This window comes from Aeromonas sp. 55A (genome assembly GCF_051919665.1).
GTDB lineage: Bacteria > Pseudomonadota > Gammaproteobacteria > Enterobacterales > Aeromonadaceae > Aeromonas > Aeromonas veronii.
Window position 1 is genome coordinate 115344 of the sequence record NZ_JBQBEH010000008.1, and the last position, 57671, is coordinate 173014.

The following is a 57671-nucleotide window of genomic DNA, read 5'->3' on the forward strand; positions in this document are numbered from 1 at the left end:
AATTTCATCTATGGATTCCTCAGTTCAGCGCTTCAACCGGTTTAAAGGTATTTTCCACCAGCGGCTTGGCATCTGCTTGCGGTACATGGCACTGCAGGCAGAAGTAGCGACGCGGCGACACTTCACCCAGGGTCAGGCCGTCGCGGGTCTCGAAGTGAGTCGGACTGATCTTGGGGGCCTTCATGGCGCTGGCATTCTTGAAGCTGTGGCAAGCCAGGCACTTGTTGACCTTGGTGTCCACCTCATAGTTGCGAATGTCGTGGGGGATCAGCGGCGGCTGATGCATGTACTGGCGATCGTAGGGCGCGCCATCCTTGCGGAAGTTTTTCAGGGGCGCGGCGGTGGCATCGGTCACCAGATCGGTGGCGCCACGCTCGGACTTGAGGCCACCGGTACTGTTGGTGATCTCGGGGGCCGCTGCCATCAAGGATCCCGCCATCAGGCAGGCCAGCATTGCTCCAATCAGCTTTTTCATTATTTGTTCTCCGACGTTTTTTCTGCCTTGACGGCAAAACCTACAGTGATTTCAAAAACTTGCTCCGCGCAGACATCGATGCAGCGGCCACAGTTGGTACACTCCTGAGCCGCAATCAAGGGCCCGTGACCGCGCTTGGCACCGTGAACAGGCCCGCGCAGGATGGGACGTTCCGGGCAGACCGCATAACAATCCATGCAGTTGTTGCACCGCTCGCGCCCCTTGGCAGAAATCTTGATAAATCCGACCCGGTTGACCAGGGCATAGAAGGCCCCCACCGGACAGAGATGACCGCACCAACCCCGCTCAACCACGAAAAGATCGAACAGGAACAGCGCCACCAGCAGGGCCCAGCCCGCCCCCATGCCAAACAGCAGACCGCGCATGGCGAGCGACACCGGATTGACCAGCTCCCACGCCATCACCCCGACCACCGCAGGCACCACCAGCACCATGACCAGCAGCCAGTAGCGGGTCGCACGGCTGAACTGGCCATTGCCCTTGAGGCCAAGTCGCCCCCTTAGCCAGGCTGCGGCATCCGTGATGAGGTTGACCGGACAGACCCAGGAGCAGAACACTCGTCCCCCCACCAGCCAGTAGCCGGCCAGCACAATGGCAGCCCCCAGCCAGAGAGTGGTGATGGGCCAGTGACCCGCCGCCAGCGACTGCAACAGCGTGAGGGGATCGGTCAGCGGCACCGTCTCCAGCAACAGCGAGCTGGAGAGGTTGCCCTTGAGGATCCAGATACCCGCCAACGGCCCCAGCAAAAACAGCCCGAGCACGCTGAACTGACTCAGCCGACGCAGCAGCAGGAAGCGATGGGAACGCCACCACCCCAGCTTGATGCGCGCCTCTTCCCCCGGATAACGACTCATAACCCCTCCGGTTTGCGGGTGGGCAGGGTGAGCCTGTCGCCGATGAGCGACTTGTTCCCCGCCTTGGCCTTCTCTTCCCAGCCGAGCCGGTAGTGATGACCCAGCTCACCTTTGGCGAGCTGGCGTGGCACCACCTTGATGGCCGCTTCCTCCAGCACGCAGGCATGCTCGCACTTGCCACAGCCGGTACAGACATCGCTGTGTACCGTGGGCAGGAACATGGCGTGTTTGCCGGTACGCTGGTTATGCTGCAGCTCAAGAGTGATCGCCTTGTCAATCAACGGGCAGACCCGATAACAGACATCGCAGCGCAGCCCCAGATAGTTGAGACAGGTCTCGTGATCGATGAGCACTGCTACCCCCATCCGGGCCTGATCGATGTCGGTCATCTGCTGATCCAGCGCCCCGCTCGGGCAGGCCACCACGCAAGGGATGTCATCACACATCTCGCAGGGCACGGCACGCGCCTTGAAATAGGGGGTGCCGGTGGTCACAGGGTCAAACAGCCGGGCGAGCTTGAGGGTGTCGTAGGGGCAGGCCTCAACGCAGAGCCCGCAACGCACGCAGGCGCCGAGAAACTCTGCTTCATCGAGGGCGGCAGGCGGGCGCAGCGCCTGGGCAGGCACAGCTTGCGCCTGCTGGCGGGCCATGCCACCTAGCCCCACGCCAAGCAGGCCCACACCGCAGGCCCCCTTGGCCATGTCGGCCAGAAACTGGCGACGACTACGACTCATCTCGCACTCCCCCGCCTTAAGCCTTCATCACCTTGACGGCGCACTTCTTGTAATCGGTCTCTTTCGAGAGCGGATCGGTGGCGTCCAGGGTCAGCTTGTTGACCAGCTGGCTCGCATCAAAGAAGGGCATGAAGACCAGTCCTTTCGGCGGACGGTTGCGACCACGAGTCTCGACACGGGTCTTCACCTCGCCACGGCGGGAGGAGACGATCACCTCTTCACCACGACGCACGCCGCGGGCCTTGGCATCGTCCGGGTGCATGAAGAGCACCGCATCCGGAAAGGCGCGATAGAGTTCGGGCACCCGACGGGTCATGGTGCCGGTGTGCCAGTGCTCCAGCACGCGACCGGTGGAGAGCCACAGATCGTACTCTTTATCCGGCGACTCGGCGGCGGGCTCGAACGGCAGGGCGAAGATGACCGCCTTGCCATCGGGCTTGCCATAAAAACGTACCCCCTCGCCCGCTTTCACATAGGGGTCGAACCCTTCACGGTAGCGCCACAGGGTCTCTTTGCCATCTACCACAGGCCAGCGCAGACCACGGGCTTCGTGGTACTGATCGAACGGAGCCAGATCGTGACCGTGGCCACGACCGAAGGTGGCGTACTCTTCGAACAAGCCTTTCTGGACGTAGAACCCGAAGTGCTCGGCCTCGTCGTTCAGCAGACCTTTGCTCTGCTCTTTCGGGAACTGGTTGACCTGACCGTTGGCATAGAGCACGTCGAACAGGGTTTTGCCCTTCACTTCCGGCATCTTGGCAATCAGCTCAGCCGGCCACACTTCCTCAACCTTGAAGCGCTTGGAGAACTCCATCAGCTGCCACAAGTCGGACTTGGCCCCTTCCGGCGCTTTCACCTGCTGGTGCCAGAACTGGGTGCGGCGCTCGGCGTTGCCATAGGCCCCCTCTTTCTCCACCCACATGGCGGTCGGCAGGATGAGATCAGCGGCCTGGGCAGTGACGGTCGGGTACGGGTCGGAGACCACGATGAAGTTGCGCGGATCGCGATAGCCAGGCAGGCGATCGGTATTCATGTTGGGGCCGGCCTGCATGTTGTTGTTACACATCACCCAGTAGGCGTTGAGCTTGCCATCTTTGAGCATGCGATCCTGCAGCACGGCGTGGAAACCCACCTTGTCGGGAATGGTCCCCTCCGGCAGTTTCCAGATCTTCTCGGCAATGGCGCGGTGTTTGGGCTCGGTCACCACCATGTCGGCAGGCAGACGGTGGGCAAAGGTACCCACTTCACGCGCAGTGCCACAGGCAGAGGGCTGGCCGGTCAGTGAGAAAGGACCATTACCCGGCTCGGAGATCTTGCCGGTCAGCAGGTGGATGTTGTAGCAGAGGTTGTTGGCCCAGACGCCACGGGTATGCTGGTTGAAACCCATGGTCCAGTAGGAGACCACCTTCTTGCCCGGGTCGGCATAGAGCTTGGCCAGCTTTTCCAGCTTCTCTTTGGAGACGCCGGAGAGCTTGGAGACCGACTCCACATCGTAATCCGCCACGAACTTGGCAAACTCCTCGAAGGTCATCGGCGTGGCATCGCCGCTGTCCGGGTTCTTCGCTTTCTGCTGCAGCGGATCGGTCGGGCGCAGGCCGTAACCGATATCGGTGACCCCCTTCTTGAACACGGTGTGCTTGTTGACGAAGTCCCAGTTCACCTTGTCGTTCTGGATGATGTAGTTGGCGACATAGTTGAGGATCGCCAGGTCGGTCTGCGGGGTAAACACCATGCCGTTGTCCGCCAGCTCGAAGCTGCGGTGCTCGAAGGTCGAGAGCACATGCACCTGCACATCCGGGTTGGAGAGACGGCGATCGGACATCCGCGACCAGAGGATGGGGTGCATCTCGGCCATGTTGGAGCCCCACAGCACGAACGCATCGGCCTGCTCGATATCGTCATAGCAGCCCATCGGTTCGTCCATGCCGAAGGTACGCATGAAGCCGACGACCGCAGAGGCCATGCAATGGCGGGCATTGGGGTCGATGTTGTTGGAGCGGAAACCGGCCTTCATCAGCTTGGCGGCAGCGTAACCTTCCCAGACGGTCCACTGGCCGGAGCCGAACATGCCGACGGCGGTCGGCCCCTTCTCTTTCAGGGTCGCCTTGAACTTCTCGGCCATGACGTCGAACGCCTGATCCCAGCTGATGGGGGCAAAGTCGCCATCCTTGTCGAACTGGCCGTTCTTCATCCGCAGCATCGGCTGGGTCAGGCGATCCTGGCCATACATGATCTTGGAGAGGAAGTAACCCTTGATGCAGTTGAGGCCACGGTTGACCGGCGCATCGGGGTCGCCCTGAGTCGCCACGACCCGACCATCCTGAGAGCCCACCAGCACGGAGCAGCCGGTACCGCAGAAGCGGCAGGGAGCCTTATCCCAATGGATGGCAGTCTTGTCGGTACTGGTGATGAGATTGGCTGCCAGCGTGGGGGCACTGACACCGGCCACGGCAGCGGCAGCTGCCACCGCGTTGGCCTTCATAAAGTCGCGTCGACTCAGCTTCATGGCATATCCTCACATTGCTTATCGCGTAATAGTTGTCGAATCTGTCGAACGGGAGCCAGCCATCAGCGGCAGAGGGCACGCCCGGCATCCCATCACTCTTTTCAGTGACCGCCCAGTTCATCGAACTGGTGGTAAATCAGGGCGGCAGAGAGCACACCCGGCATCGCCTGTATCGCATCAATGGCCGCCATGATCGGCCGCTGGCTCGGACCTTCCAGGGTCACGACCAGCTTGCCCTCGTCACTGACGGCGTGGATCTCGGCCCCTTCAAGGGCGCCAATCTGCTCGGCGAGCTGATGGCGCAAGGGGGGCTGGGTCAGCACCACCAGACTCGATACATGGAACTCCTGATCCATTGTGGCTTCTGTGTCACACGGCTTCTGACTCATTCTGACTCCTGCTTGAGGGTGGACTGGCTCGTAACACCGGATGGGGCGGCTCGCCCATCGACCTTGATGCTGCCAACCGGACAATCCTGCACGCAGGCGCCGCAGCCATTACAGCGATCCGGCTCGACCGTCGGGGTGGGCACACGCCCCAGCACCGGAATAAAGCGAATGGCATTGGGCTCGCAGCTGTCCTGACAGCGCTGGCAAAACACCTGACCATTGGCCAGACAGTTGGCCTCGATATGGGCCTTGTAGTGCCAGGGGGACTCGCTGGTCGGGCGAAACAGCGGCACCTTGCAGACCGTGACGCACTCGGTGCAGAAGGTGCATTCGCCACGCTGGAAATCGACCACCGGAAAACCGCCCTCGCCATTCACCAGGATCTGCTCCGGACAGGCGGCCAGACAGTCCCCGCAGCGGGTACAGTCGGCGACAAATGCCGACCAGTTGACTGACCAGGGCAACTGCACCGGCGGTTCGGCGGTTCTCAGCCGCCCCCGGAACAGGCCGCGGCGGGCAAGATCGATCTCATCCGGCATGTTGACTCCTGTTCTGGTGAAAAAGGGGACAGTGCGAGTCCATGATTGGCATTCTTGATACCAATTATAAGAGTGGGTGTATATTGCGGCCCTGACAAGGTAAGGGATATACCACCAGGGAGATAAACAGGGGGGATTCTTGCGCCAGATCAAAGCCTTGCAGCGCAATAAAAATGGAGGTATCGGTTAAAATACCTCCATGTGAGGATTGCTATTTAATCGTTGGCGATTTTTTGCGGTTATCCGCCGATCGAGGCGAGATGAGGGGTGATACCGGCATTGCCCTCATGGAGACGATGGGTAGCACTCTTGCCCGCCAGTGCCGCGCGAATGCGCTGTTGCAGCTCATCGGATTGTGCATCTGCGCCGAGCAGATCCCGCAAGTCGATGCCGTTGTCGCCAAACAGGCACAGATGCAGCTTCCCCAGCGAGGAGACCCGCAGCCGGTTGCAACCGGCACAGAAATCCTTGCTGTAGGGCATGATGAGCCCCACCCCACCTTGCGAATCGGGGTGCATAAAGACCTGCGCCGGACCGTCATCCGTGCCCCGCAACTGCTGCACCCAGCCGCTCTCCAGCAAGCGCTGTTTGATCTGTTCACCGCTGACATGGTGGTCACGAAACAGGGTATCCATCTCGCCGGTCTGCATCAGCTCGATAAAGCGCAGCTCGATAGGCTTGTGCCTGATCCAGCCCAGAAAGGCATCGAGCTGGTAGTCGTTGAGCCCCTTGAGCAGCACCGCATTGATCTTCACCGATTTGAAACCGGCGGCCAGTGCTGCTTCGATCCCCTCCATCACTTCGGCCAGCTTGTTCTCGCCGGTGATCTGGTGAAACTGGCGCGGGTCGAGACTGTCGACACTGACATTCAGCGCGTTGAGTCCGGCATCAAACCACTCCTGAGCCCGCTCCTTGAGGCGATAGCCGTTGGTGGTCATGGCGACCTTCTCGATGCCCGGGGTGGTGGCAATCACCTTGACGATCTCGGTGAAATCGCGGCGCAGGGAGGGCTCGCCCCCCGTGATGCGCACCTTGCGGGTGCCCATGGCGGCAAAACCGCTGACCACGCGGCGGATCTCGTCAATCGAGAGAAAGGGTTGACGCCCCGCTTTGTGACCTTCCGGGGGGCGATAGCCGTCAGGCAGGCAATAGGTGCAACGGAAATTGCACACATCGGTCACTGACAGACGCAAATAGTAAAAACGACGGGAAAAACCATCTTCAAGTGGCAACATAAACACCTTTCCAAATACGGGAGGCCAGGGCATTTCTTTCCTGACCCTTACAGCTCGAACGTCGGCTGACGGCTGGTTTTCCCCTATCGCTAGGACTTAGGCAAAACCGCTCGGAGTTCATCTAGTTTTTCGATGCTAACACAAGTTGGAGTACACTCCCACGCATCTTGCGGGGTCCTTATCACTATTCAGAGGTGCGCATCAGTATGGGAAAACGGTTCAGGGTCCATTCGGTCAGCAGTGCCATTGGCCGCGCCATGGTGTTGATCCTCTTCATGGCCAGCCTGATCGCGCTGGTCGCCATGGTCACCCTCTTCTACTCGGTACCCGATGCCAAGGCGATCAACCTCTCCGGTTCGCTGCGGATGCAAGCCTACCGGATGGCCTACGAAATCGAGCGGGGCGACAGCGTGCTGGGGCGCCTCTCCCAGTTTGAAGAGACCCTGCACGCCGAAGAGCTGCAGGAGACCCAGCGCTGGATCACTCCTGCCTCCCTGCGTCGCACCTATGGCGAGGTGCTCGGCCAGTGGCAGGTAATGCGTCAGCACATCGAGGATCGTACCCCCAGACGGTACACCGATAACACCGAGCAGTTTGTGGCGGCCATCGACAATTTCGTCAATCAGATGCAGTACCACGTGGAATTCAAGGTGCGGATGCTGGCACTGGCAGAGGGGCTCGGCCTGCTGGCCATCATCACCATCGCCTGGTTCACGGTGCGCTTCACCCGCCAGCAGGTGGTCGCCCCCCTCAACCAGCTGGTCTACTGCGCCCGCCAGATCCAGCGGCAGGATTTCGATCTTCAGCTGCCCGCCCACGGCGAAAACGAGCTGGGGGAGCTGTCGCGCGCCTTCGTTACCATGGCGGACGAGCTGGGCAAGCTCTATCGGGAGCTTGAGAACAAGGTGGAAGAGAAAACCGCCAAGCTGCAACAGGCCAACGACACCCTCTCGTTTCTCTACTCGACCGCCCAGAAGCTGCATGCCGCCCCGCTCAGCACCCGTACCCTCATCAAACTGCTGGACCGCGCTGCCGCCCACCAGCATATCGACCATATCCGGCTGACCCGCTTCGAACACAACGCCATGCCGGTCTACATCTCGGGGCGCACCGGCTGGCCCGGCGATCTCGATGCGGTCGCCAGCTTCTATCTGCAGATGGATGAGCAGGAGTTCGGCCGCCTCGACATCATCAGCCAACACCCCATCGATGAGCGGTTGATTAAAAACTTCACCATGCTGCTGGCTCAGGTGCTGCACAAAGACCAGACCCTGCTGCAACAGCAGCGACTGCTGTTGATGGAGGAGCGGGCGGTGATCGCCCGCGAGCTGCACGACTCGCTGGCGCAGGCCCTCTCTTATCTCAAGATCCAGTCCACCCTGCTCAAGCGCTCTTACGCCAAGGGGCAGCATGACAAGGCGCAGGAGGCGATGCAGCAGATCGACGAGGGGCTTAGCAATGCCTATACACAGTTGCGCGAACTGCTCGGTACCTTCCGTCTCACCATTGGCGATGCCAATCTGGGGGAAGCGATCCGCGTCATGCTTGATCAACTGCAACCTCAGACCCAGGCCGAAATCCGGTTCCATTACGGACTGGCCGACAACGACCTGGAGGCGGGCCAGCATATCCACATTTTGCAGCTGATCCGTGAGGCAGTGCTCAATGCCATCAAACATGCAAACGCGCAAGTGATTGATGTTAGCTGTGAGACCCTCGCCAGTGGTAACATTGAGGTTCAGATTTCAGATGACGGTGTCGGGATCGGACTCGCCAGCTCGGCGATCAACCATTACGGTTTGAGCATCATGAACGAGCGCGCCAGCAAACTGCACGGTCTGCTGACCATCAACGAGCAGCAACCACAAGGCACCTGCGTGCATCTGACCTTTCCCACCAGTCTAGCGAGAGACGCCTGATGGACGAGATGAAATACACAGTTCTGGTCGTAGATGACCATCCCCTCATGCGCAAAGGGATTGTGCAGTTGCTGGCTCTGGAAGAGAACATGGAGGTGACCGGTGAAGCCTCCAACGGCACAGATGCCGTGGCGCTGGCCAAAGAGTCCGAGCCGGACCTGATCCTGCTCGACCTCAATATGAAGGGGCTCTCCGGCCTCGATACCCTCAAGGCGCTGCGGGCCGAAGAGATCACCTCCCGGGTGGTGATCCTCACCGTCTCCGATGCCCGTCAGGATGTGGTGGCTTTGCTCAAGGCGGGTGCCGACGGCTACCTGCTCAAGGATACCGAGCCTGATCTGCTGCTGGCCCAGCTGGCCGACGTGATGACCGGCAAGCAGATCCTGAGCGAACCGCTGCGCCCCTATCTCGAAAACATCTACGAGCTGGATCACCTGCAGCAGAAGCTGGAAAGCTTAACGCGTCGCGAAATGCAAATCCTGCGCGAAATTGCAAAAGGCCTCTCCAACAAACAGGTCGCCTCGGTACTCCATATCTCCGAGGGAACGGTCAAGGTTCACGTGAAGAGCCTGCTGAAGAAACTCGAGGCGCAAAGCCGCGTGGAAGCGGCTGTCATGTATCTGGAGCAGCGCAACTAAGCGCCCTCAACCTCCCGAAAAGCCACCCTCCGGTGGCTTTTTTCATTCTCTGGCACAGTCGCTGCATTGTCATATTCAGCAACTACTCAATGGAGGATGGAACATGAAACTACAACCTTTGGCACTGTTCCCCTTGCCTTCCCACATACTGCCGGGCGGCAAGCTTCCTCTGCGTCTGTTCGAGCCACGCCACCTGCAGATGCTCAAGGAGTCATTCATTAACGATCAGGGCTTTGGCATCGTGATGGAAGAGTCGACCACCTCGGGACAATCCGGCCGCATTCTGCCGGTGGGCACCCGGGTCAAGGTGACTGACTTCTACACCCTCAATGATGGCCTGCTGGGGGTGACGGTGCTGGGACTGGAGCGCTTCTGCATCCACGAGATGGAAACAGACGAGATGGGCCTGCGCCGGGCCAAGGTGGAGATGCTGCCCAACTGGCCGAGCACCCACTCAGATTTCAACGACAAGCTGCTGGTCAATCGCCTGCGGGAAGTGTTCGAGCAGTATCCGGAGCTTGATGAGCTCTATCCGGACAAGCGCTTTGAAGATGCCGCCTGGCTCTGCCAACGCTGGCTCGAGATATTGCCGATGCCGATTTATGAAAAGCAGATGCTGATTGCCAAACAAAACAGCGAAGCAGCCCGTAAATTCCTGCATCGCCTGATTTCACAATGACAAAAACAGCGTTGCAAAATGCAATTATTCCAACAATGAAAATGTGAAATTCGCATTTTGCGAGTAAGTAGGAACGCAAAACGCCATAACAAGAGAGAGCCGCTGCGCTAAACGGCCAAAATTGAACACAAAAGAGTCCCAAAAAAGTTGGCACAGATTTTTCATATAGATTGATACAACCCGATTTATCCCGTGCTCTCTTCAGTATTTGCTGAAGAACTGGTCAACCCACAAAGTTGACCATTTTTTTTATCCGCGCGTCGGCAACCGCTGACCAAAGTGACGCTGCAAACACTCTCTCAGCCGTGACAAGGTGATAGGCTTGGCGAGAAAGTCATCCATCCCCTGCGCCAGACAGCACGCCTTGTCCTCCGCCATCGCATTGGCTGTCAGGGCGACGATAGGCATGGTGCATCCCAACTCACGCAAGCGTCGGGTGGCTTCCAGTCCGTCCATCAGGGGCATCCGCATATCCATCAGGATCAGATCCGGGAGCTGCTCATCCACCTGCGCCAGCGCCTCCAGACCATTGGCTGCGAGCCGTACCTTGCCCACCAGTTTTTGCAGCATCAGCGACACCACCAACTGATTCACCGGGCTGTCCTCCACCACCAGCACATCCAGTGGCAGCAGTGCCGAAGCCCCCTCCTCCCGCTGCGGCTGGCTATGGCAGGGTAGCGCCATGCCGGGCAGTTCGAACCAGAAACAGCTTCCCTTGCCCGGCTCGCTCTTCAGGTGGATCTCTCCCCCCATAAGCGTCACCAGACGCTTGCTGATGGCAAGACCGAGGCCGGTACCGGAAAAACGCCGGGTGGCCGAGTTGTCGACCTGGGAGAAGGGTTCAAACAGCAGCGCCTGATCCGCATCAGCGATCCCGATCCCGGTGTCGGAGACCGAGATCAGCAGCTTCTCATCCTGCCAACCCAGATGCAGTGTCACCTGCCCCTGTTCGGTAAATTTGAGGGCGTTGTCCAGCAGATTGCCCATCACCTGAGACAGACGCATCGGATCCCCCTGCAACTCCCGTGGCACAGACTCATCGACCCGATAAACCAGCGCGATCCCCTTGGCGGTCGCGCGAGCTTGCAGCGGCTCGACCAGGGATTGGCAAAGCTGGACGGGTTGCAGGGTCTCGCAGTGAAACACCAGGGTTTGCGACTCGATTTTCGAAAAATCGAGCACGTCGTCGATGATGGTTTGCAGCAATCTGGCCGAGTGGGTGGCATGGCGCAGCAGGCTCTGTTGCTCCGGCGCCAGCTCGGCATGCTGCACCAGATCGAGCATCCCCAAAACCGCATTCATGGGCGAGCGGATCTCGTGGGTCATCATGGCGAGAAACTGGGACTTGGCACGGTTGGCCGCTTCGGCCTCATCCCGTGCCCGCGCCAGCTCCTCCTCACGGCGGATCTGGTTGCTGATATCCCGGGCAGTGCCACGATAACCGATAAACTGGACATCATGGTCAAAACAGGGCTCGGCGCTCACCTCCATCCAGCAGGGGCCGTGTTGCAGCGCAACCTGCATCCGCACCCCTCGCACCGGCTGGCGCAGCGCCAAAAGCTGCAGGTATTTCTGGGCATCGCAGCTCTGCTTGTTGCAGACGTAGTCATAGAGGGTCGGCCGGGTCGCCTGCGGGGTCATCTCATCCAGATAACCCGGCTCTGAGGCATAACTGAGGCGATGCTCTGCATCTGTCTCCCAGAACCAGTCAGAAGCCATGGCGGCGAAGCTGCGAAAACGGCGTTCGCTCGCCTGCAGCGCCTCAGTTTTTACCGCAACCTGCTCCTGCAAGCGGGCCCGATAGGTGATGTTGACCAGCGCCTGGGCGATAAGCGGACGGCAACGCTCCATGGCGGCCTTGCTGGTGAGATCGAAAGTGCCCGCCCGAGCGTGGCGGCAGATGAGGGTGGCGGTAAAACCGGGGGCCTGCAGCCCGGTCAGCATCACGCTGGCCCAGCCCGGCTCACTCGCCAGCGGCGCAAGCTCAGGGAGCTGGGCTGGATCGTAAATCACCAGAGTTTCACCCGAGATGGCGCGGGCAAATGCCGGGGTCATGCGCCAACTGCGGGCTGATAGCATTGGCTCGGTACTGAGGTGGGTACTTCCCTGCTCCCCTTCCCAGGCCACCACATCGGCGTGCTCAAAGCCGATAAAGGGTTTGAGCACCTGGATAAGGCTCTCCAGCACCTGCTCCAGCGTCTTGGCATCGGCGAGGGTGGCAACGCCCCCCAGCAGAGTCTGGGACTCGTGACGATACTTGGCCTCGCGCTCGCGGCAACGCATAAGGTCGACCAGCGTGGTCTGCAATTTGTCGCCGAGGGCTTCCAGTTCACTGTTGCCAATCATCTTGTTGCCTGCTCTGTTATGTTCTGCCGACTCAACGGGTCAGGAAAATCACGCTCGATACCATCAGGTTGCCGTGAGCCAGCTCGCCATTGGGCAACCGCCCCTGCTCGCCGAAGGTAAAGGGGGTGATAAAGGGGATCTTGCCGAGGCGAGCCTGGCTCTGCTCGACAAATTGGCACAACATATCACCTAGCGCCAAACGGCAACCAGCACAAAAGATGATGAGCGCGCCGATAGGCTGCAATTCCACATCGACCCCATACCCTGGCTCGACGCGCATGGCATTGAGGCTGCGCTGCAGCAACCCTTCCTGACTGCTGTACATCAACAGCAGACGCTCCCCTTGCACCACATCGGTAAAGAGCCGTAGCCCGCCCTGTTCGGTCACCGCTTCAGGATGGGAGAGTTTGTAGTAAGGAATGCCATCCAGCGCTCCCACCTGACGAGCCAGCGGGGTGAGCGTGGTCTCCCGCAAAATCGCCCCCACCGGCCAGGGCTGCTCGCGACCGCACCAGCGGGCATAGACCTCGGCAGCAGGCTGGTGATCGATGGTGAGTATCTCCCGCCCGTTGCAGGCTGTGATCTCGCCACTGAATTCGGCAGGCACATAACCGGAGTGAAACTGAAAAGCCAGCTGGCAATCGGGATAGAGCACCGCCAGACCGATGCCATCCTGACTCACCGCCTCATCCCAGCAGAGTTGCCAGTCACCGCTGACGCTGTTATCTGCCGCGGACCCACCGACAATCGGCACCGAGGCACCGAGTTCTGCCTCGATTCCGGCCAGCAGCCCCTCTTCCTTGCCGGGACTGGCGTGAAACAGGATCAGCTGGGGCAGCTCGCCCGGTCGACCACAGTCGCTCATGGCTCGGCGCAGCAACTGCCGCACATCCACCCCGTCACCGCAGGCACCGGCCACCCCGAATGCCCCTTTCTCATCGTACAGGGCAGCAACGGCCAGCCCATATCCGTCTCGGGCGTGGTGTCCCATCTCGGTCATGACGCCACCGCAAGAGCTGCACCCCAGCAGACGGGTCGTCGGGAACTGGCATTTGAGTACTTCGCGCAGTATCGCCCCCTCATGGGCTTGGGTAAAATAGAGTAACAGCAGGGAGGGGGCCTGATCGGCATGGTGGCGCAGCTGCGCGCAGATATCTTGGGCCGCCAGCGATGAATTCTGGGCGAGGGAGTGAACGGTCAGAAATTTCAACACCATCTCCTTGTTTTATCGAATGGCTGCCTCAAGCAAAAATCATACCTTTATCAAACAATTATCTCGCTTCGCTTGCTAACATAGCGGTCAACTGAGACCAATAACAGGACGCCCATATGTGGCAAAAAAACATCAATGACTTCGATCGGGTCGTTGCCATCGGTGGTGGCCATGGCATGGGACGAGTGCTTTCGTCCCTCTCGTTTCTCGGTCAACGGCTCACCGGCATCGTCGCCACCACAGATGATGGTGGCTCGACCGGACGCCTGCGCAAGAGTCAGGAGTGCATCGCCTGGGGCGATCTGCGCAACTGCCTGAACCAGCTGGTCACCGATCCCAGCATCGGCAGCCTGTTGTTCGAATACCGCTTTGCCGGCAAAGGCGAGCTGGCGGGCCACAACCTTGGCAACCTGATGCTGCTGGCGCTCGATAATCTCTGTGTCCGTCCTCTTGATGCTATCAAGCTGATCAGTGACATGCTCAAAATAGAGTCACAATTGCTACCCATGTCTGAATTTCCCACCGATCTCTGCGCCCATATGGAGTGTGGCACCCAGATCCTGGGAGAGGTATCCATCGATCAACTGGCAACACCGCCCCTCTCCCTCGGCCTGATGCCGGAGGTGCAAGCGACCCGGGAAGCGGTGCTGGCATTGCAGCAGGCGGACATGATCATTCTGGGGCCGGGCAGTTTCCTCACCTCCATCATGCCGCCACTGCTGCTGGCCGAGATCGCACAGGCCATCAACGAGAGCAGCGCCATGCTGGTTTTCGTCTGCAATCTGGTAGCGGAAAACGGCCCTGCCAGCCAGCTGGATCTGATGAGTCAGTGTCGCTGGCTGGAGTCCCGGGTCGGTCAGGGTCGGCTGGATGCCATCCTGGCCCCACAAGGCGCGGGTGATACGGGGGACTGGCAAGGGCGTGTGATCGAAGCCGAGCTGGGCGAGCTTGAGCTGCCCCATCGGCACGATCGGTTGAAGCTGAAACTGGCGCTGGACCGGATCATCCAGCAACTGCTCAACCAGCGTTAGGCAACGGTCACGGCGCCCCGGCATCCCTGCATGGCGCCGTTACTGATAATCGGCAAGAAACGCGAGCACCTGGGGCAAGGAGGCCTCCAGCAGTTGCAACTGGCGCTCTGCCTCGGCCACATCGGCCTGCTTGCTGGCCATCTCCAGCGCCATCACCTGCTGATAACTCGGTATGGCGCCATAGCTGCCACAGGATGATTTCATGCTGTGCGCCACCCGAGCCAGCGCCTCCCACTCTCCCTGTTCATAGAGGGGTCTGAGCTGACTCAGCTGCTCGCCCACCTCTTCAATAAAGACTGCGATGACCACGGGCAGCATATCCGGACCGATATCCTCTGCCAGCTGCTGCAACACCTTGCGATCCACCCACTCCATGCGAGGCTCCTCCTGAACAGTATTCAAACAGACCATACTATAGATAGTTTTCGATGTCGTGGCTCACGGCCAGGCAGTGATGAAGCACCCGATTGGATGGCTCAGGGAATAAAGTGGCAAAAAATGTGATCGGTATCGAAATAGCGATGCTGAAACGCCCGTCAAGACAACAACTTGATTGCCACAAATTAACAATTGATCAACACTCAATGCCGTCAGAGTGATGATGCTCAGCAACACCTCTCATCCCTTTTGCCTTTTATGGCTGCTGCGAAGAACCAGGGTAGGTATCTACCCTGGTATTTTTTTATCTTGCTCAAGCGCGACCTGGTTGGTCGCCACCCGCTCCCCCATGCGAAACAGATTGAATTCGCCGGGCGCCATTTTGACCCAATTCTCATTGCCGGTCAGCGGACGGGTGGTGATCAGGGTCACCACATCGTTGGGGGTGGTCTCCCTTTGAAAGTCGATCACCACCTCCTCATCCAGCAGGCTCGCCTCGCCAAAGGGCGCACAGCGGGTCAGCCAGTGCAGGTTGTTGCTGCAGTAGCTCATCACATACTCCCCGTCCGAGAGCAGCATGTTGAACACCCCGAACGCTCTGAGCTCGTCACACAGGGTGGCGAGATAGCGAAACATGGCGGGAAAGTTGGCTGGACGCTTGGGATATTTTTGCTCCAGCCGATCGAGCAGCCAGCAGAAGGCGTGTTCGCTGTCGGTATCCCCCACCGGACGGTGGCGGCCGGTGGGCAGCTTCTTGTAGCCGGTCAGCTGACCGTTGTGGGCGAAGGTCCAGTAACGGCCCCACAACTCACGGGTAAAGGGGTGGGTATTTTCCAGCGACACGCAGCCACGGTTGGCCTGCCTAATGTGGCTGACCACGGCGCAGCTCTTGATGGGCAGCGCTTGTACCAGTCTGGCGATGGGAGATTGGGCGCTGGGCTCGGGATCCTTGAAGGTGCGAAAGCCCTTCCCCTCGTAGAAGGTGATCCCCCAGCCATCCTTGTGGGGCCCGGTCTTGCCGCCGCGCAGCATCAACCCGGTAAAGCTGAAGCAGATATCGGTCGGCACATTGGCACTCATGCCGAGCAGTTCGCACATATCCGGCAGACTCCTTTCATGATTTGGCTTGTGTCATGTTCGACCAGCACGCTGGTTCGACAGACAGCAGGGGAATGCGCAATCCCTTCCCCTGTGACTGGCAACAACCGGCAGATGGCGAAGCATGCTTCCGGCGTTGCCCTTGTCTGGTGACGATGGCCTGATTACTTGGCCATCTCTTTTTCGACCAGCTGGATCAGGATGTGGATCACCTTGATGTGCACTTCCTGAATACGGTCGGCATAGCCAAAGTGCGGAACCCGGATCTCGACATCCGCCAGACCTGCCATCTTGCCGCCATCCTTGCCGGTCAGGGCGATCACTTTCATCCCTTTGGCGCGGGCAGCCTCGATGGCTTTCAGGATATTGCCGGAGTTACCGCTGGTGGAGATACCAAGCAGCACGTCGCCACGGCGGCCGACCGCTTCTACGTAGCGGGAGAAGACATAGTCATAGCCAAAGTCGTTGGAGACGCAGGAGAGGTGGCTCGGATCGGAGATGGCGATACCGGCATAACCCGGGCGGTTCTCACGGTAACGACCGGTCAGCTCTTCGGCGAAGTGCATGGCGTCACAGTGGGAGCCACCGTTGCCACAGGAGAGCACCTTGCCCTCTTCCTTGAAAGAGTCGGCCAGCAGTTTGGCGGCCGCTTCGATGTTTTTCAGGTTCTGCTCATCAGCCAGGAAGGCCTGCAGCACGCTGGCAGCTTCGGTCAGTTCATTGCGGATCAATTCTTGGTACATGATGTCTCTTCCACTGTTTTTAGTGTGCGTGTAGATCGCGGCTATTCTCGCACAAGCGAATCGCACAGTCGCCCCCCTGCGAGCCACAGCGCTGGCGGCGCGTGAGCGTTATGAGGATCACAGAGAGAAGGTAATGAAGATGTAAACAGCTTGATAACTTTGTGCGTATGAATTACAACAGGGGCCATATCCAACAGGTCAGACCTCTGGATGAGTTACACCACGTTGGCACATTTATACACGCAAGGAGCAAGCAATGACGACGACCCTCACTCTGCTCGGGGTGATCCTGGTTATCGGAGCCCTGGCCTATCGCCGGGCATCCCTGTTCATCTCCACCCTGGTCACCGGCGCCGCCCTGGTGCTTGGCGCCATCTATGGTCATGTGCCCTTGCTGGTATGGGCGCTGTTCGCGGTGATCGCCATCCCGCTCAATCTGGTGGAATTTCGCCGCAATCAAATAACCAAGCCGCTGTTCAAGATCTACAAATCGATCATGCCGGAGATGTCCCGCACCGAGAAAGAGGCGATTGAAGCGGGCACCACCTGGTGGGAAGCCGATCTGTTCGCGGGCAACCCGGACTGGAAAAAGCTGCACGCCATCCCGGTCAGCACCCTCTCTGCCGAAGAGCAGGCCTTTATGGATGGTCCGGTCGAGGAAGTGTGCCGCATGGTGAGCGACTGGGAAGTGACCCACGAGCGCGCGGATCTCTCCCCCGAGGTGTGGCAATACCTGAAGGACAACAAGTTCTTCGCCATGATCATCAAGAAGAAATATGGCGGTCTGGAGTTCTCGGCCTACGCCCAGTCCTGTGTCCTGCAAAAGCTGTGCGGTGCCAGCGCCGTGCTCGCCTCCACCGTCGGCGTGCCCAACTCACTGGGCCCGGGCGAACTGCTGCAGCACTATGGCACTGACGAGCAGAAAGATTACTACCTGCCCCGCCTGGCGGTCGGTAAAGAGATCCCCTGCTTCGCCCTGACCAGCCCGGAAGCGGGTTCTGATGCCGGTTCCATCCCCGACTTCGGTATCGTCTGCAAGGGCGAGTGGGAAGGCAAAGAGGTGCTCGGTATGCGCCTCACCTGGAACAAGCGCTACATCACGCTCGCCCCCATTGCTACCGTGCTGGGTCTGGCCTTCAAACTGCGTGACCCCGAGCACCTGCTGGGTGAAGAGGAAGATCTCGGTATCACCTGCGCCCTCATTCCCACTCACATCAAGGGGGTCGGCATCGGACGTCGCCACTTTCCGCTCAACGTGCCGTTCCAGAACGGTCCGACCCAGGGCAAGGATGTGTTCGTCCCGCTCGATTTCATCATCGGTGGCCCGGCCATGGCCGGTCAGGGCTGGCGCATGCTGGTCGAGTGTCTGTCGGTCGGTCGCGGCATCACCCTGCCCTCCAACAGCACTGGTGGCGTCAAGATGCTGGCCCTGGCGAGCGGCGCATATAGCCGCATCCGTCGCCAGTTCAAGCTGCCCATCGGCAAGATGGAAGGGATTGAAGAGCCGCTGGCCCGCATCGGTGGCAATGCCTACATCATGGGCGCCGCAGCCAACCTGACCGTGACTGGTATCGACCTTGGCGAGAAACCCTCGGTCATCTCCGCCATCGTCAAATACCACCTCACCGACCGTGCCCAGAAGTGCATCATCGATGCCATGGACATCCACGGCGGCAAGGCCATCTGCATGGGCCCCAACAACTATCTGGCCCGTGGCTATCAGGGTGCCCCCATCGCCGTTACGGTGGAAGGGGCCAACATTCTGACCCGCAGCATGATCATCTACGGTCAGGGCGCTATCCGCTGCCACCCGTATGTACTGCCGGAGATGCTGGCTGCCAGCCATCCCGACAAGGAGCAGGCGCTGAAGGATTTCGACAAGGCAGTATTTAGCCACGTCGGCTTTGCCATCAGCAACCTGGTACGCAGCTTCTGGCTGGGTATCACCGGCGCCCGCTTTGCCGCGGCCCCTTACAAGGATCAGACCAAGGGCTACTACCAGCAGCTCTCCCGCCTCTCGGCCAACCTGGCGTTCCTGTCAGACATGGCGATGGGCACCCTGGGTGGCGAGCTCAAGCGCAAGGAGCGGGTCTCCGCCCGCCTTGGCGACGTGCTGAGCCAGCTCTATCTGGCCTCCAGCGCCCTCAAGCGCTATCAGGACGAGGGACGCCAGCAGGCCGACCTGCCGCTGCTGCACTGGGCACTGCAAGATGCCATGTTCAAGGCACAAGAGGCGATCGACGAGCTGCTGCGCAACTTCCCGAACCGCTGGATTGGGCTTGCCCTGCGTGCCGTGGTGCTGCCGCTGGGTCGTGACCTGAACCGTCCGTGCGACAAGCTGGACCAACAGGTTGCCCGTCTGCTGCAAACCCCGAGCGAGACCCGCAGCCGCCTGGCCAAGGGCCAATACCTGACTCGCGAAGAGGGCAACCCCTTCGGTCTGCTGGAGCAGGCGCTCGATGACGTACTGGCCGCCGAGCCACTGTTCGAGAAAGTCTGCAAGAGCGATGGCATCAAGCGCCCCTTCATGGCACTGGACAAGGTGGCCGACATGGGTCTGGCCGCTGGCGTACTGACCCAGAGCGAAGCCGAGCTGCTGCGCCGCGCCGAAGTGAGTCGCCTGCGCACCATCAACGTCGATGATTTTGACCCCATCGATCTGGTGGCCAACAAGAAGCTGTTTGAAGCCTCCGCTTACCATCACGCGGCCTGATAACCAGCTATCGACAACGCCTCCCTTGTGGAGGCGTTTTTTTATGGGCGCTCACCACTATTCACTGCCCTCACAGACATTACTCGCACGCACAGCTCCCCCGACCAGCTGCAGGCCCAGTGTGGTCAGCCGGGAAAAAAGGCACAATAGCCGACAAATCGAATCACCAAGGAAGCCAAGATGACCCTTGAGCACCTGATCCTGTGGCGCCGCGACTTGCACCGCCTGCCGGAAGCGGCCTGGAAAGAGTTTCGCACCACCAGCCTGATTGCCCACCACCTGAGCGAGCTCGGTTATCGCATCGTGCTCGGTGACAAACTGCTGGCCAGCAATCTGATGATGGGGCGTGATGTGGATGTGGCGGCAGAGAAGGCTCGCGCCCGCCGTCAGGGGGCCCATCCCGACTGGCTGGAGCGGATTGGCGATGTCACTGGCCTGATGGGAGAGCTGGATACCGGCCGTCCCGGCCCGACCCTGGCCTTTCGCTTCGACATCGATGCGGTGGAGGTGGAAGAGTCCGACGCCGAACAGCACCAACCGCAACAGGAAGGTTTTGCCTCCCACAACAAGGGGTGGATGCACGCCTGCGCCCACGATGGCCACACCGCCATCGGCATGGGGCTGGCCAGCCAGCTGATGGCGATGAAGGAGCAGCTTTGCGGCCGCATCAAGCTCTTCTTCCAACCCGCCGAAGAGGGGTGTCGCGGTGGCAAGGCGCTGGCTGCCGGTGGTGCACTCGATGACGTGGATGCCCTGCTTTCGCTCCATATCGGCATTCACGCTGGCAGCGGCGAGCTGGTGATCAACCCCACCGAGTTTCTCTGCTCCACCAAGTTCGACGTCCACTTTATGGGCACCGCCGCCCACGCGGGGCTCGAACCCAATGCCGGCAGCAATGCGCTGGCAGCCGCCTGCATGGCCACCACCGCCATGCTCGGCATTCCCCGCCACCGCGACGGCATGACCCGCATCAACGTCGGCCAGCTTCACGCTGGCAGCGGCCGCAACGTCATCCCCGATCATGCCGAGCTGCGCGGTGAAACCCGCGGCGCCGATAGCACGCTCAACGACTACATGTTCAGTCAGGTACAGCGCATCGTCGAAGGGACTGCCCTCGCCCACGGTGTCACCTATCGCATCATCAAACAGGGCGAGGCCATTGCCCTCGACAACAGCCCGGCACTGCAGGCCGAGCTGGCGGCGCTGGCCCGCAAGCAGGGGCTCGCCACCATCCAGACTCGCCGCTTTGGCGCCAGCGAAGATGCCGGTTTTCTGATGGAGCGGGTGCAAAAGCAGGGGGGCGAAGCGGCTTACCTCATCCTGGGGGCCGATCTGGCGGCACCACACCATCACAACGAATTCGATTTCGATGAGCGAGTGATGCAAAGCGGGGTAGAGCTACTGGCCGCCTGGGCCCGTGCCCGACTGGGTGTGGTAGAAGCAACCCTCTCTTGATATCCCCTCGGCCAGCTCACTGGTTAACGGGATCAAAAAAAGGCGCCTCGGCGCCTTTTTTCTGCAAGAAAAACCTGAGCGCTACTCGCGGAGCTTGCGATGCACATCGGGGCGACCACCGGTCACGCTATCGGCTCTCCCCTCCTCTTTAGCCTTCTCGGCGCGCTTTTTACGCATCTCGCGGGGATCGGCGATGAGCGGGCGGTAGATCTCGATACGATCCCCGTCGTGCAGCGGTTCGCTCCCTTTCACCGGTCGGCTGTAGATGCCGAACTTGTTGACCGCCAGATCGATCTCGGGGTGCTTTTGCACGATGCCGGACTGCTCGATGGCTGCCAGCACACAGGTCTCGGGCGCCACCCGCAGGGCAATCACCGTCTGCTGCTGCGGCAAGGCATAGACAACCTCGATATTGAGCTGGTCAGACACCGTAGACCTCCTTCGCCCGGTTGGAGAAAGCGGAGACCATGGAGCTCACCAGATCGCGGAATACCTGACCAAAGGCCACCTCGATAAGCTTGGAGGTAAACTCGAAATCGAGATCGAACTCCACCTTGCAGGCGTCGACATCGAGCGGGGTAAAGGTCCACCAGCCCGCCAGCTTGCGGAACGGGCCATCCACCAGTTCCATCCTGATCTGGCGGTTCACATCCAGCTGATTGCGGGTAGTAAAGGTCTTGGCAATCCCCGCCTTGGCCACATCGACCGACGCCATCATGTAGTCATCGCCAGCCTCGTGGACACGGCTGCCGACACAGCCGGGCAAAAACTGCGGGTAGGCATCCACATCGTTAACCAACTTGAACATCTGTTCTGCACTGAACATCACCAGGGCACTGCGCGTAATTCGGGGCATGGCTTTTCCTCATCCAATCGGCGCGATTTTATCACCATGTTTAGGGTTGTGGAGGTAAAACCTCAGCCAAACCGCTCAGAAAGCCACCACTTGACCTGCTGCGCGTTTTACAGCCGTCCCTGCCTACGTATAATACGAGCCTCCTAGTCATTGCCGGAAATCGCCCGTCATGAGCAAAAAAAACAGTAAAAACAAAGCCGGGTCCAGCACCATTGCACTCAACAGAACCGCGCGCCACGAATACTTCATCGAAGAGAAGATCGAAGCGGGTCTGTCCCTGCAAGGGTGGGAAGTCAAATCCCTGCGGGCGGGCAAGGCCAACATCAGTGAAGCCTATGTCATCTTCCGCGATGGCGAGGCCTATCTGTTCGGCTCCAGCTTCCTGCCACTGCAAGCGGCCTCCAGCCATGTGGTATGTGACCCGACCCGCACCCGCAAACTGCTGCTGAGCCGTCGTGAACTCGACAAGCTCGAAAGCCTGATCGCCCGTCAGGGCTACACCATAGTTCCCCTCGCCCTCTACTGGAAACAGTGCTGGGTCAAGGTCGAGATCGGCCTGGTGAAGGGCAAGAAAGAGCACGACAAGCGCGAAGATACCAAGGCCCGCGAGTGGGATCGGGAGAAAGCTCGCATCATGAAGAACAAGCATCGCGGCTAACCTGCGACTGGCAGGATCAGAACGCCAGTACACCTTCCCCCGGCGCAGCTGACTCTTCAGGCTCAGCTGCGTACAATAAATCGGCAAACAGACTGGTTGCCAGAGGGAATGGGTATCAACGCCTTGCTATGACAGCATTTTTGCGTACAATCGCAATTAACAACTTGGGGCTGATTCTGGATTCGACAAGATTCACGAAACCCAAGGTGCATGCCGAGGTGCGGTAGGCCTCGTTAATAAACCGCAAAAAAATAGTCGCAAACGACGAAAACTACGCACTAGCAGCTTAATAACCTGCATAGAGCCCTTCTACCCTAGCTTGCCTGTGTCCTAGGGAATCGGAAGGTCATCCTTCACAGGATCGTGTGGAAGTCCTGCTCGGGGCGGAAGCATTAAAACCAATCGAGCTAGTCAATGCGTGGCGTGTCTCTCCGCAGCGGGTTGGCGAATGTAAAGAGTGACTAAGCATGTAGTGCCAAGGATGTAGTAATTTTGGACGGGGGTTCAAATCCCCCCAGCTCCACCATTTTTACACTGAGACTTTTTAGGAAGATTTACTCCAAAAAAATCCACATAAGTCTCTATATCTAAAGAAAGCAAGCATTTTCCATTAGGAAATTTAGTTTGCTTTTTTTTTGGCCGTCTACTAGCATTTCCTTTATCTGAGACTTTTGAGGAAGTTGCGTGCTAACAACGAGGTTATACATAGAACCATCTGGTCAGAGAAATATGCTTCTACTCGATAGTGAATCAGGTGTGCCTGATTACTGGTCAACTTTGTATGTAACAAACTCTCTCCGCGCACGCCAACTTCGCCTTGGAACTATTGAAAAGCACCTAAAAGCAATTCAATCACTCTTCACCTGGACTGAGCTCAGAAGTATCAATCTCATAACTCGAATCTCAAATGGCAAAGCGTTTAGTATTAATGAGATTGACTCACTCGCTTCGATTTTAAAATTACGTGCTGACGAACTACCAAAACTCATTGCAGCAGCATGTAAAAACACAAATGAAATAGATATCAAAACGGGGCAGACAAGAACCATCTGGAAAAAATTTGACGCTATACCACGACAGGTTTCTCCAGCTAATCTAAACGATAAGATCCAGTATATTGGCAAATACATTGAGTGGTTATCAAATATACTCTCTGACAACCATGGAAACGGTGTAACAAGAGAACAGATACGAGCTGTTGGCTATGACTTTAAGACTTACTTATGCACTCACAATGCATTAGTGCCTAAAGAAAATTTTGGTGCATCGAAGTCACTTGGAAACGCAGAGATCAAGCGGATCCTTGAGGTCGTAAATCCACTCTCACCTGAAAATCCATGGGAAGGAGAGGCAACACGAATTCGCAATTTTGCGATTATCTTAGTTTTACTTGATTCAGGACTGAGAAGTGGTGAGCTGCTTAACTTGAAGATTACTGATGTAATTCGTGGCAAGACCAAACAACACGGTCTACGCATACTTCAACGGTCTGGCTCTCTAAACGACCCTCGCAAAAAACAAAGATTACCGAAGACCGTTCAGCGTGAAGTTCCAATCACTGACACCACATTTAAAGCACTGAACCACTACATTACAGAGATAAAGGCAAAGACGCCTAACGCACAAAAAACAGAATACATTTTCGTCAGCCACAGCAACAGCAGCCAAGGAAAACCATTACACAGTATCCACAGTGTTACGGAGGGCATACGTGAAATCACCTCCATTGATTTAACCCCCCATGTACTTAGGCATACTGCAACATGGAAGTATTGTGTTCGCATGAAGAAGGAAGGCAAGAAGTGGGGTGATTTTGTAGAACTCCTCTTGCTCAAATTCGGATGGGCTAGTGAAAAATCAACGACTGTGCGCCTGTATGCACGCAAATTTATTCAAGAAGAGCTTTTCGAGCGCCAGATAGAGCATCAGGATGAATATTCGCGAGAAATATCAGGTATTTTGAGTTTGTTGAGTGGTGGGGGTAATAATGAGTCAACACCGAAAGCATAGTGAAAACATTCCGTTTAGAGAGCGTGAGCAATACACATCGAAAGAGGGGCTGGAGTTTCATATTTACGCTAATCGCTGGCAGTTAAATGTAAATAATTCCCTCAATGTTGGCTGGCTGTCGGACTACTTACCACCAAATCAAGAAGAAGCGCTTAGGCGTGTTTTGGCTAGCCGTGCCAGTCGATTAGCTGTCGCCACGCTGCAAGCATCTTCCGGTCGTTTCAAGCGATTTTTAAGTATTTATATCAATGCTGATGAAGGTATTTCGATAGATGCAGTTTTGGACTTTTTTTCATCCGATGAACCGAAGTCAATTAAATCAGACGTGAAGGTTATTCTTGAGTGCTGCCTTACAGATGGTTATGAAAAAGCCTTCGAACCAGGGATGGGTGATTATTTGACTCAGCTTGTTATAGGTGAGCGAGGAAATAGATTTAATCATGAGAAAAGTGAAGAAACACGCGCATTAACTGAGTACGAGCGCAAGCAATTTATGTACCAGCTTGTTCGGGCTCATTATACTGGGCAAATATGTGAGAAAACCTATTTAACCATAAAATTGATATATATTACTGGAAAACGAGTAGAACAACTAGCAAGCACCAAGCTCTGTGACTTTCGAACTGAAATTATGCAAATAGGTGGCTCGCCCAGAAAAGTTACACTTTACCAATGTCCTGTTGCAAAACAGAAGGCACAGACATTTCGCTCTGAATTCAATGAAATACCATTATCTTGGGATCTGGAATTTGAGAAAGATATTGCTGCTGTTGCTAAAATATCAATAACGTCAGCGGAAAGCATTCTAGGCTGTCTGACACCAGAGCAAAAGCAACACATACCCCTATTCTGTATTAATTCGCTATCTGCGTTGGCACTATCAGAGATCGACCGACTGGGAACAGATAAAGTCCTGAGCGGGAAAATACTACATGCCTATAGAGGAATCAGCACAGCGATAAATGCCGCTTTCGCGAACCAAAACATATTTTCCGTTTCATCCGAACGTACAGGTAAGATTCTAAAAATTAACGCAAGACGCTTACGGCATACTCATGCAACTAAGTTAGCAATATCTGGTGCTTCTATAGCCGAAGTCGCCAACTCTCTAGACCATGCAGGGTACAAGGCTGCTATGGCTTACGTAAATGCCCTGCCCGTTCTAGCTGTAAAAATTGGCGAACAGCTTGAAAAAACACTTTCAGCTTTAGCTAAGCGGTTTGATAAAAATCAAGTAATATCTGTTGACACCGAAAAGGTTATTAAACTCTACACTAAGCATGGAGCTCATGATGTTGGTATATGTGGTAAAGAAGCCTTCTGTACCGATGATTTTCCTATTGCTTGTTATGAGTGCGAACTGTTTGTTCCAAACCCATTTGGAAATCACCAAGCCGTACTTAGCTATGTAGAAAACAAAATTAATGAAGCATGCGAATTTGGAGATTTTCGGGGAGTGGAAAACTGGCGAACCATTCAAATAGCTGTTTTAGAACGTAAGTTCATGGCTGATCAAGTGCGTATTAAAATGCTGAATGAGATCCCAGCAGTCCACGGACTACCTTATGATGGGGGCGATCCAGAATGAACATTGTAAACTTCGTTAACAGGGAGCAACTTGAAGGGCGTAAAGCAATTGAAAGTTTCGTATCCCACTATCGCCATGTAATGTCTGAACCACTGACATGCCCCTTTGATCCCTCAAAAACTTGGGTATGGGGAGCGAATAGATGGCACGGCGCAGGCCGTTTTATAAAATACGAATTAAAGGATATCGTCAAGAGTCTTAACCCTGATGAAAAACATCTACTTTCGCATGGCTCACGAGAGTTAATTCAAGCCCTCATATTACATATGTATGTCATGAATGGAGGTATTTCAAGAACAAAAGTTAACTCTGTTCTTTCTGATTACCTTGCTCTGGAATGCGTTCTTAGGGAACGAGCTTTGAATGGCGAAGCTGACTTCGCTAGTATCTCTGTAATTGACCTGAATAACACCCTACAGAAGAATATGGATTTCACTTTTGAATATCTGAAGTCCATCGTAGAAACCTTCGGTCTTCTCGGTATCATTAAGTCACAGAGTGTTCTGCAATGGATAAATCCAAGAGTAAAAGCACTCAAAAAAAAGGACAGTGATGCCTACAGAGAGAAGCTAACGGATGACAACAGCTACAAACTTCCTAATTACGAAGCAGTAATTGCAGCAGCAGACTACTTTCGTAATCAACCGTGGCTATCTTGTGGCGACAATGCTGATGAAATAGACAAAGATTTCAAAAACGTCATAGTCTCATCTGCATTGACAATATTGATGATGGTCCCTGCTCGCTCTCAAGATATTTTTGAACAACTTTCTGTTGATTGCCTAGTGTCTGCAAAAGTAGATGATACAACAGTTTATGGCATCACTTGGTATGCCAAAAAAACTGATATGGATCACTGGAAATTAGTACCATCAACAGCTACCGGAGAGTTTGAGAACGCCATTAAAGAGGCTATCGAGCGCATTAAACTTGTAACTGAACCTGCTCGCCAAGTGTTCAAAACTTGGGACAAAGAGTGTCCAGAATATAGCCCAGCCGCATACCAAAAGGCTCTAGAGAACGGCTGGATCCCTGCTGACTTTCCGATTTACTCCGCACAAAACAAAGTTCGATATTCTGAAGCATTAATGGTAATGCTCAAACACCAAACTCATGCCTCTAGAAGCACTGTGGAAAATTGTGCCATCAAAATCAATAAATTCCATTTTAGAGATTGGTTACGTGCCAAAATAAATAAGAGTGCCTGGTCAGGAAATGATATTTATACACCCAGCTTTTTTGAGCGAATTGGATACGAACATCTCGAATTAAACCCTGATGACTATAACTCTCATGCTTACCGTCATATGGTGAATACGGCAGCAAGATTAGGCGGGATGAGTGAATTCCAAGTTAACTGGTGGAGCCATCGTAAAGAAATGGGGTCTGTGTACGACCATCGAACCGCCGAACAAAAACGGATCATGATCTCTACAGGTGGAAACTTCGAAGCAACGGAGCTAACACCACATCAGCGTCTTGATCAAATTAACCACAACCTACCTCTCACTCGGAAAAATCTTGGTCTGAAATTTGAACTTGTTGACCAAGCTACAGGTGGATTCACTTTCAAAACACCACTTGGTACATGCACACACAATTACAGTGAGTCCCCCTGTACTAGAAGCTGTAACTGTGTTGAGTGCCCTGAAAACCTTCACTGCAAAGGAGATAAGAGAACGCTTAAAGAACTTAGAAAAGAACTAGACGACGTCAACAATAAAATTTATTTAGCTACATCTGAATGTGATTCATTCGGACTGAAACGCTTGAAGATCCGCCATGAAATTGTAGATGGACTGGTGAAAATATTGGGTGATGAATCACCACTTGAAGATGGTGCGCTTGTAATGCTGACTTACGAACAAGCCCCCGACTCAGGACTGATTTACCAAGCAAAAGAAATAGCTAAACAAATTGAGAATGGCAATAATTTAACCATAATCAAACATGCAGAAGCAATAAAACAACTTGGGCTAGCCAGAGTATTACCCAAGCTTGAATCCTCGGAGCGTAAACTCAATCTTCTTGAACAAGTTAAGTTTGAAGAGTTCTTGTCAGATTATAATGAGGATGATGAATGAGATTAAAAGAGGAACACATAGACTACCTACTCCACTTGATTGACACCTGGGGTATTGACCAAGGAACACTATCAACGCCTAAACTACTTGACAGACTAAAGTTAAAATATGGCGCAGCACCTTCGGACAGAGCAATCCGAAACCATCCGCGAATATCGAATCGAATTCAAGAGCGAAAAACTGAACTTAAAACGGGAGTTTCGGCATCAGCGAAGAAGCCTAGTTCACTGAGTCACGCAGCTAAACGAATCGAGGAATTAGAAAGCAAAATACGCCGATTAGAACGCGAAAATTCTGCACTATTACATCGCTTTGTTGTATGGCAGAAGAACGCCGCTGATCGTGGCATGAGTGAAGCCGAATTGAATAGGTCATTGCCAGTTAGTCAAGAAACGATTCAATCCAGGGGGCGTTAAATATGGTTCAGGCGAATATCGAACGCGCAAAAGAAATAGCACACAATATCCGAGCATGGATTGCTGAACGTGATACTCAACGTGATTTTTATGACTGGATACAGACAACTGGCCCCAAAGCACTGAAAGGTGTTAAACGTAAGGAGTTAGCAAAGCTACTTGGTATCAGCACATCGACCCTTAATGCAAACGAAGCCGCTGCTGAATTAAAGAACGCAGAATACCGTTGGACAGCAACCTACGTATCGAAAGAAGTAGATTCGAAAGCAATTAAAGCCGAAACGCAGAGAGAAATAAACGCTGAAAAACGTGCTAAATCAAAAGCAAGCAAGCTGGAAGGCGAAAACACGGCACTACAGGTCGAGAATCGCCTTTTGCGCTCTCGTTTAAGACAATATGAAGCGATAGATGAATTGCTCCTGAAAACAGCCAGAGCACCTCGCAGACCGCTTGAGGGTGATTGATTTGTTCAGAGTCCTTATTAACCGTTTACGAGCCTACAACTACGCATCAGTGTCAGTTATAAACAATCGTGGGTCTGTAATCCTCAAGACTACCCGATTGTTGTTAAATTCCCTTTTCATCTAACTGACTGTGTAACAGATGGTTCGGTTTGGGAAGTTGATGGTACATGGGACTTCAGAACCTATCTGGCTAAAGCGGGTAAGGAAATTACAGAAAAGATCTGCATTCTCTCTGTAGCTAAACCCATTTGCCCAGAAGGCCAAGCATTAGCAGTCTGGATAGAAAAAAACATTACAGGAATTGGTGAAGCAACAGCGATTAAATTGACTCGCGGTATCAAGGATTTGAATAGTGTTGTGCTAGCTGGCGATATAGACACACTTCTAAGAATTGATGGTATGTCAGCGAGCAAGGCTCATGCGCTGATGATGGGATGGCCTGAACCTGATATATATGACTCAATTTGCTTTCTCAATAGCTGCGGATTACCCCCTAGACTTGCAGATCCAATTACTAAGATATATGGCCGCAGCACTGAGAAGCTGATCAGAGAAGATCCCTACCTTCTTGTTCCTCTAGGAATACCTTTTGCTGAAGTCGAAAACATCATTACAAAATTGGGCATCACGGTATCTACAGAGAGCAGAGAGTCCGCTTTAGCGGAAGATATCGTGCATACACGCAGCATGAATGGCTCTACGGTAGTTAGTTTAAAGTATATCAAACAAAAAGCACTTTCCATGGGCTATGAAGTCTCAGACAACGTAGCTGAATATGCAGTAAAACTGGGTACTCTAATCTCGGTTGGTGATGGATATCAAACTATCGGCATGGCACGAATGGAGGCTGTTGTCGGCCATTCCATCTCCGAGTTTCTTGACCGTTGCAAAGAACATGGCACACATCTAGCTGAATGGGAAAAATTCCTCACCGACACTGAAGTGTCCCGTAAGCTAACCCACTACGAATCTGCCGAGCTTGGATTCCGATTAACCAGTGAGCAGCGAAGCGCTGTCATAGGTTCAGTGTTATCGCCAGTTAGCTGTATCAGTGGTGGTGCAGGTGTCGGTAAAACAACGATTATTAAAGCCATTATCGGGGTATATCAGGCCTTCGAACCTAACGGTCTAGAAATCAAGTTAATGGCTATATCTGGTCGCGCAGCGATGCGAATAAAAAAAAGCACTGGCCTCCCCGCTGTAACAATTTCAAAATTTATCTATGACAGCATAAGGCGAAGCAAAAAAAGTAATGAGAAATCTGATCAGTATCTCATTGTGATTGACGAAGCATCAATGGTTGATCTTCATAGTATGTATCAGCTCATCTGCATACTTCCAACAGCAACTCGCATTATCTTCATCGGTGATACCGCTCAGCTACCCCCTGTCGGATGCGGCTTAGTCTTCCATGAAATTATAAAAACACGAGTTCCAACTTACCACCTAACGGCGGTTAAGCGACAAGACGAATATAGCGGAATTCACAAGCTTGCAACGTACATACGTAAAGGTGAAGCGACACTTGCATTGTCATGCTTGGCTGGTCTGAATGATGTAATCCATCACACCAGCCCCACGCTTGAATTCATTTATTCTGTTTGGGAGTCAGAAGGTGGCGCAAAGCGTTCGATTATCCTAACACCAACCAATATCGGCCACCTGGGTGTTGATAACATCAATAGCTATATTCAAAAACAAGTTGGCCTAAATCGCCAACGTCTTCACCACATGGATAAAGATGGCGTGAAGCTCCCATGGCGTATTAAAGGCCGTTACCTACACATAAGTGATCAAGTTATGGTCACTGAAAACGATTACGCAAAAGGCATTCGGAACGGCGAACTTGCGACAATAACCCAAATCTTCGATGACTGTTCTGATGGGGTCTATGGAGTGATGGAGTTGGACGGTCAAACCATTGAAATTGACGATAGTGTAATCAGTAAACTTGACCTTGGTTATGCCGTCACTATCCACAAAAGCCAAGGATCACAGTGGGATACGGTAATACTTGTTCTCTCTGATGGAGGTGTTTTTATGACTGATCGTTCATTACTGTATACGGCTGTTACTAGACCAGAGAAAAAACTATTCCTGTTTGGTGACAAGAATTTGATTAATTCGGCTATTAAATCCGGCAATCTGGCTGACAAAAGGATAGTAGGACTGTCGGAGTTAGTGGGTAATGATAGTGAGAATAATGGCTAGAGATGTAAGGTGTTCCTGGGAGCGGAGTCGGTAAAGTCAGCGTGTTGGCCTAGGTGTTTTACGGATCATCGCCATAAAATCAGTATGTTAGCCAAGGTGCTGCAAGTAACACGCTGGCCTGCCCCAGAGAGCCGCAAGGTGTTCCACGGATCAGACCCGCTAGAGAGGTAAGGTGTTCCTCGGATCAGAGTCGGTAACGTCAGCGTGTTGACCCAGGTGTTTTACGGATCATCGCTATAAAATCAGTATGTTAGCTAAGGTGCTGCAAGTAACACGCTGGCCTACCCCAGAGAGCAGCAAGGTGTTCCAAGGATCAGAACCAGCTAGAGAGGTAAGGTGTTCCAGGAAGCAGAGTTGGTAATGTCAGCGTGTTGGCTCAGGTGTTTTACGGATCATCGCTATAAAATCAGTGCGTTAGCTAAGGTGCTGCAAGTAACACGCTGGCCTGCCCCAGAGAGCAGCAAGGTGTTCCACGGATCAGAACCAGCTAGAGAGGTAAGGTGTTCCAGGAAGCAGAGTCGGTAATGTCAGCGTGTTGGCCCAGGTGTTTTACGGATCATCGCTATAAAATCAGTGTGTTAGCTAAGGTGCTGCAAGTAATACGCTGGCCTGCCCCAGAGAGCAGCAAGGTGTTCCAAGGATCAGAACCAGTCATAGGTAGGTAAGGTGTTCCTGGGATCAGAGTCCGCGAAGTCAGCATGTTAGCCCAGGTGTTTTACGGATCATCGCTATAAAATCAGTGTGTTAGCTAAGGTGCTGCAAGTAACACGCTGGCCTACCCCAGAGAAGCAAGGTGTTCCACGGATCAGAACCAGCCAGAGATAGGTAAGGTGTTCCTGGGATCAGAGTCCGCGAAGTAAGCATGTTGGCCGAGGTGTTTTACGGATCATCACTATAAAATCAGTGTTTAGCTAAGGTGCTGCAAGTAACACGCTGGCCTACCCCAGAGAGCAGCAAGGTGTTCCGAGGATCAGAACCAGCTAGAAATGTAAGGTGTTCCTCGGATCGGTGTCGGTTAAGTCAACGTGTTGACCCAAGTGTTTTACGGATCATCGCGATAAAATCAGTATGTTAGCAAAGTTGTAAGTAGGACTGGACTGACTGGATTTCTTTCTGGCCAAGGTGTTGAAAGACTCGGTATGGCTCAAACACCGTGCAGGCCAGGGCAAAGAGAAGGTCTGAACACTGTGCTGGTCAAGGTGTAAGAAGGATCAGGATGACTCATACAATCACGGCTCTGCTTACTCTTTATTTACTTTTATATGCAATGTAAGCATCAAACACAGTGTTTCTGCTGGACATCTGCGCATTCCTCGTTCCTCCCTAACTGCAAAAATCACCCATAAGGGTCATACGCAAGGCAGAGAACATACGCTATGCCTACGTTCACTACCCAGTAAGCACGAACACTATGTTTTTGTTAACAATTGAAGAAAAGGGATTTTCAACAAAAACAGGGAAGAGTAGGATAGAGACTCAATAATGCCACCAGATAGAGACCTAAACGGAATTCATGCGTGGGTACAATGACACGGCCCTGCGGTAGCTAACGCCAATATAATGCTATCTAGACCGTTCTAGCTTCGAGTGGGCCATATTGGTGCGTTTTCCTGCGTTCCTCGTTCCTGATAGATCAGCAAGAAGATGAGATACGAGCAGGGCTTATACCGTGATAGGTGGTCATTTAGATCTACAAAGCGCACGACACATCAGTTTGATAGCAAAAGTTTTTTTGACTCACACGGCTGTCAACCATGACAAACTATTCCGCGAAATACAGCGTTATATGTGGATTTGTTCAGGGTAATAAATTGTTATGTTTAAGGAATCCACATTCGTGACAACAGAATATTTTACATTGATTGCAGCGGGGGGGCTTGCGGCAGTAACATCGATTATAACATTGGTATTAAATTCAAAACTTACACTACACAAAGAAAAGCGAATGGTGATATGGGAAAAAGAAATTGAACGATTTCAGCTTTTAGAGGAGAAGCTAGGACTGATTCAAGAAATAGTTATAAGGCACTCTCATGTAGAAACATTAAATGAAGACTTCGCAACTCATCATGATGAACTAAAGTATCTTGCAGGAAGCTATTGTCGGCACCCTGAATTAGCAAAATCGATCAGACGCTTTGTTTGTGCTTGCGATGGCGTTTATAACTGCAAAGTCGAACACAAAGACTATCGAGAGTCAGAAATAGAACTTAACATCTCCTATAAAGACGTTTTAGCTCAATGCGACATTATACTGAATCCACCCACTTTATTTACATGAGCCGTAAAAACATCAAAACAGACCCTGTAATCCAATAATTACTAAAAGGTATCGCAACATGAAAAATTTAAGTGCGTTGTTTATTATCCTATGTGTATCAGGCTGCACCACAATATCCGAAGAGAGGCAAACTGTTTCGTCAGGGCAAATTGGTTGCGCCCCGAAAGATATACAAGTATCAGATAATCAGCAATATACTTGGGTCGCCACATGCAAGAATAAGAAATTTATTTGCACAGTTGCAGCTCAAGTTGCATGTAAAGAAGCGATTGAATAATAGGTGATACCACTTAGACATAACAAATAGTTGAAGTCTTCGCTTCGCTCACTGGGACGCGGATAAATCCGCGCGCCTCATAACTAAAATGTTAAGTGCTTTGTATCTGAATTTAGAGAGAGATGAATGGAAGACAGATTCGCAGATAAAAGTGGAATAATCTTAGGTGATGAGGTTAGCTTTCCTGAAGTGGTTAATGAAATAAAAAATGGAAACGCATATTTTGTTGATACCGAAACAACAGGGTTATTAGCTAATGACAAAATAATAGAGATATCAATCTATAATATCGACAGAGAGCTGATCTACTATTCCGTTGTTAATCCTGAGATTCCTTGCTCAGAGAAGGCATTTGCTACACATGGCATAACAGCACATGAAATAAGCAGCGGAAAACTGATTGATGACTGTCGAGATGAAATTAATCAATTGCTTAATGGTAAGGTTATTATCTGTTTTAATGCTGACTTTGATTGCACAATGCTAAATCAAACATTTGGAACTGTTGTAACTAAAAGATTTTGTGTGATGAGGTGGTGTGAAAAACATCTAGATTATCAAAGGCACCCTCGATTGACATCTGTTTGTGAACGTCTATCAATTAACTATAAATTCCAGCATAGATCTAAAAGTGATACGCTTGCAACAATTGAAGTGTTTGTTAAATTAAAAGATTTGCTCACTTACAATAAAACTTTACTGCGAGACTTCGCAGAAATAGATTTGGATAAACTTGAGCGGTTAAGCCATGGTGAAACTCTATTTTTAAGTCCTACATCTAATATATTTTCGTTTGATAGCCTAGTCGATAAGTACGGAAATGATGTTATAGGAATCAGATCAAAAACATTGAGAAGAATGCTTAAAAATGAGGCAGTAAGAATTAGTTGCAATAAAACCAGAGGAACAGTAAAGCTAAAAGTAGAAAGCTTTGAAAGTAGCGATGTTGGTCAGTTGTTTAATATGGGTGAAAAACAACGAGAAAAAATTGATAAGTTGAAATTGAAAGACTGTCGTATCAATAAATACTTATCATTAAATGCCAGCGTGAATTCTGATAATGTTGTGTGGGTTTCTCAACCCACACCTGGAAAGTATTACTTTCCATCTTTTTTGATTAATCCTAGCGACTTTGATGATCTAACTGAAATCGTATTCTACGAAAATACAGATAGAATAAATATTGCGTTTAAAATTCTTAGACCTAGTCAAAATATCAAAAAGTTACTAGCTCTTGGTCTTCAGGGATATTCTTCAATTGTGACAGTATTCCCACCGATAGGCGATAAAATGAATATTCTCGCTCAACAGATTTTGGATCATGATGAAATATCAATATCATCTCAATGGGCTATTGACGGTGAAAAAGATTGGAATGGGAATTATTAATTTTGAAATGCACCTAACAAGCGAGTCCACTGTGACATGGACTTGCCCCGCTTTAGTGGACACGCATCACTAACCAAAATTGAGGTCAATGATGCCTGTTTACATCGCTGGGCAACCGACTCAGTTTACCTGTAGAAAATTTTAAAGTTGAAAAGCTTTATCTTCTGGCGTGTAGCTCGGGTTGAGCACTTCGAATGTTACACCATGGCTCTTGTTTTACAGCTAGTATCGCCAGAGGAAGGCCCAAAGTCACTGGTCAGCGATGTCTTAGCTCGTGCAACAACCACAGAGATGCAAAAAAGTACAATTAGGAAGAAAATTATTGCCTGATGAGGGTTTTGGCTGTAATTCTTGAGAAATTGGGACTAATGTTCCTGATTTTCTTCCGCCTAACCGAATTAACACACGCTAAGTAACTGTTAGTAATAGATTTTATTCGTTCGTTCATTCATTTGATAACAATCAGAGAAAAAGAACTCCACCAAATCATGTTCCGGCCGGGAACGAAGAAGTACAGAAACCCGCATTGCCAAAGGCTTTGCGGGTTTTTTGTTGTCCTCAGTAGTCCGAGGAAGTCGCCAGAAACCAGCTCATTTAGTACCATTACTAGTACCACAAGGGCGATGGTACTAAATTCAGTGGTACTAAGAGGCGGCATGGACAAGAAGACGCGTAAGACAGGAACAAACCGGCTTTCTGACACTAAAGTGAAAACAGCCAAAGCAGACATCAAAGAGTTAACCTTGCCTGATGGGGAAGGGTTAGAGCTGAGAGTTAAGCCTAACGGAGGGAAAAGATGGGTTTTCAAGTACCAAAAACCAGCCGATAAAAAGCGCACCAACATGGGATTTGGTACTTATCCAGAAGTCTCCCTTGCCGCTGCTAGAGTGCGGCGGCGAGAAGTCCGCACCCTACTGGCCCAAGGCATTGATCCCAAGCTCCATAAAGAAGAACAGATCGCCACAGCTCAAGCCAAGCAAGAAGCTAGTGCCAACACGTTCGAACGCATGGCGTGCAAATGGCTGGAATTGAAACGCCACAATGTGACAGACGCCTATGCCACCGATTCGTGGCGCTCCCTTGAACTCTATGTGTTGCCCTTCATTGGCTCAATGCCCATAGACCAGATACGTGCGCCTAAAGTTATTGAAATTCTTCGCCCAATTGAAGCAGATGGCAAACATGAGACTGTACGTCGCCTCTGCCAGAGGATTAACGAAATTCTCGACTATAGCGTCAATCATGGCCTTCTCCAGGCTAATCCTTGCTCTGCCATTCGTAAGGTATTCAAGAAACCCACCAAAAAGCACATGCCGACCCTCAAGCCAGCAGAGTTGCCACATCTGATGGCAGACATTGCAAATGGGAGGTTAGACCTCACAACACGCTGCCAAATTGAATGGAGCTTGCATACCTTGGTTCGCCCAGGCGAATCCGCAGGTACTCGCTGGGATGAGATCGATATCGATGCCAAAGTCTGGAACATCCCTGAAGATCGGATGAAGAAGGAACGCCCGCACCGAGTCCCTCTGACACCACAAGCAATATCCCTGCTGGAACGGATGAAACCGATTAGTGGCCACCGCCCCTTCGTGTTCCCCGGCTACCGTGATCCACTCGGCCACATCAACGACCAGAGCGCGAATGCCGCCCTCAAGCGACTGGGCTATGGCGGACGACTGGTGGCCCACGGTTTGCGCTCGCTGGGTAGCACCACTCTAAACGAACAGGGATTCAACCCTGATGCCATCGAGGCAGCACTGTCTCACGCAGACGAGAACGAGATCCGCCGTGCCTATAATCGTGCAGATTACTTTGAGCAACGAGTGATAATGATGATGTGGTGGAGCAACCACATTGAACAGGCTAGCCAAGGGAACCTCTCTCTGGCTAGCGGTTTTAGAGCATTGACAGTTGTGGGCGAGTAGCCCACATCTGACTAATTGCCCGGACTATATGGAATTTGGACGTAAAGAAATATTGAAGGCCCTATCCACCTACCGATATTCAGCTCACAAAAGTCAAAGATATGGAGATTTGCAGACCGACACATTGTATTGACTGTGACTGCCACTCTAGACGACAAAACTATTCTAGGTGAAATCTTGGTGTAGAATCGCTCATAGAAATAGGAGAGCTACGTGATAACCTATGCAGACGATGGTATGAGTCCTCACATCACCATAAGTAGATCACTTGCACATGCCCTTAACATTCCGAGCGAGCTATTGAGAGTTCACCTATGGATTGTTGCTGGCGTAGCACCAGAGACTATTCCTCAGCTCGCAAAAATGGTTATGACAGATGTTGGCACGATATGCCGCCTCACCGGCATTAGCAAGAATACTATTTCACGTAAACTCAGAACAAATACACCTCTGACTATTCAACAAGGTTCTAGGGTTTATGGTGTTATATTGGCTCTGGATGCGGCTCGCTCCCTAAATGAAAATGATAATACCAAATCCATAGCATGGCTACATCAACCAGCTAAGGGACTTGGCGGGAAAATGCCAGCTGAACTGTTGAGTACATCAGTAGGAGTTCAAGCAGTGGTAGACTTAGTAGGACGAATTGAACATGGTGTCTACTAATATAAGACAACACATCTGGCTGCCATAATTTTAGTCTTTCCTCGCGTTGCGAGAAAAGATCCAGACTTATTATAATTAAAGGGGGTGTCCCCCCTTGCATTCCGTAAAAACATCTATAAAAATCATTATTACTCATTATGAGCATACTCTTCAAAAAAAATGTCATCTTCTAAATATTGAGCATACAACTTATATGCTAACTGTTGAGCCATATTGGATATACTTGTATCCACGTCAGGGGGAGTCAATGCAGGAAGAATTTTACCTGGCAATGAGAAAGTATAACTTTCATCGCCACTGTGCATATCATAACTTGTAGTTGTATCTGTCGACGTCAGTAAATCAAACCCTAACTCTTTAGCAAGAAATATCCATACCCAACACCGGAATGAGTCTTCCTTATCATAATCACTAACCAGCTTATATATTGCGTCAACAGAACCATTGATTGCACTAACAATCCACCAATAATAAGCATTCACCACCATGCCACGAGTTTCACATTCGATTGCAATAGATTCACTACGTTTACTGCCGCCCATATAGCCAATGTATAAAGAGGAATCAAGTCCATGTGATGCCAACTCGAAAACAGCATCCATATCAAATGACATTGCAGCTTTTTTCAAGTGATGATACCAATAAATGTATCGTTCTTTATCTGTGTCAACTAATGCATTAATATCAGCGCCATTAAAGCCACTGGCTATTCTGTACAATTTTTGATGAAGTTCAAAATCGGTAAATGACGAGGCATTTCGGTCTGCAAATGCACTTAACTGGATCAATCCCTGGTGTACTAATGGCGAATTAAATTCATTCTGTTTAAACATACTCATTAATTCCCCAGCATAATGGTCTGAGGAGCTAAAGCGGCTAGCAGTAGTCGAATTAGGAGGAAGTTGATTACTCTTAATATAAAGCTGAGTAATGTAATCGTCGTTTAGGCGATTCCTCAAAATCTCTTTTACGCGTAGGCTTATAATACCATCTTGCACTAACAATGTGGCCAACTTCTGAGCGATAAGCTCAGGAATACTAATACCCAGAATATTAGCTCTAGCCTCAATTGCACTTACATCCAACGCAACCTGCCATTTCGTATTACTGAGCAGAATCGCATCAGCTTGCAATGACGCGTAAGTACTGTAGCCATAGGCCGCAGCAATCATCTCGTAGATATGACTACGTTTGAGGGAGATGCCTAGTACATCTTTGAGCTCAAGTTGGGTTGTGTGGACGAACGCTTTGATGGTCATGATCCAATCTCCTAGTCCTACCCTGGGGTATACATCGCACGTTTAATCCATCCAAGGTGAGGATTTGAGGTTGAGATCATGTGGCTTGAGAGTAGTAACCATTTTGACTCGTGCGAAAGTCTGGCTGGTCAGCCGCGACAAATCATATCCGAATTGACAGAACAGTCCAAGAGAATCATGGACTACGGGCGTAGCCAGTTCTACACCGATCAGATCATCGTCACTTTCCTGATGGATAAGGGGATTTTCAACCTCACTATGCGGGCTACTCAGGGACTATACTGTCAACGCTGACCGAAAACTGATCCACTCTGGCTAATTTCGCCGATTGAAAAGTGATCCACCCGGACATGGGGTTAATTGGTTTTGGGTGTGGCCCCCGCTTTGCGTTTCTCTTTCAAACGATAGCTTTCACCGCTGATCTGAACGATGTGTGCATGATGTAACAGCCTATCGAGCATAGCTGCCGTCAGTGTCTGATCATCGGCAAAGGTGCTGGCCCACTGGCTAAAGGGCAGATTGCTCGTCAAGATCAGGCTCCCTTTCTCATAACGTTTGGCGATCACATTGAAAAACAGGTTTGCTTCCTCACGCCCAAACGGCAAGTAGCCTATCTCATCGATCACCAGTAAACGCGGCCCCATCACGACACGGCTGAAGTAGGCATTAAGCCGCTCCTGTCGTTGAGCTGCTTGAAGCTGCAACATCAGGTCTGCTGCGCTGATAAATCTGGTCTTGATGCCAGCCATCAGAGCCCGATAGGCCAGTGCGATGGCAAGATGCGTCTTGCCCACTCCGCTTGGGCCCAGCAGCACTATGTTTTCCCTACGCTCGATAAAGGCCAGACTGGCTAACTCCTGCAACTGGCTGCGAGGTGCGCCACTGGCAAAGCCGAAGTCGTACTGCTCCAGCGTTTTGACCACGGGTAAAGTGGCCAGTTTGAGCAAGGTCTGGCGGGTGCGCTCGGTCCTCAAGGTCTGCTCTGCGTGCAGCAACCACTCCAGATAATCGGCGAAGCTCGCCTCCTCGTTGGCAGCCTTCTGAGCTAGTGCTGACCACTGGGCAGCAATCCCTTCCAGGCGCAGCGCCTGACTCAGGGCCATCAGGCGTTCATGCTGCAAGTTCATACGTTCACCTCCAGCAGGTCTTGGTATACCGATAGCGGATGCTGCAAGCTCTCCAGCGGCATGGGGCGCGCAGTGGCCGTGGTGCCGGGACTAACGGGTAGCGCCTGTGGCAGGGGTAGAAAATGAGGCAGCTCTTGTTGCAATCGGATAGCCGGGACTTCACCGGTAGTGCCATGGCTACGCTGGTTGGCGATGTCTTGCAACCAGGGGCCTATATGGGCATTGGCGGTTGACACATCTAGCGCCAGTCCTGCCTGCTTGAGGGTGGCTGCCAGTGGTGTGACAAAACTGCGCTTGAGGTAGCCATTGAAGCGCTCGACCTTGCCTTTGGTCTGGGCCCGGTAGGGACGGCAGACGCGGGGGCGAAAACCGAACTCTTCGGCCAAGGCGAGCAGGGCCGGATGCCAACGATGGTCACCTTCACCATAGGCATCCCGTTCGCGGATGATGGTACTGGCATTATCAAATAGCACCTCCTGCGGGACCCCACCGAAGAAATGACAAGCCTCACGCAGTCCGGTCAACCAGGCATCATTACGTTCGTGATCGAAGAAACGGACATAGCTGGCGCGACTAAATCCCAGGGTAGCAACAAAGGCCTTCAGAGGCCGATTGCCGCGGCGGATAATGGTGAAATCGACCTGCATCTGTTTACCGGGGGCCGTTTCAAAACGGACGACAGTGCCAGAGGCGTCATGGCGCAGAGGAGATAACCAGGCCTTGAGCTGGGAGAGCCCGCCAGTGTAACCATGCTCTCGCAGTTCCCTGAGCAGAACCGTCGCCGGGATCCAGTGTGGCTTCGCTGCCTGGATACGCGCTTGCAGATAGGGTTTAAAAGGATCGAGCTTGGTTGGTCGGGCAGCTCGGCTGGGATAGATTGGCAGGCCCGGGTTGCGCAGATACTTACGAACCGTGTTACGGGACACCCGCAATTGCTGGGCGATAGCCCGGATGCTCATGCCCTGACGGGCCAACACTCTGATTTCCACTGATAACTCCTGGGTCAACATGGGCGTGGCTCAAAAGCCACGATCTTGGCCCAGGTGGGTCAACTTTACTCCGGCGTTAGTGGGTCATTTTTACATCGGCGGTGACACGTATCAAAAAAGGATCGGAAGAATGTAGCAAACTGCTGGTCAAACACGTCATAAACGCAGGCCACCACTATCATGTAGAGCATAAACATCCACATCTGACGCATACGAAATAAACTAAATACCATTTTGCCGGAAATAACTGGAGAGTTCGCTCCCAACGCATTCATAACCATCGCCGTCTGATTGGTTCCCGGACGCGCCAACGCCAATAAAAGGACCAACAGTAACGCGCAGCCTGAACCCATCCAGAACACTAGGGATGGATCGATGTTGAATAGTAGTCCTGCCGTGGTGGCACAGAGAGCCCATCCTAGACAACCAAACATCCTAGCCTTACCGTATTCAAACCCGCTGCTGCGGCTGACGCGTTCAATATATGCCTCAATAGCACCGGCCCCAGCTGAAAAAACAAATCCGATATATAATCCACCACTCAGAGCTCCAGCCCAGATGCTAAACCGCAAGAGCGGTGCAAACACGTACAGAAAGAAAGGGGCGAACAGTACCAGAAGCAGGCTAATGAGCCACATCAGATGTTTTTTTAGGCCAAGACGATCTGAGATAATCCCCAGCAGAGGCTGGAAACTAATGGCAAACAATGACAAGCATGAAAAAACAATTCCGGTATCTGTTTTACTTAATCCAACAACGTCAGACAACCAAACAGGTAGAAATGGAAAACAGGTTGCCATAATGAAAAAGTAGAGAAAAAAGAACAGGCCGAAAATCCAGAAATCCTTTTTCTTATGAGTACTAGGCGCATTCATTATTTTTATCCTCTCGGGATAGAATAGAAAGGGCCGAGACCGGCCCAGGTCTTATTATGCCAAACGCTCAAGAGCTATTAGCATGGCGCTTTCCGGATCCAGTATGGGAAGCTGAATACCAGCCAGTGCTAGCCATTCTCCGCAAACCTCGGTGTTCTGGCACATCCATTCTGGCAACCTACGCATGGTATGCCCCCCCTCACCAACCAGTTGAAGATCGGGATGATCAACAACGTGGAGGCGATAACGGGCCTGCGCTTCCAACCCCGGGATACGCAGGGTTCCTGGCAAGGTGTTATCAGGCATCGCGAGCTGACTCACGAGAAAAAGCGCCTGCGTTTGATCTGAGCTCACGACGCCTTGAACCTGAGTTGCAACGTCTGGCATATCAACCCGCGGTATTCCCCCCATTCTTAGGGGCACTCAAAAGTAGAGGTCATGCGGCCTGCATTAGGCGCTGTTTTGGTGTGTAGCCACCCAGCGCCATATTGGGCCGCTCATGGTTATACGTCCACAACCAGTTTGTGGCAAATGCCTGCAATTCATTCAGTGACTCAAACAGGTAATGACCCAGCCAGTCGTAACGTACCGTGCGGTTAAACCGCTCGATATACGCGTTCTGTTGGGGATTGCCCGGCTGGATATACCGTAGCGCTATCCCTTCCTGCTGAGCCCAGCGCTTGAGCTCCTCGCTGATATATTCCGGGCCATTATCGCAGCGGATCTCCACCGGCTTTCCCCGCCACGCGATCACTTGCTCCAGCGCCCGTTTGACCCGTGTGGCAGGCAAGGAGAAATCCACCTCGATGCACAGTGCTTCGCGGTTGAAGTCGTCGATCACATTAAACAGCCGCACCGAACGGCCATCACCGAGCTGGTCATGCATGAAGTCCATCGACCAGCAGTGATTGGGTTTTTCAGGGACCGCCAGCGGCTCCGGTTTGGCCCGTACCAGCCGTTTTCGCGGCTTTATCCTCAGATTAAGTTCAAGGGCGCGATAAATCCGGTACACCCGCTTGTGGTTCCAGCCAAAGCCTTTGACGTTACGCAGGTACAGAAAGCACAGTCCAAAACCCCAATTACGCTGATTAGCGGTGAGGCGCAGCAGCCAATCGGCAATCTCCTGATTTTCATCGGCCAGCACCGGCTGATAGCGATAGCAGCCCTCACTGACCTTGAACACCTGGCAAGCCCGGCGGATGGAGATGGCGTAATCCGCTACGGCCCTGGTTGCCATCTCCCGGCGGGCAGATGGCGTCACCACTTTTTTGCCATGGCCTCAGCGATGATCTCGGCTTTGAGGCGCTCCTCGGCGTACATCTTCTTGAGGCGGCGGTTCTCGTCCTCCAGCTCTTTGAGGCGAGCCATGAGGGAGGCATCCATTCCGCCGTATTTAGAGCGCCACTTGTAGAAGGTGGCGGAGCTGATGCCATGTTCGCGGCAGAGCTCTGGAACGGGGGAGCCAGCCTCGGCCTGGTTAAGAATGGCGATGATCTGGGCATCGCTGAAGCGTGATGTTTTCATGTAGAACCTCCGGGTATCAAGGTACGGGAAAATTCTACTTATGAGCACCTCAGTTTTTCGGGGGGATTACCCCGCCACAACGTGCCGGTGTGAATAAGCTGACGCCATTTTTTGTAGAGCGCAGCATATCGACAGTAACCAGCAGATTCGTCTTCACTTGCGGTCACCGGGTCCAGCTCTAGGCCCATATGCCCAAAAAGAGCCGTCAAGCCGCGAAAAGCAATGCTGTGTTGCCGGAAGGTGGCATGGCAACGGTGGCTACCAATGTGTGCTCCCATAACCTCCGGAGGGAAGAAGTAACTCATCCCACGCTGTATGGTGCATCTCTCTAAGGCATCATTGTTATCAGAAGCCCAAAAACGATGTGTGCGAGCAAGTACCTCAAAGTCGATACGCCCGCCACCAGAAGCACAGGATTCAAACTCAACTTGGGGGAAACGTTTTCTCAAAAGGTCCAATAGCCGGTAAAACTGTCTGGTCTGTGCATCTACCGCTGCACGACCTTCATGCCCCGCTTGGACAAGTTCACGGTTCATGTCCCACTTCACATAGTCAACAGGATGTTCGCCCAGTAGCCATAAAAAACGTTCATAAATGTATGTAAAAGCTTCGGGAATATTCAGGTTGAGAACGTACTGGTGTCTTCCGGTTGGTTGTGTATAGCCCGGCATTGATAGCACCCAATCGGGATGCAGGCGAAAGAGGTCAGAGTCTGGATTGATCATTTCGGGTTCTAGCCAAATTCCAAACTCCATGCCAAGAGATTTCACATGATTAATCACTGGCATTAGCCCATCTGGATATTTCTGTTCATCTAGATACCAGTCACCTAGGGCTGCATGATCATCATTGCGCCCTTTGAACCAGCCATCGTCGATAATGAATCGCTCGACACCAAGTGCTGCTGCGCGCTCAGCCATCTGCGCGATGTAGTCAGGGTTGTGGTCAAAATAAATACCTTCCCAAGTGTTGAGGTGCACCAGACGAGGTTTCTGATCAGGGAAGTGAATGATTTCATCACGCAAAAAACGGTGATATTGCTGGCTCATGCCGTTGAGACCATCAGGGGAATGGCAGGCGTACAACCAAGGGGTATACAGGGTTTCATCCTGCTTAAGTGCTTTCTCTCCAGGCATCCATAAGGCTTCCGCCTGAAGGTAACGTCGCCCGTCAGTTTTGACCTCACATTTCATGCGATGGTTTCCGCTCCAGCCCAGATGTGCAGCCCACACCTCACCTTGCTGTTCAGAAAAGCCAGGAGTACCTGCAATCAGCGCTGGAAAATGCTCATGGGACGTTCTGCCCCGGCGGTTTTCTAAGACAAAACCATCATGTGTTAGTCGGACCCGGTGCGGTTGAAACTCGCGTGTCCAGCGTCCATGAAAGGCCATCACTTCTCCCGCTCGCTCAGCCACAGGTAAAGTGATCGCGAAACGGTTAACCTGCCAATCCCCTTCACGGAGGTTAGTTAGGGCATGCCGCATTTTCAGTACGCCTGAAGATGTCAGTATCAACTCACTCACCATCCGTAGGCCCGCCACCGGATCCTCACTCGTCAGAGTGAGCACTTCTCCGATCTGCTCGACTCTGACGGTTCTGAACACTGGCGATGCATCGAGACCATTTCGGTGTCCCTCCAGCCCTGGAGAGCCAAAAAGTCCTAGTCCGTTCTCAGCCATTAACGTCAACGGCGTGTCTATATCTAGACGACCATTCGCAACCGGTCTTTCGAGGCTAATACAGTCATCTTGATTAAAGTGTTGCAGAGCGGATCCCCACCAAACTATCTCTGCATAAGGGTGAGTTTTAATAATCAGGTTTGAGTGGGGGCTGCTCAGCCTGCGGTACGTCGGTTCCATAAGACATCTCCGTTTTCGAGTATGTCCTACTGTTGATCCGAAACGTTTCGGCAATCAACCGAAACGTTTCGGATGTGTGATCTGGTTAAAACTAAGACGAAGGGGGAAGGGCTGTTTTACCCGGATTAAAATCCGGCTGCCAGAGCACTTGCAGCGTTTCCGGAGAAACATCTGTGATGAGTTTACGTATCATGTCAGCAACCTGACGGCCGACACGCTCTCTTGTTGACTGAAGAACGGCTGCCACATCCAATTCTATGATACTGTCCTGTGGCAAACCGTCGTAGACAACTAGAGAGACTGCATGCTCTCCATATAGATGGTCAGAAAGCAACAGCGATGTGGCTGCACCGTCACCACTCAAGTCGCTATCGGTAATAATGGCGGTAGGGGGAAGTGGAAGTGACATTAGCTCGTTCACAGCTTGGTAACCAGCGCGTCGTGTAGGGGTAATTAAACGTAGCCAAGTCTCAGGCAAGCTATGTAGACTTAGGGCATCTCGCCAACCTTGGCGTCGAGCCATGACATAGGCCCGGGAACTATCCTCACTAAGTAATGCAATTCGCTGATGCCCAAGTGCAATGAGATGCTGCGTGGCATGCCATGTGCCCGCATGGTTATCAAAGTCAAACCAAGCACAGGGAAGACCGGACAACACTTTTCCGAGAGCTAGAAACGGTATGCCAGCCTCAAGAAGGTGTATCAGGCGCGGATCGTTGTCCAACGTGTGAGCCACAATAAGAGCATCAACCCGGCGGCTTTTGACCAAACGCATATAGCTGTGACTGTCAGCCCCCTCATCATCAGCTATCAGCAGTAAGTCGATATCATGCTTGGCCAGTTCACGGCTTATACAACTGACCATATCCATGAACACACTGCTGTTAAATGGTACGGCATGTTCAGGAAACACAAAGCCAACCGCATCAATTTTCCCAGTTTTAAGTCGTCTTGCTTGGGTGTTTGGACGGTAACCCCGACGTTGTGCCTCCATCTCCACACGCATACGGGTCTCTGCCGAGACATCAGAAAACCCACCAAGCGCTCGGCTGACAGTGGTGACAGAAATTCCGAGTTCGGCAGCAATAGCCTTAAGTGACATATCTTCTCCTGCTGTTAACTAATCGCTCTTGGCTGTGTTCTCAGATGTTCGTTCTTGTCACGCCATAGTTTCCGTGGGTAGTGAAGACAGAAAGCTAGCTTCGTAAAGGCTGGAAAAACTCTCACCTATAATTCATATCTAATTGAAAATCCGAGAAACTTCATTAGCAATTCGATATACCACTCTACCATATTGCACCGATGTTAGCGGAGTTTGCCGGTATCAGTGGAGGTATCCCTGAATCGCCCCTAGTACTCTAGAAACCTCACAGCCTTGAATGAGGCAACTATTGGTGATGTATGATCCGCCAGCCTTATCCGGAAACAATCAGAATCGAAGCGATTAAACAAGTCATAGAGTACGTGTGGTCGGTGACTACCGTTGCACGATAAACCGGGGTATCCAACCACAGCCTGCATGCATGGATCAAGCAGTAGGCTGTCCCTGCTGAATAACTGCACGAAGAGTCAGTCTTTACAAGCCGAGATCCGATGCCTTGAACCAGTCACCGCACAGGTAACTGTTTTACGGAATTGGTCAAGCAATCCTGGCCTATCAATCGTGTTCCCAGCCAGTTGTCAAGCAGCGCTGTGAGTTGTGGAATGAGCCGAATGAGGGCTATTATCGGTTCATACCGTGAGCCGAATAAGGTGTCAATTCGGCTCATTTTTGGCATTGCACTGCTTGCCCGCGACACATAATCAACGAGGTTATCGATGGCAGCAGACTGGATCTGGCAACACGAGAACTGGCCTCATTTTTGCTGGCAAGACCGGCAGTTACTGCCAAAGCTACGCCAAGTGCACCGTAATCTGGGGTTGCTCCAGGGCCTTCACTTATCAGCTCACAACACAACACTGGCGCATCAGACACATGCCCTAGATACGCTGCTGGCCAATGTCGTCGCGTCCTCGGCTATCGAGAATCAACAACTGAACTCTCAGTCGTTACGTGCATCTCTGGCATGTCGCCTCGGGATAGTGGAGCAGTCCCCCTACCCTACCTCAGTTAGATCCGAGGGACTGGCCGCGATGATTGTGGATGCAATTAGCAGCGATGAGCAGTTAACGCTTGAACGCCTGCTGCAATGGCATCGCTGGCTTTTTCCCGCAGATGACCGGAGATCGCATCAGATACGTGTTGGCCAGCTGCGTGGTGATGAGCCGATGCAGGTTATATCCGGTGCGCGAGATCGACTGATCGTGCATTTCGAGGCCCCACCACGTGAGGGACTAGGGCAGGCATTGGCCACTTTCATCGACTGGTTCAGAACTAGTCTCGATGATCCCTGCCTAGACCCATTACTGCGAGCCGCCATCTGTCATCTTTGGTTTGTCACGTTACATCCGTTTGATGACGGTAACGGACGGATTACCCGAGCCCTCACCGATCTAGCACTCTCTCAGGCCGACAACCAGAGCATCAGTCTGTATGCAATTTCGACAGTGATTTTTGAGCGTCGAGCTGATTACTATCGCGCTCTGGAGCAGACCCAGAGAGGTGGTCTGGATATCACCCCTTGGCTGGTTTGGTTTTTGGACACACTCAACGTCACGCTGGAACAGGCACAACAATCATGCACCCAAACTCTGGCCCGGCAACGTTTCTGGCAGCAACACGCTAATGACCAATTGTGCCCTGAACAGGTAATGATCCTGAACTATTTGATAGGCAGTGATGATGATCGCTGTTTGCAGAGCATTAGTGCCAGTCAGTATCAAATTATTGCTCAGGTGAGCAAATCTACAGCCACGCGCCATCTTACTGATCTACTGGAAAAAAACTGCCTAGAAAAAGAGCCTGGTGGAGGCAGAAACACACGATATCGGCTCAAATTGACACCTGAAAAGTAAGCCAATTTATAATATGAGGTGGGTGATTACTGGATTTGCCCCATAGAGCCAGACACTTGCACCTTGTCCATGAATGCTAACTTGTAGGGGGGGAGTGCCGATCGGATTCTCGCCTTCTCAGTTAGTTCCATCCCGAAGCATCGATTTGGGCAAGAACGCCCCGCATCTTTATTCATCACACCGAAAGAGCAAGCAGAGTTCGCTCTATTTTGCAAGATCACTCGAGCACATGATGAAAATACTTCTCATTTTGCTGTTCAAGCTATCCTAAGGGTCCCGTAAGAAATCACTAATCTATCCTCACAGAGTGAACATCTTCAGGTGATAGAACCTTTACTCGTGTATACGTGAACTTTATCATTAGGCACATCACACTTTAAGGTAGCTATTTAATTTAGTGATTTTACTTAGCTGAAGCATTACTGTTTGGAGAGAATAAATGGCAAGGAAAAGGCGGACATCAAAGAAACTTGGAGATTTTTATCTAATTATACTTGCCATCGTCATCTTTATTACTATCAAGATAATTGAAGCTATTAAAGCGGTTCCTTGGCAATTTTGGGTGGGTGCATTCTGCGTTTTATTTCTTTTTTTCACATACCGTTACAAAAAAACCACCGACAAACCAGAAAAACCAGAAAAACCAACAGTTACAGCCACACCTCATCCAACTAAGCACACTTCACCAGTGCATCGAGAGCCGCCGAGGGCAGCTTTCACGCCATCACATGCCCCCAGTCATTCGAAAGCTATAGCCAACGCGGATACAAAGATGCAACCAGAGGCGTTACCACACCAACAACCGAATCCAAACACTGAAGATCTGATCAAGGTATCGGCCTCTGACCTCATGATTTCTGGAGTATCAACCCCTTTTGAGCCCACGACCTTGGATGCAAACTCTTTTGCCAAGACAAAGCCAGATCCAGCTATTGATGCGCCACCAGCCTCCCTTGATTTTGATGACGATGTTTTTACTGTTTTGTCCCTGACAGATAACGATACGGAACTACCCGCGCCCGAGTTCAGCATATCTTTTTCATTCAGAGAACGCAGCCCATCCGTTGTGCCTTCTGAGCAAAACGTACTCTTCACCTCTTCTGAGCTAATGCCTGCGGGGCCCTGCATGGTTGGCCGCTGGATGTCCCCAGGTGAAGAGATCACTCTTGCTGGTCTCAAAATTAGCGGCGGTATGTTTTATGTCGGCAACACCAGGCTGGATGGAGGCCTCTTTGAAGAGCCATCACTTATCGATCCACAAGCCCTTGTTACCATCAAAGATGCGCCCTCAGATCTTCCTCTGCATGGATATTATCCGAGCTATAAAAATCTCACTGCCGACGCCAAGAAAAGATATTTGCAATGGATTGCGAATGGGCGCAAAGACCCCGACGTCGCAATTGGGTTTGTTTTCATCTTTTTCTATGGCCTTGAGCGCCGGTATTTTATTGATGCCAAAAGAGACGAGCTAGCCAAAAGAGAGATGCCATTTATTCTTGCCGAAATAGCCAGATTGGTGACCATCTATTCGGCGCACCCCTCTTTCACAAGATATGCCACCAATTTTCTCGAATATGGGATGGCGAAGAACATCAGCAAGGAATATTACCTTTTCCCCGCACAAGAGGCCGATCCGCTCAGCTACCACGTCCCTATTTCGCTGAAAATCTGCCTCGGGCAACTGGTTAGAGACGGCAAGCCGGTTCCTGCCGATTGGGCTTTGCTCTGGGCGACCTGTACCCCGACAATTTCCTTACGGACCCCCGCGCAGCGCTGCTTTGATATCTTCAAGGCTATGTTCATCGACACCTATAAACGGGAGTATGGCGATGGCATCAAACTGAAAGAGCTCAAATCCCGTGTCGAGGTTTCCTATGCGCCGTCTTCTTATGCCGTCAGCCAATTCATTGAGCGCTGCGTCACCAATCTATCTGATGTCTCCTTCTCGCAGCCATACATCAAAAAGCTGAGTAAGGTTGTTGACCTTTGCACCTCCTTGCTTGAGCCATATAGCCGGTATCTAGGGAGAAATGTTGGGGCAGAAAACACCTTGGAAGCTTTGCTTCATCTGCCATATCAGTATTGGCCAACAGCCATGAAACAAACGTTCGTGACGCTGGCAGAGGTTGTTGGTGTTGATGCCATGCTCCTGCCTTGGTCTGACCTTGCAGCGCGTATCAACATCAACAGCACGGGAGGCCTCAATAAAGCGCAGTATGAAGGTTTGGCTAACATCTTGGCTCACCACCATATGAGCATCGAGCCTCACCCAGAGGGAAGCAATAAGCGCCCGAAGGGAGACGAGCCTGTTGTCATCTATCCGATAAATCCGCAAGAGACGCTGAACAAAAATCAGAGCAGTGTGGATACTGTGTCCGCATTTGTAGATCTGGCCTGTGTTGTCCTGAATACCGACGAAGATAAATCGGAAGTCACGATCGCTTTCCTCAAGGAGCAGATCGGTTCAATGAACTTCCTGACCCACTCTCAATCAGTTCGACTGATCGCAAAAGCGCTACTGGGCACTCAGGCACCTCCTACCCTGTCGATCGTAAAGAAAGCCATCGATGCCTTGGATGGTGAACAAAAGGCATTAGTCGGCAAGCTGCTCGTCGCCTTTGTGAAAGCTGACAACTCGATCACCCCAGCCAAAGTGAAGGTACTGGAGCAGCTGTATAAGCTGATCTCTTTGGATGTGAAACAGGTCTACTCAGACCTCCATTCAAATGAGGCCAGGATCGTATCAACGAGCAAATCTGGCAGCGTGACCAAGGCTACTGGCAGTGCCTCCAGTTTGGATATGGCTCGGGTGGCACAGCTCAAACAGGAGACCTCTCAAGTCACTGCAATGCTTGCATCCGTGTTTACAGAGAATGATGGTGAACATGATGATATCTACCAGCCACAACAGGCCAAGACAGAAGCGTCATCAGATCAAGCGGACGAGCCGACAACCCTTGGGGACACTCGTTCTCTATTTGGCCTTGATGATGACCTAAGCCAATTCCTCAGGGCTCTGCTTGCCCGTCCGGAATGGGCTCGTGATGATTTGTCTGCACTTGCCAACACCATGGGCCTGATGCTCGATGGTGCACTTGAACAAATTAATGAAGCCATGCTCGATCACTTTGATGAAATGCTGATCGAGGGTGATGACACCATTGAATTGAACACTGACCTTCTGGAGCAAATTCCTCATGAGTAAAATCAGGCCAAAAGAGCGTGACGCCGTCATCCAATCCTTAAGAGCGGGTGTCGTGCCCAAGGTGGGTCAGCATCTCATCCAAGTTGGCCGCAAAAACGAAATTGACGCCTTCATGACAGACATCAATCGCGTTGCCGATACAGGTTCATCATTCAGGATCGTTGTCGGGGAGTATGGTGCCGGTAAAACCTTCCTTCTCAACCTTGTGCGAGCAATCGCGCTTGAGAAGCAGCTTGTTACCGTTCACGCCGATCTCAATCCCGATCGCCGACTGCATGCCAGCGGCGGCCAAGCGCGTTCCCTCTATTCTGAGCTCGCCAAGAATATGTCCACCCGCACGAAACCTGATGGCGGTGCACTTGCGGGTGTAGTGGAGAAGTTCATCGCTCAGGCGAAAAATGAAGCCAAGGCGAATGGCTCACAACCTGAAGCGGTCATCCGGAAGAAGCTGGAAGATCTAGCCGAGATGGTCAATGGCTATGACTTTGCCGAGGTGATTGCCGCCTACTGCAAAGGGTTCCAAGATGGAAATGACCAGCTGAAGCATGACGCCATCAGATGGCTTCGGGGCGAATTCTCAACCAAGACCGATGCCCGCATAGCGCTGGGTGTCCGGACCATCGTTGATGATGCCACCATGTATGATCAGCTCAAGCTGATGGCCCGTTTCGTTCAGCTGGCAGGCTATTCAGGCTTGCTGGTATGCCTTGATGAGATGGTGAACCTCTATAAGCTTGCCAACACCCAGGCTCGCAACTCCAACTACGAACAAATCCTGCGGATCCTCAATGACTCCTTGCAAGGGACGTCGGTCGGGCTCGGGTTCATCCTTGGCGGCACTCCCGAGTTTTTGATGGACACCCGACGCGGCCTCTTCAGCTATTCAGCCCTGCAATCCCGTTTGGCCGAGAACAGCTTTGCTCAGGATGGGCTGGTGGATTACTCAGGGCCAGTACTGCGCCTCTCAAGCCTGACCCCTGAGGATTTCTATGTTCTCCTTGAGAAGTTGCGGCATGTCTATGCCTGTGGTGATGAAACCCGTTACACATTGCCAGACGAAGCGTTACCGGCATTTATGGCCCATTGTGAGAGCCGGTTGGGGGAAAGCTATTTCAGAACCCCCAGAACGACGATCACCGCCTTTGTGAACCTGCTGGCCGTCCTAGAGCAGAACCCTGATGCAAACTGGAAAGAGCTCATTGGCTTTACTGACATCAAATCTGATCAGGGAGCGGAGTTAGAATTGGCAGTGGAGCCCGATGATGAATTCACCTCGTTCCAGCTCTGACTCCCGACATTTTGAACGGCTGGATGAGCGGATCCGGCGCTGGGTGTGGCAAAAGGGGTGGACCTCTCTTCGTGATGCGCAAGAGCGGGCGATACCGGCATTATTGGGGGCAGATACAGACGTGATCATCGCTGCTGCCACTGCTGCGGGTAAAACTGAAGCTGCCTTCTTGCCGATATTCACGGTGCTACTGAACAGCCCCGAGCCCGCTACGGTTCTATACATCAGTCCTCTCAAAGCGCTGATCAATGATCAATGGGGACGGCTCAACGAGCTCTGTGACTCGTTGGAGATCCCTGTTACTGGCTGGCATGGTGATATCGCCTACAGCAAGAAGCAGAAGTTCTTGAAGAGTCCCAATGGGGTGTTGTTGATCACCCCTGAATCCCTGGAGGCCCTCTTTGTGAATCGGGGGTCATCCATCCCTGGGATGATGGCCAACATCAAGTACATCGTGATTGATGAGCTGCATGCCTTCATCGGCTTTGAGCGAGGAAAACAGATCCAATCCCTGATGCATCGTGTTGAGCTGGCCATCGGTCGTCAGGTCCCCCGCGTTGGGCTCTCTGCTACTCTCGGGGATATGTCGCTCGCGGCAAAATTCTTGCGCCCTTCCCTACCTGATAGCGTCCAGCTCATCGAGTCAAAGGATGGTGGCCAGGAGCTAAAGGTCCTCATCAAAGGCTATCTCGAAGGTAAAACGGAACCAGACGAAGAACGAGATGAAGACGACCCAACATCTCCCTATGTAGCCATCAGTAACGACTTGTATCGTGTACTCCGCGGGTCAAACAACCTGGTATTTCCCAACTCCAGATCGAACGTTGAAAAGTACACAGACCGTTTACGTCGCCTTTGCGAACAAGATAAGGTCCCAAACCAGTTCTGGGCACACCACGGCAGTTTGTCGAAAACATATCGTGAAGAAACGGAACAGGCTTTGAAGTCGGGTGATGTGCCAGCGACAGCGATTTGCACCAGTACGTTGGAGCTCGGGATCGACATTGGCTCCGTTAAAAGTATTTGCCAAATCGGTCGACCACCTGCGGTGTCTTCATTGCGGCAACGTCTTGGTAGGTCCGGACGCCGTAAGGGAGAATCCGCAATCCTTCGCGGCTACATCATCGAGCGCGAACTCTCCCCCAATACAAGTATCTCAGATTCACTACGTGAGGACCTGATCCAAACTATCGCCATGGTCAGGCTACTGATCGGTGGTTGGTTTGAGCCTCCCCTTGCTGGTGGCTTGCACGCCTCAACTCTAGTTCAACAGATCCTTTCTGTTATCAGTGAGCGCGGCGGCATCATGGCCAGAGACCTTTGGCATAGTCTACTCTCCCCTGGTGCGCCTTTTGAAGGATTCACATCTGATGACTTTATTGGGCTTCTCAAGCAGATGGGCAGCTTGAAATTGATACAACAGGACTCATCAGGTTTGCTGCTGCACGGTGAAGTAGGCGAAAAACTCGTTAACAATCACGAATTCTACGCATCATTTGTCAGTGATGAGGAATACCGACTTATCTGCGCCTCTACTCAGGTTGGGTTGATCCCGATAAGCAGACCTCTGATTACAGGCCAGAAGATCATTTTTGCCGGTCGCCGCTGGCAAGTTCTCCAAGTCAATGAAAAAAAGAAATTTATACTGGTGGCCCCCTCAAAAGGTGGGACTCCTCCTGTCTTCGATAACTGCTTGGCCTCTGTACACGAAAGAGTCAGAGGAGAAATGCGCAATGTGCTTGCTGGTGGCTTTGATGTTCCATTTCTTGATGCCAAAGCACAAGAACTACTGGCCGAAGCGAGAGAAAACTTTAAACGCTATGAACTTGACTCGACCACATTGATTGAAGTGGGCAGTAATGCCGTGCAGCTATTCCCATGGTCCAGTGATATTGCGCATGATGCGTTTGTTCTGTTGATGCAAAAAAATGATATTGATGCTGTTAATGAAGGCATTTACATCTTAATTAATTGTACCAAAGAAAAAATGCTGAATATTATGGCCAGCATTAATGACTCACATATACTATCGACAAATCTACTAAACGGAGTCCAAAACTTAAATAGAGAAAAGTGGGATTGGGCACTTCCTGATAGGCTTTTGCGTAAATCATTCTCCTCACTTAGGTTAGATCTGGAAGGTGCATTAGGAATCTGTAAGAAGGTCATACTCATGCATGGAAAATAAGTTTGCTACTGAACTGGCTAAATAGTTTTTCCGAATAGTAGATCACGGTACTCGTACCGCTTCTACAGGTGACATGGAGCACACATCGTCGCTGAGCCTTGTCACTTCAGGTGTTGCCGTCAGATTGCAAAAATCCCTTACGCCACAAGTCTGCCGGCAAGATGTAGCACTATTAGGATCAGTTATTTAGCTGACAGAATAAATCTATAACAATATGGTCTTTCCTCGCTTTGCGAGAATTATTTGGCCACTCCTTCCCCTTAAAACCAGAGAGCTGTTGTTTATATAATCAATCTCTTTCTGGTTAGCAACTCAGTCATACGCAGCAGCACATGAAATCACTTCCCGATGTTGGGTGGAGAAATACTCAGGTTGGCTCATTAAATAAGTGCTAGGACTTGTATGGACATTAATACCCATCATAGTTGCCTGACACCGCTTAGATTGTATGCAGGACAAAGGAGATGGTAATGCTTTGTTGCAAGAGAACAAAAAGTGGCCAAGATCTGCAAACCAAGGCCACTCATCATCTCCCCATACCTTTAGGTATCCATGCCAGCCAAGCTAGCAACCTTTTCCAACAGCGATGACTTGCTGTTCTCCCTGAGGCGCAGGATGCCAGTTGTTAGTGTCGAAAGATAAAGACGTATCAGTGGCTCATCAAGCAAGTCAGCTTCAACCACAGAGTACTGAACCAGGCCACTATTTCCTGTTTTTATTGGTGCAAACACCATCAAGTCATGCAAATTTGAGAAGCCAAAAGCAGATTGTACAGCAAGCTGTGGGGGCACAAAGTAGCGAATAAATATCCCATTATCTTCAATAAATGAAGTGTCTCGCCATCTGACATTCTCTGCAACCTTTTCAGCAGGTGTTAAATAAAAAGGAAGCAATGCACTATCTCGGGAGCGACTATAGTACCCCTTGAGTAAACCACCTTCATCAGCGATAGTTGCAAGAGCAGTATCTATAGATTGATAGCGACTGTTAAGGATAATCTTGGGAATGAAGCTTCCAGAGAATCGTCGCAAGTAGCGGCCCGACGACTCGTCGATGACATACATGCTATCCCCCTGAAAGTTTTTGATGAATGGGAATCGTCGTCGCAACGTTTCTTTCTGCTCTAACCCGACTTCGGGGTAAAAATCACTGTCTACAATGCTCAACTGCCCATCAGTAACAATGACCCTCGCAGATGCGAGATATTCCAGTGGCTTTCGAAACTCCCCGCTTTCTTGAAGAAAAACTTTGTCTATAAATACCAGAGTATATTTTCCTTCTGGAGTAAGAGGCGAAAGCGGGATGGAACCGATAGCAAAACAGTGTTTTATTGCAAGCTCGACAGCACATCTGCGTAAGGCATCTTTCTTGCCAGCGATGTCTATAGCATTCCCGGCCGTGATGTCTATCCCCTGCATGACCGGAATATTGACCGCTGCGGACCCACCACCTCGTCTGTACAGTTTTGAAAACTTAGCCCATGTGTAAGCATCGACATCTTCTTTTGATGCCATTTGGTTGGATAGTGCATGATAGGCATCCCACGGACGCTTGAGTGAGTCCTCCTCGACCCGGATACTACTGTCATTGTCGTCATTACTGGCCTTATTGAGTACAAGCCAAGCATCTTGCGTACTCAACTCTTCCACCCAGGCCGCAGAGTCTGCTGTTCGGCCATCATTGTAAAACTTGAATGCATCAAACTGCACATTATCTAAAGAAAGAGCCTCTATGATATTCGATTGATCTGTTTGCGAGAGTTGAGTATCAGTATTGTTGATGATCGTCAGTTCACGCGATACCTTCCTGATAGCGTCAAGCTTTAGGTGAGGTTCCGAAGTGACATGTGTAGGTTCAAATACCACCCTAGAATGCAATATTCCAGCCTTGGTGAATATATCGCTGAAAAACTCAGTGAGGCGATTAAAGAGATACATTCTTGAGCGACGAATATCCTTATCGTTGAAAGTAATGTCCGGTAACTTGTTCTTACGACCATCCAATTTTTTTAATCGCTCAGCCTGTATAAGTGAAAGTGTCAGCCCCAAATCCTCTTCCCCTGGCGAGGTTAAGTCACCAGATATGACAGCACTATCTTCGTTCTTAAACGCTTGAGCAACTAGCAGGACCTGAAGTTGTCCATGTAAAAAAGCCAAATCAAGACGGAAGGCCTCAATAATTGAAACGCCCTTCTTAGTCGAAAAGCAACGCGCTCCGACGTAGATATAAGGACCAATCATAAAAGCATGTGGCTTACGAGCCCCAAACTCTATCTCACCCAGCAGGGCAGCAATCATACCGAGTCGGAGAGTAACATCTGCATCTATATTCTGAGAATCAGTTACCATCCTATTTGTATGTCCAGGATGGAGATAGTAGTAGTGCCATTGCTTGTTCTTTTTACTCTGAAAAAAAGGTATTGACTCTGCACGAATGCCATTTCCAATGCTAGCAGCTATCTCTCTCTTTAAATTATTAATTAGCAGTGCTGGATTCTTCTTTTGAAAGTTATCTAGCGTTACAACGCTAGGACACCATGGTATCTGTTGAGTCGAAAGGTAACCAAGCATCTTCTGTGCTGCTTGTTCTGGAGAATCCTCTAGTGCAA

The 57671-nt window shown here is 51.8% G+C and carries 46 protein-coding genes, 1 other RNA gene, 1 pseudogene and 1 riboswitch (2 of these 49 cut by a window edge); of the genes and pseudogenes, 24 read left to right on the top strand and 24 right to left on the bottom strand.

Translation table 11 applies throughout. The features are described 5' to 3' along the window. From ACTG2G_RS04295 to moaA, 8 genes are all read right to left on the bottom strand, one after another. Window positions 1–8 carry the beginning of a cytochrome c3 family protein gene (locus tag ACTG2G_RS04295; RefSeq protein WP_005353459.1) on the bottom strand. 583 nt of this gene lie to the left of the window's left edge, so the window shows 8 of its 591 coding nt (coding positions 1–8); the start codon lies at window positions 6–8; its stop codon lies beyond the left edge, outside the window. Between the two features lie 11 nt (window positions 9–19). Beyond that, window positions 20–475: a nitrate reductase cytochrome c-type subunit gene (locus tag ACTG2G_RS04300; RefSeq protein ID WP_005334452.1), complete on the bottom strand. Its 456-nt coding sequence runs from the start codon at window positions 473–475 to the stop codon at window positions 20–22. Next, entirely contained in the window at window positions 475–1350 is an 876-nt protein-coding gene (gene napH / locus ACTG2G_RS04305) for a quinol dehydrogenase ferredoxin subunit NapH (RefSeq protein ID WP_429204005.1), read from the bottom strand. Before napH ends, ACTG2G_RS04300 begins: the two co-directional genes overlap by 1 nt. Continuing rightward, entirely contained in the window at window positions 1347–2084 is a 738-nt protein-coding gene (gene napG / locus ACTG2G_RS04310; protein ID WP_201995906.1) for a ferredoxin-type protein NapG, read from the bottom strand. Before napG ends, napH begins: the two co-directional genes overlap by 4 nt. Before the next feature lie 16 nt (window positions 2085–2100). Next, window positions 2101–4590: a nitrate reductase catalytic subunit NapA gene (gene napA / locus ACTG2G_RS04315; protein WP_429204003.1), complete on the bottom strand. Its 2490-nt coding sequence runs from the start codon at window positions 4588–4590 to the stop codon at window positions 2101–2103. Between the two features lie 101 nt (window positions 4591–4691). Beyond that, a complete protein-coding gene (locus ACTG2G_RS04320) occupies window positions 4692–4946 on the bottom strand; it encodes a chaperone NapD (protein WP_031227438.1) in 255 nt (84 codons plus the stop codon). Between the two features lie 29 nt (window positions 4947–4975). After that, complete coding sequence (gene napF / locus ACTG2G_RS04325; protein ID WP_139410607.1) at window positions 4976–5518, bottom strand: ferredoxin-type protein NapF; 543 nt, start codon at window positions 5516–5518, stop codon at window positions 4976–4978. A gap of 239 nt (window positions 5519–5757) precedes the next feature. Then, window positions 5758–6753, bottom strand: a complete 996-nt coding sequence (gene moaA / locus ACTG2G_RS04330; RefSeq protein WP_041202018.1) for a GTP 3',8-cyclase MoaA — start codon at window positions 6751–6753, stop codon at window positions 5758–5760. Further along, window positions 6741–6881: riboswitch (molybdenum cofactor riboswitch) on the bottom strand. Its footprint overlaps the gene before it by 13 nt. A 78-nt stretch (window positions 6882–6959) precedes the next feature. On the opposite strand from moaA, the gene narQ reads away from it, so the two are divergent. From narQ to ACTG2G_RS04345, 3 genes are all read left to right on the top strand, one after another. Beyond that, window positions 6960–8672, top strand: coding sequence for a nitrate/nitrite two-component system sensor histidine kinase NarQ (narQ, locus tag ACTG2G_RS04335; protein WP_100653336.1), 1713 nt, complete (start codon window positions 6960–6962; stop codon window positions 8670–8672). Next, complete coding sequence (gene narL, locus ACTG2G_RS04340; RefSeq protein ID WP_005334471.1) at window positions 8672–9310, top strand: two-component system response regulator NarL; 639 nt, start codon at window positions 8672–8674, stop codon at window positions 9308–9310. The genes narQ and narL overlap by 1 nt, the downstream gene beginning before the upstream one ends. A 103-nt stretch (window positions 9311–9413) precedes the next feature. Next, window positions 9414–9989: an LON peptidase substrate-binding domain-containing protein gene (locus ACTG2G_RS04345; protein WP_005334473.1), complete on the top strand. Its 576-nt coding sequence runs from the start codon at window positions 9414–9416 to the stop codon at window positions 9987–9989. 249 nt (window positions 9990–10238) lie between these two features. Here ACTG2G_RS04345 and ACTG2G_RS04350 read toward each other — a convergent pair whose 3' ends face one another. Both ACTG2G_RS04350 and ACTG2G_RS04355 read right to left on the bottom strand, forming a co-directional pair. Beyond that, window positions 10239–12335 (bottom strand): ATP-binding protein, encoded by a 2097-nt coding sequence (locus tag ACTG2G_RS04350; RefSeq protein WP_429204000.1) that lies wholly within the window; start codon window positions 12333–12335, stop codon window positions 10239–10241. Between the two features lie 31 nt (window positions 12336–12366). Then, window positions 12367–13551 (bottom strand): FIST signal transduction protein, encoded by a 1185-nt coding sequence (locus ACTG2G_RS04355; protein ID WP_429203998.1) that lies wholly within the window; start codon window positions 13549–13551, stop codon window positions 12367–12369. Window positions 13552–13664: 113 nt separating this feature from the next. Here ACTG2G_RS04355 and ACTG2G_RS04360 point away from each other — a divergent pair, with 113 nt between their 5' ends. Then, complete coding sequence (locus ACTG2G_RS04360; RefSeq protein WP_421347870.1) at window positions 13665–14579, top strand: gluconeogenesis factor YvcK family protein; 915 nt, start codon at window positions 13665–13667, stop codon at window positions 14577–14579. Window positions 14580–14618: 39 nt separating this feature from the next. Here ACTG2G_RS04360 and ACTG2G_RS04365 read toward each other — a convergent pair whose 3' ends face one another. The 3 genes from ACTG2G_RS04365 to lpcA form a co-directional block, all read right to left on the bottom strand. After that, window positions 14619–14954: an Hpt domain-containing protein gene (locus ACTG2G_RS04365; RefSeq protein WP_019446543.1), complete on the bottom strand. Its 336-nt coding sequence runs from the start codon at window positions 14952–14954 to the stop codon at window positions 14619–14621. A 291-nt stretch (window positions 14955–15245) separates the two neighbouring features. Further along, window positions 15246–16055 (bottom strand): class II glutamine amidotransferase, encoded by an 810-nt coding sequence (locus ACTG2G_RS04370; RefSeq protein WP_005353514.1) that lies wholly within the window; start codon window positions 16053–16055, stop codon window positions 15246–15248. A gap of 164 nt (window positions 16056–16219) precedes the next feature. After that, a complete protein-coding gene (gene lpcA, locus ACTG2G_RS04375; protein WP_005334485.1) occupies window positions 16220–16798 on the bottom strand; it encodes a D-sedoheptulose 7-phosphate isomerase in 579 nt (192 codons plus the stop codon). 256 nt (window positions 16799–17054) lie between these two features. On the opposite strand from lpcA, the gene fadE reads away from it, so the two are divergent. Both fadE and ACTG2G_RS04385 read left to right on the top strand, forming a co-directional pair. Further along, window positions 17055–19511: an acyl-CoA dehydrogenase FadE gene (fadE, locus tag ACTG2G_RS04380; RefSeq protein WP_421386220.1), complete on the top strand. Its 2457-nt coding sequence runs from the start codon at window positions 17055–17057 to the stop codon at window positions 19509–19511. A gap of 180 nt (window positions 19512–19691) precedes the next feature. Next, window positions 19692–20966, top strand: a complete 1275-nt coding sequence (locus ACTG2G_RS04385) for an amidohydrolase (RefSeq protein ID WP_236316257.1) — start codon at window positions 19692–19694, stop codon at window positions 20964–20966. An 81-nt stretch (window positions 20967–21047) separates the two neighbouring features. On the opposite strand, the gene ACTG2G_RS04390 is transcribed toward ACTG2G_RS04385, so the two are convergent. Next, window positions 21048–21395 (bottom strand): RnfH family protein, encoded by a 348-nt coding sequence (locus ACTG2G_RS04390; RefSeq protein WP_042054648.1) that lies wholly within the window; start codon window positions 21393–21395, stop codon window positions 21048–21050. Next, window positions 21388–21822 carry an SRPBCC family protein gene (locus tag ACTG2G_RS04395; protein WP_005334496.1) on the bottom strand — a complete coding sequence of 145 codons (435 nt, stop codon included), beginning with the start codon at window positions 21820–21822 and terminating at the stop codon, window positions 21388–21390. The genes ACTG2G_RS04390 and ACTG2G_RS04395 overlap by 8 nt, the downstream gene beginning before the upstream one ends. 169 nt (window positions 21823–21991) lie before the next feature. On the opposite strand from ACTG2G_RS04395, the gene smpB reads away from it, so the two are divergent. The 13 genes from smpB (at window position 21992) to ACTG2G_RS04460 (ending at window position 37794) form a co-directional block, all read left to right on the top strand. After that, window positions 21992–22480, top strand: coding sequence for an SsrA-binding protein SmpB (smpB, locus tag ACTG2G_RS04400; protein WP_005334498.1), 489 nt, complete (start codon window positions 21992–21994; stop codon window positions 22478–22480). Window positions 22481–22646: 166 nt separating this feature from the next. Further along, window positions 22647–23006: a transfer-messenger RNA gene (gene ssrA, locus ACTG2G_RS04405) on the top strand. A gap of 203 nt (window positions 23007–23209) precedes the next feature. Continuing rightward, a complete protein-coding gene (locus ACTG2G_RS04410) occupies window positions 23210–24490 on the top strand; it encodes a tyrosine-type recombinase/integrase (protein ID WP_429193871.1) in 1281 nt (426 codons plus the stop codon). Next, a complete protein-coding gene (locus ACTG2G_RS04415; protein WP_429193872.1) occupies window positions 24468–26078 on the top strand; it encodes a hypothetical protein in 1611 nt (536 codons plus the stop codon). Before ACTG2G_RS04410 ends, ACTG2G_RS04415 begins: the two co-directional genes overlap by 23 nt. Then, window positions 26075–28162, top strand: coding sequence for a hypothetical protein (locus ACTG2G_RS04420; protein WP_429193873.1), 2088 nt, complete (start codon window positions 26075–26077; stop codon window positions 28160–28162). The genes ACTG2G_RS04415 and ACTG2G_RS04420 overlap by 4 nt, the downstream gene beginning before the upstream one ends. Continuing rightward, on the top strand, window positions 28159–28578 hold the full coding sequence (locus ACTG2G_RS04425; RefSeq protein WP_429193874.1) for a hypothetical protein: 420 nt from the start codon (window positions 28159–28161) through the stop codon (window positions 28576–28578). The genes ACTG2G_RS04420 and ACTG2G_RS04425 overlap by 4 nt, the downstream gene beginning before the upstream one ends. Before the next feature lie 2 nt (window positions 28579–28580). Then, a complete protein-coding gene (locus ACTG2G_RS04430) occupies window positions 28581–29042 on the top strand; it encodes a hypothetical protein (RefSeq protein ID WP_439985209.1) in 462 nt (153 codons plus the stop codon). A 399-nt stretch (window positions 29043–29441) separates the two neighbouring features. Continuing rightward, entirely contained in the window at window positions 29442–31253 is a 1812-nt protein-coding gene (locus ACTG2G_RS04435; protein WP_439985210.1) for an AAA family ATPase, read from the top strand. Window positions 31254–33090: 1837 nt separating this feature from the next. Then, complete coding sequence (locus ACTG2G_RS04440) at window positions 33091–33534, top strand: hypothetical protein (protein ID WP_429193877.1); 444 nt, start codon at window positions 33091–33093, stop codon at window positions 33532–33534. Between the two features lie 58 nt (window positions 33535–33592). Beyond that, window positions 33593–33811 (top strand): hypothetical protein, encoded by a 219-nt coding sequence (locus ACTG2G_RS04445; protein ID WP_429193878.1) that lies wholly within the window; start codon window positions 33593–33595, stop codon window positions 33809–33811. 126 nt (window positions 33812–33937) lie between these two features. Then, complete coding sequence (locus tag ACTG2G_RS04450; RefSeq protein ID WP_439985211.1) at window positions 33938–35200, top strand: 3'-5' exonuclease; 1263 nt, start codon at window positions 33938–33940, stop codon at window positions 35198–35200. Between the two features lie 656 nt (window positions 35201–35856). After that, window positions 35857–37128, top strand: coding sequence for an integrase domain-containing protein (locus ACTG2G_RS04455; RefSeq protein WP_429203996.1), 1272 nt, complete (start codon window positions 35857–35859; stop codon window positions 37126–37128). A gap of 213 nt (window positions 37129–37341) precedes the next feature. Then, entirely contained in the window at window positions 37342–37794 is a 453-nt protein-coding gene (locus ACTG2G_RS04460; RefSeq protein ID WP_274461143.1) for an antitoxin Xre/MbcA/ParS toxin-binding domain-containing protein, read from the top strand. A 128-nt stretch (window positions 37795–37922) separates the two neighbouring features. On the opposite strand, the gene ACTG2G_RS04465 is transcribed toward ACTG2G_RS04460, so the two are convergent. Further along, on the bottom strand, window positions 37923–39053 hold the full coding sequence (locus ACTG2G_RS04465) for a hypothetical protein (protein WP_429203993.1): 1131 nt from the start codon (window positions 39051–39053) through the stop codon (window positions 37923–37925). A 186-nt stretch (window positions 39054–39239) separates the two neighbouring features. Between ACTG2G_RS04465 and ACTG2G_RS04470 the strand changes: the two are divergent. Continuing rightward, window positions 39240–39332 (top strand): annotated as a pseudogene (locus tag ACTG2G_RS04470) (IS5/IS1182 family transposase); the annotation flags it as partial. Window positions 39333–39409: 77 nt separating this feature from the next. Here ACTG2G_RS04470 and istB read toward each other — a convergent pair. From istB to ACTG2G_RS04505, 7 genes are all read right to left on the bottom strand, one after another. Next, window positions 39410–40180: an IS21-like element ISAeme17 family helper ATPase IstB gene (gene istB / locus ACTG2G_RS04475; RefSeq protein WP_429203991.1), complete on the bottom strand. Its 771-nt coding sequence runs from the start codon at window positions 40178–40180 to the stop codon at window positions 39410–39412. Then, window positions 40177–41190, bottom strand: a complete 1014-nt coding sequence (gene istA / locus ACTG2G_RS04480; RefSeq protein WP_069785377.1) for an IS21-like element ISAeme17 family transposase — start codon at window positions 41188–41190, stop codon at window positions 40177–40179. The genes istB and istA overlap by 4 nt, the downstream gene beginning before the upstream one ends. 44 nt (window positions 41191–41234) lie before the next feature. Continuing rightward, the gene (locus tag ACTG2G_RS04485) at window positions 41235–42044 is read right to left on the bottom strand and encodes an oligosaccharide MFS transporter (protein ID WP_439985212.1); all 810 of its coding nucleotides are present in this window, start codon (window positions 42042–42044) and stop codon (window positions 41235–41237) included. A gap of 54 nt (window positions 42045–42098) precedes the next feature. Then, window positions 42099–42431, bottom strand: a complete 333-nt coding sequence (locus tag ACTG2G_RS04490; RefSeq protein ID WP_439985213.1) for a GH36 C-terminal domain-containing protein — start codon at window positions 42429–42431, stop codon at window positions 42099–42101. A 49-nt stretch (window positions 42432–42480) separates the two neighbouring features. Next, window positions 42481–43568 (bottom strand): IS3 family transposase gene (locus tag ACTG2G_RS04495; RefSeq protein WP_157161627.1). Its coding sequence is split into 2 segments (ribosomal slippage): window positions 42481–43316 and window positions 43316–43568, totalling 1089 coding nucleotides; the frame shifts between segments, so codons are not numbered across the junction. Window positions 43569–43606: 38 nt separating this feature from the next. Then, a complete protein-coding gene (locus tag ACTG2G_RS04500; protein WP_439985214.1) occupies window positions 43607–45427 on the bottom strand; it encodes an alpha-galactosidase in 1821 nt (606 codons plus the stop codon). A gap of 91 nt (window positions 45428–45518) precedes the next feature. Further along, window positions 45519–46529 carry a substrate-binding domain-containing protein gene (locus tag ACTG2G_RS04505; RefSeq protein ID WP_144716182.1) on the bottom strand — a complete coding sequence of 337 codons (1011 nt, stop codon included), beginning with the start codon at window positions 46527–46529 and terminating at the stop codon, window positions 45519–45521. A 716-nt stretch (window positions 46530–47245) separates the two neighbouring features. On the opposite strand from ACTG2G_RS04505, the gene ACTG2G_RS04510 reads away from it, so the two are divergent. The 4 genes from ACTG2G_RS04510 to ACTG2G_RS04525 all read left to right on the top strand — a co-directional run bounded on the left by ACTG2G_RS04510 (window position 47246) and on the right by ACTG2G_RS04525 (window position 55063). Continuing rightward, window positions 47246–48382, top strand: a complete 1137-nt coding sequence (locus ACTG2G_RS04510) for a Fic family protein (protein WP_429206128.1) — start codon at window positions 47246–47248, stop codon at window positions 48380–48382. A gap of 439 nt (window positions 48383–48821) precedes the next feature. Continuing rightward, window positions 48822–51587: a TerB N-terminal domain-containing protein gene (locus ACTG2G_RS04515; RefSeq protein WP_338454088.1), complete on the top strand. Its 2766-nt coding sequence runs from the start codon at window positions 48822–48824 to the stop codon at window positions 51585–51587. After that, on the top strand, window positions 51580–52875 hold the full coding sequence (locus ACTG2G_RS04520) for an ATP-binding protein (protein WP_075114266.1): 1296 nt from the start codon (window positions 51580–51582) through the stop codon (window positions 52873–52875). The genes ACTG2G_RS04515 and ACTG2G_RS04520 overlap by 8 nt, the downstream gene beginning before the upstream one ends. After that, window positions 52847–55063 carry a DEAD/DEAH box helicase gene (locus ACTG2G_RS04525; RefSeq protein WP_338454087.1) on the top strand — a complete coding sequence of 739 codons (2217 nt, stop codon included), beginning with the start codon at window positions 52847–52849 and terminating at the stop codon, window positions 55061–55063. The genes ACTG2G_RS04520 and ACTG2G_RS04525 overlap by 29 nt, the downstream gene beginning before the upstream one ends. A 542-nt stretch (window positions 55064–55605) precedes the next feature. On the opposite strand, the gene ACTG2G_RS04530 is transcribed toward ACTG2G_RS04525, so the two are convergent. Continuing rightward, a protein-coding gene (locus tag ACTG2G_RS04530; protein ID WP_042656015.1) for a hypothetical protein crosses the window boundary here: on the bottom strand, window positions 55606–57671 show its 3' portion. 52 nt of this gene lie beyond the right edge of the window; only the last 2066 of its 2118 coding nucleotides appear in the window; its start codon lies beyond the right edge, outside the window; its stop codon occupies window positions 55606–55608.

Excerpts from the sequence above, each read along its gene's own strand:
- fadE (WP_421386220.1), top strand. The coding sequence starts at position 17,055 with ATGACGACGACCCTCACTCTGCTCGGGGTGATCCTGGTTATCGGAGCC.
- moaA (WP_041202018.1), bottom strand. The coding sequence starts at position 6,753 with ATGTTGCCACTTGAAGATGGTTTTTCCCGTCGTTTTTACTATTTGCGT.
- ACTG2G_RS04515 (WP_338454088.1), top strand. The coding sequence starts at position 48,822 with ATGGCAAGGAAAAGGCGGACATCAAAGAAACTTGGAGATTTTTATCTA.
- ACTG2G_RS04360 (WP_421347870.1), top strand. The coding sequence starts at position 13,665 with ATGTGGCAAAAAAACATCAATGACTTCGATCGGGTCGTTGCCATCGGT.
- narL (WP_005334471.1), top strand. The coding sequence starts at position 8,672 with ATGGACGAGATGAAATACACAGTTCTGGTCGTAGATGACCATCCCCTC.
- ACTG2G_RS04445 (WP_429193878.1), top strand. The coding sequence starts at position 33,593 with ATGAAAAATTTAAGTGCGTTGTTTATTATCCTATGTGTATCAGGCTGC.
- narQ (WP_100653336.1), top strand. The coding sequence starts at position 6,960 with ATGGGAAAACGGTTCAGGGTCCATTCGGTCAGCAGTGCCATTGGCCGC.
- ACTG2G_RS04490 (WP_439985213.1), bottom strand. The coding sequence starts at position 42,431 with ATGCCAGACGTTGCAACTCAGGTTCAAGGCGTCGTGAGCTCAGATCAA.
- ACTG2G_RS04485 (WP_439985212.1), bottom strand. The coding sequence starts at position 42,044 with ATGAATGCGCCTAGTACTCATAAGAAAAAGGATTTCTGGATTTTCGGC.
- ACTG2G_RS04435 (WP_439985210.1), top strand. The coding sequence starts at position 29,442 with ATGTCAGCGAGCAAGGCTCATGCGCTGATGATGGGATGGCCTGAACCT.
- ACTG2G_RS04410 (WP_429193871.1), top strand. The coding sequence starts at position 23,210 with ATGCTTCTACTCGATAGTGAATCAGGTGTGCCTGATTACTGGTCAACT.
- ACTG2G_RS04425 (WP_429193874.1), top strand. The coding sequence starts at position 28,159 with ATGAGATTAAAAGAGGAACACATAGACTACCTACTCCACTTGATTGAC.
- ACTG2G_RS04420 (WP_429193873.1), top strand. The coding sequence starts at position 26,075 with ATGAACATTGTAAACTTCGTTAACAGGGAGCAACTTGAAGGGCGTAAA.
- ACTG2G_RS04300 (WP_005334452.1), bottom strand. The coding sequence starts at position 475 with ATGAAAAAGCTGATTGGAGCAATGCTGGCCTGCCTGATGGCGGGATCC.
- napF (WP_139410607.1), bottom strand. The coding sequence starts at position 5,518 with ATGCCGGATGAGATCGATCTTGCCCGCCGCGGCCTGTTCCGGGGGCGG.
- ACTG2G_RS04415 (WP_429193872.1), top strand. The coding sequence starts at position 24,468 with ATGAGTCAACACCGAAAGCATAGTGAAAACATTCCGTTTAGAGAGCGT.
- smpB (WP_005334498.1), top strand. The coding sequence starts at position 21,992 with ATGAGCAAAAAAAACAGTAAAAACAAAGCCGGGTCCAGCACCATTGCA.
- ACTG2G_RS04510 (WP_429206128.1), top strand. The coding sequence starts at position 47,246 with ATGGCAGCAGACTGGATCTGGCAACACGAGAACTGGCCTCATTTTTGC.
- ACTG2G_RS04525 (WP_338454087.1), top strand. The coding sequence starts at position 52,847 with ATGATGAATTCACCTCGTTCCAGCTCTGACTCCCGACATTTTGAACGG.
- ACTG2G_RS04505 (WP_144716182.1), bottom strand. The coding sequence starts at position 46,529 with ATGTCACTTAAGGCTATTGCTGCCGAACTCGGAATTTCTGTCACCACT.
- istB (WP_429203991.1), bottom strand. The coding sequence starts at position 40,180 with ATGAACTTGCAGCATGAACGCCTGATGGCCCTGAGTCAGGCGCTGCGC.
- ACTG2G_RS04355 (WP_429203998.1), bottom strand. The coding sequence starts at position 13,551 with ATGGTGTTGAAATTTCTGACCGTTCACTCCCTCGCCCAGAATTCATCG.
- ACTG2G_RS04450 (WP_439985211.1), top strand. The coding sequence starts at position 33,938 with ATGGAAGACAGATTCGCAGATAAAAGTGGAATAATCTTAGGTGATGAG.
- ACTG2G_RS04520 (WP_075114266.1), top strand. The coding sequence starts at position 51,580 with ATGAGTAAAATCAGGCCAAAAGAGCGTGACGCCGTCATCCAATCCTTA.
- istA (WP_069785377.1), bottom strand. The coding sequence starts at position 41,190 with ATGTTGACCCAGGAGTTATCAGTGGAAATCAGAGTGTTGGCCCGTCAG.
- ACTG2G_RS04455 (WP_429203996.1), top strand. The coding sequence starts at position 35,857 with ATGGACAAGAAGACGCGTAAGACAGGAACAAACCGGCTTTCTGACACT.
- ACTG2G_RS04430 (WP_439985209.1), top strand. The coding sequence starts at position 28,581 with ATGGTTCAGGCGAATATCGAACGCGCAAAAGAAATAGCACACAATATC.
- ACTG2G_RS04365 (WP_019446543.1), bottom strand. The coding sequence starts at position 14,954 with ATGGAGTGGGTGGATCGCAAGGTGTTGCAGCAGCTGGCAGAGGATATC.
- ACTG2G_RS04350 (WP_429204000.1), bottom strand. The coding sequence starts at position 12,335 with ATGATTGGCAACAGTGAACTGGAAGCCCTCGGCGACAAATTGCAGACC.
- ACTG2G_RS04465 (WP_429203993.1), bottom strand. The coding sequence starts at position 39,053 with ATGACCATCAAAGCGTTCGTCCACACAACCCAACTTGAGCTCAAAGAT.
- ACTG2G_RS04500 (WP_439985214.1), bottom strand. The coding sequence starts at position 45,427 with ATGGAACCGACGTACCGCAGGCTGAGCAGCCCCCACTCAAACCTGATT.
- napG (WP_201995906.1), bottom strand. The coding sequence starts at position 2,084 with ATGAGTCGTAGTCGTCGCCAGTTTCTGGCCGACATGGCCAAGGGGGCC.
- ACTG2G_RS04345 (WP_005334473.1), top strand. The coding sequence starts at position 9,414 with ATGAAACTACAACCTTTGGCACTGTTCCCCTTGCCTTCCCACATACTG.
- ACTG2G_RS04370 (WP_005353514.1), bottom strand. The coding sequence starts at position 16,055 with ATGTGCGAACTGCTCGGCATGAGTGCCAATGTGCCGACCGATATCTGC.
- napA (WP_429204003.1), bottom strand. The coding sequence starts at position 4,590 with ATGAAGCTGAGTCGACGCGACTTTATGAAGGCCAACGCGGTGGCAGCT.
- ACTG2G_RS04395 (WP_005334496.1), bottom strand. The coding sequence starts at position 21,822 with ATGCCCCGAATTACGCGCAGTGCCCTGGTGATGTTCAGTGCAGAACAG.
- napH (WP_429204005.1), bottom strand. The coding sequence starts at position 1,350 with ATGAGTCGTTATCCGGGGGAAGAGGCGCGCATCAAGCTGGGGTGGTGG.
- ACTG2G_RS04385 (WP_236316257.1), top strand. The coding sequence starts at position 19,692 with ATGACCCTTGAGCACCTGATCCTGTGGCGCCGCGACTTGCACCGCCTG.
- lpcA (WP_005334485.1), bottom strand. The coding sequence starts at position 16,798 with ATGTACCAAGAATTGATCCGCAATGAACTGACCGAAGCTGCCAGCGTG.
- ACTG2G_RS04320 (WP_031227438.1), bottom strand. The coding sequence starts at position 4,946 with ATGGATCAGGAGTTCCATGTATCGAGTCTGGTGGTGCTGACCCAGCCC.